At 64.8% G+C, this 56,670-nt stretch carries 52 protein-coding genes and 1 tRNA gene (2 of these 53 running past the window's edge); 27 read left to right on the top strand and 26 right to left on the bottom strand.

Annotated features, from left to right (window positions below):
- Positions 1-83 carry the 3' end of a TetR/AcrR family transcriptional regulator gene (locus G513_RS24270; RefSeq protein WP_022978561.1) on the top strand. 646 nt of this gene lie to the left of the window's left edge, so only the last 83 of its 729 coding nucleotides appear in the window; the start codon falls outside the window, past its left edge; the stop codon is at positions 81-83.
- A gap of 65 nt (positions 84-148) precedes the next feature.
- On the opposite strand, the gene G513_RS25220 is transcribed toward G513_RS24270, so the two are convergent.
- The 10 genes from G513_RS25220 to G513_RS0119535 form a co-directional block, all read right to left on the bottom strand.
- Positions 149-856 carry a M23 family metallopeptidase gene (locus tag G513_RS25220; RefSeq protein WP_022978560.1) on the bottom strand — a complete coding sequence of 236 codons (708 nt, stop codon included), beginning with the start codon at positions 854-856 and terminating at the stop codon, positions 149-151.
- A 109-nt stretch (positions 857-965) separates the two neighbouring features.
- The gene (locus G513_RS0119575; protein ID WP_022978559.1) at positions 966-2,279 is read right to left on the bottom strand and encodes a tetratricopeptide repeat protein; all 1,314 of its coding nucleotides are present in this window, start codon (positions 2,277-2,279) and stop codon (positions 966-968) included.
- On the bottom strand, positions 2,276-2,929 hold the full coding sequence (locus G513_RS0119570; protein ID WP_084711644.1) for an energy transducer TonB: 654 nt from the start codon (positions 2,927-2,929) through the stop codon (positions 2,276-2,278). Before G513_RS0119570 ends, G513_RS0119575 begins: the two co-directional genes overlap by 4 nt.
- 4 nt (positions 2,930-2,933) lie before the next feature.
- Entirely contained in the window at positions 2,934-3,341 is a 408-nt protein-coding gene (locus G513_RS0119565; RefSeq protein WP_022978557.1) for an ExbD/TolR family protein, read from the bottom strand.
- Between the two features lie 38 nt (positions 3,342-3,379).
- On the bottom strand, positions 3,380-3,817 hold the full coding sequence (locus G513_RS0119560) for an ExbD/TolR family protein (RefSeq protein WP_028475780.1): 438 nt from the start codon (positions 3,815-3,817) through the stop codon (positions 3,380-3,382).
- 11 nt (positions 3,818-3,828) lie between these two features.
- Positions 3,829-4,353 (bottom strand): MotA/TolQ/ExbB proton channel family protein, encoded by a 525-nt coding sequence (locus G513_RS24260; RefSeq protein WP_022978555.1) that lies wholly within the window; start codon positions 4,351-4,353, stop codon positions 3,829-3,831.
- Positions 4,346-5,782, bottom strand: coding sequence for a MotA/TolQ/ExbB proton channel family protein (locus tag G513_RS24255; protein WP_022978554.1), 1,437 nt, complete (start codon positions 5,780-5,782; stop codon positions 4,346-4,348). The genes G513_RS24260 and G513_RS24255 overlap by 8 nt, the downstream gene beginning before the upstream one ends.
- 11 nt (positions 5,783-5,793) lie before the next feature.
- The gene (locus G513_RS0119545) at positions 5,794-6,567 is read right to left on the bottom strand and encodes a DUF3450 domain-containing protein (RefSeq protein WP_028475779.1); all 774 of its coding nucleotides are present in this window, start codon (positions 6,565-6,567) and stop codon (positions 5,794-5,796) included.
- Positions 6,568-6,721: 154 nt separating this feature from the next.
- Positions 6,722-8,191: an OmpA family protein gene (locus G513_RS25215; protein ID WP_084711643.1), complete on the bottom strand. Its 1,470-nt coding sequence runs from the start codon at positions 8,189-8,191 to the stop codon at positions 6,722-6,724.
- 62 nt (positions 8,192-8,253) lie between these two features.
- Positions 8,254-10,788, bottom strand: coding sequence for a TonB-dependent receptor (locus G513_RS0119535; RefSeq protein ID WP_156891812.1), 2,535 nt, complete (start codon positions 10,786-10,788; stop codon positions 8,254-8,256).
- Between the two features lie 557 nt (positions 10,789-11,345).
- Here G513_RS0119535 and G513_RS0119530 point away from each other — a divergent pair.
- Positions 11,346-13,298, top strand: a complete 1,953-nt coding sequence (locus G513_RS0119530) for an AMP-binding protein (RefSeq protein WP_211219717.1) — start codon at positions 11,346-11,348, stop codon at positions 13,296-13,298.
- A gap of 142 nt (positions 13,299-13,440) precedes the next feature.
- Positions 13,441-13,516 (top strand) — tRNA-Thr (locus tag G513_RS0119525).
- 48 nt (positions 13,517-13,564) lie between these two features.
- On the opposite strand, the gene G513_RS0119520 is transcribed toward G513_RS0119525, so the two are convergent.
- Positions 13,565-14,443, bottom strand: coding sequence for a LysR family transcriptional regulator (locus tag G513_RS0119520; RefSeq protein ID WP_022978549.1), 879 nt, complete (start codon positions 14,441-14,443; stop codon positions 13,565-13,567).
- 125 nt (positions 14,444-14,568) lie between these two features.
- Between G513_RS0119520 and cysC the strand changes: the two genes are divergently transcribed.
- From cysC to G513_RS25210, 3 genes are all read left to right on the top strand, one after another.
- A complete protein-coding gene (gene cysC, locus G513_RS0119515; RefSeq protein ID WP_022978548.1) occupies positions 14,569-15,186 on the top strand; it encodes an adenylyl-sulfate kinase in 618 nt (205 codons plus the stop codon).
- Between the two features lie 23 nt (positions 15,187-15,209).
- A complete protein-coding gene (gene sat / locus G513_RS0119510; RefSeq protein ID WP_022978547.1) occupies positions 15,210-16,409 on the top strand; it encodes a sulfate adenylyltransferase in 1,200 nt (399 codons plus the stop codon).
- 136 nt (positions 16,410-16,545) lie between these two features.
- Positions 16,546-18,342, top strand: a complete 1,797-nt coding sequence (locus G513_RS25210) for a creatininase family protein (RefSeq protein WP_022978546.1) — start codon at positions 16,546-16,548, stop codon at positions 18,340-18,342.
- Between the two features lie 3 nt (positions 18,343-18,345).
- On the opposite strand, the gene G513_RS0119495 is transcribed toward G513_RS25210, so the two are convergent.
- The 9 genes from G513_RS0119495 to G513_RS0119455 are packed head-to-tail and all read right to left on the bottom strand — an operon-like array spanning position 18,346 to position 26,063.
- Positions 18,346-19,248, bottom strand: coding sequence for an AEC family transporter (locus G513_RS0119495; protein ID WP_022978545.1), 903 nt, complete (start codon positions 19,246-19,248; stop codon positions 18,346-18,348).
- Between the two features lie 7 nt (positions 19,249-19,255).
- Positions 19,256-19,789 carry a DNA-3-methyladenine glycosylase I gene (locus tag G513_RS0119490; protein WP_022978544.1) on the bottom strand — a complete coding sequence of 178 codons (534 nt, stop codon included), beginning with the start codon at positions 19,787-19,789 and terminating at the stop codon, positions 19,256-19,258.
- A 35-nt stretch (positions 19,790-19,824) separates the two neighbouring features.
- Positions 19,825-21,147 carry a dihydroorotase gene (locus G513_RS0119485; protein WP_022978543.1) on the bottom strand — a complete coding sequence of 441 codons (1,323 nt, stop codon included), beginning with the start codon at positions 21,145-21,147 and terminating at the stop codon, positions 19,825-19,827.
- 6 nt (positions 21,148-21,153) lie between these two features.
- Positions 21,154-21,417, bottom strand: coding sequence for a DUF2442 domain-containing protein (locus tag G513_RS0119480; protein WP_022978542.1), 264 nt, complete (start codon positions 21,415-21,417; stop codon positions 21,154-21,156).
- A complete protein-coding gene (locus G513_RS0119475; RefSeq protein ID WP_022978541.1) occupies positions 21,377-21,616 on the bottom strand; it encodes a DUF4160 domain-containing protein in 240 nt (79 codons plus the stop codon). Before G513_RS0119475 ends, G513_RS0119480 begins: the two co-directional genes overlap by 41 nt.
- A gap of 9 nt (positions 21,617-21,625) precedes the next feature.
- Positions 21,626-22,348, bottom strand: coding sequence for a 16S rRNA (uracil(1498)-N(3))-methyltransferase (locus G513_RS0119470; RefSeq protein WP_022978540.1), 723 nt, complete (start codon positions 22,346-22,348; stop codon positions 21,626-21,628).
- A complete protein-coding gene (locus tag G513_RS24235) occupies positions 22,345-23,388 on the bottom strand; it encodes an aminopeptidase (RefSeq protein ID WP_022978539.1) in 1,044 nt (347 codons plus the stop codon). The genes G513_RS0119470 and G513_RS24235 overlap by 4 nt, the downstream gene beginning before the upstream one ends.
- Positions 23,385-23,900, bottom strand: coding sequence for a class IV adenylate cyclase (locus G513_RS0119460; RefSeq protein ID WP_022978538.1), 516 nt, complete (start codon positions 23,898-23,900; stop codon positions 23,385-23,387). Before G513_RS0119460 ends, G513_RS24235 begins: the two co-directional genes overlap by 4 nt.
- 15 nt (positions 23,901-23,915) lie before the next feature.
- Entirely contained in the window at positions 23,916-26,063 is a 2,148-nt protein-coding gene (locus G513_RS0119455) for a molybdopterin oxidoreductase family protein (protein ID WP_022978537.1), read from the bottom strand.
- 73 nt (positions 26,064-26,136) lie between these two features.
- Between G513_RS0119455 and G513_RS24230 the strand changes: the two genes are divergently transcribed.
- Complete coding sequence (locus G513_RS24230) at positions 26,137-26,823, top strand: HAD family hydrolase (protein WP_022978536.1); 687 nt, start codon at positions 26,137-26,139, stop codon at positions 26,821-26,823.
- A gap of 4 nt (positions 26,824-26,827) precedes the next feature.
- Here G513_RS24230 and G513_RS0119445 read toward each other — a convergent pair whose 3' ends face one another.
- Positions 26,828-27,799, bottom strand: a complete 972-nt coding sequence (locus tag G513_RS0119445) for an MBL fold metallo-hydrolase (RefSeq protein WP_022978535.1) — start codon at positions 27,797-27,799, stop codon at positions 26,828-26,830.
- Between the two features lie 250 nt (positions 27,800-28,049).
- Between G513_RS0119445 and G513_RS24225 the strand changes: the two genes are divergently transcribed.
- Positions 28,050-29,612: a S41 family peptidase gene (locus G513_RS24225; RefSeq protein WP_022978534.1), complete on the top strand. Its 1,563-nt coding sequence runs from the start codon at positions 28,050-28,052 to the stop codon at positions 29,610-29,612.
- Between the two features lie 116 nt (positions 29,613-29,728).
- Here G513_RS24225 and G513_RS0119435 read toward each other — a convergent pair whose 3' ends face one another.
- Together G513_RS0119435 and G513_RS0119430 are read right to left on the bottom strand one after the other, a co-directional pair.
- Entirely contained in the window at positions 29,729-30,760 is a 1,032-nt protein-coding gene (locus G513_RS0119435; protein WP_022978533.1) for an ABC transporter permease, read from the bottom strand.
- Positions 30,761-30,770: 10 nt separating this feature from the next.
- Positions 30,771-31,658, bottom strand: coding sequence for an ABC transporter ATP-binding protein (locus G513_RS0119430; protein WP_022978532.1), 888 nt, complete (start codon positions 31,656-31,658; stop codon positions 30,771-30,773).
- A 168-nt stretch (positions 31,659-31,826) separates the two neighbouring features.
- Between G513_RS0119430 and G513_RS0119425 the strand changes: the two genes are divergently transcribed.
- Both G513_RS0119425 and G513_RS0119420 read left to right on the top strand, forming a co-directional pair.
- Entirely contained in the window at positions 31,827-32,861 is a 1,035-nt protein-coding gene (locus G513_RS0119425; RefSeq protein WP_022978531.1) for an alpha/beta hydrolase family protein, read from the top strand.
- Positions 32,759-33,427 carry a hypothetical protein gene (locus tag G513_RS0119420; protein ID WP_022978530.1) on the top strand — a complete coding sequence of 223 codons (669 nt, stop codon included), beginning with the start codon at positions 32,759-32,761 and terminating at the stop codon, positions 33,425-33,427. The genes G513_RS0119425 and G513_RS0119420 overlap by 103 nt, the downstream gene beginning before the upstream one ends.
- Positions 33,428-33,461: 34 nt before the next feature.
- Here G513_RS0119420 and G513_RS0119415 read toward each other — a convergent pair whose 3' ends face one another.
- On the bottom strand, positions 33,462-34,361 hold the full coding sequence (locus tag G513_RS0119415) for a helix-turn-helix transcriptional regulator (RefSeq protein WP_022978529.1): 900 nt from the start codon (positions 34,359-34,361) through the stop codon (positions 33,462-33,464).
- Between the two features lie 251 nt (positions 34,362-34,612).
- Between G513_RS0119415 and G513_RS24220 the strand changes: the two genes are divergently transcribed.
- Positions 34,613-35,254, top strand: coding sequence for a uracil-DNA glycosylase (locus G513_RS24220; protein WP_022978528.1), 642 nt, complete (start codon positions 34,613-34,615; stop codon positions 35,252-35,254).
- 12 nt (positions 35,255-35,266) lie between these two features.
- On the opposite strand, the gene G513_RS0119405 is transcribed toward G513_RS24220, so the two are convergent.
- Positions 35,267-35,680: an SRPBCC family protein gene (locus G513_RS0119405; protein ID WP_022978527.1), complete on the bottom strand. Its 414-nt coding sequence runs from the start codon at positions 35,678-35,680 to the stop codon at positions 35,267-35,269.
- 190 nt (positions 35,681-35,870) lie between these two features.
- Between G513_RS0119405 and G513_RS0119400 the strand changes: the two genes are divergently transcribed.
- The 11 genes from G513_RS0119400 to G513_RS0119350 all read left to right on the top strand — a co-directional run bounded on the left by G513_RS0119400 (position 35,871) and on the right by G513_RS0119350 (position 48,988).
- Entirely contained in the window at positions 35,871-36,131 is a 261-nt protein-coding gene (locus tag G513_RS0119400) for a hypothetical protein (RefSeq protein WP_022978526.1), read from the top strand.
- 106 nt (positions 36,132-36,237) lie between these two features.
- Positions 36,238-37,197 (top strand): tRNA dihydrouridine synthase, encoded by a 960-nt coding sequence (locus G513_RS0119395; RefSeq protein WP_022978525.1) that lies wholly within the window; start codon positions 36,238-36,240, stop codon positions 37,195-37,197.
- A 340-nt stretch (positions 37,198-37,537) separates the two neighbouring features.
- Positions 37,538-38,821 (top strand): polysaccharide biosynthesis/export family protein, encoded by a 1,284-nt coding sequence (locus G513_RS0119390; RefSeq protein WP_022978524.1) that lies wholly within the window; start codon positions 37,538-37,540, stop codon positions 38,819-38,821.
- Between the two features lie 76 nt (positions 38,822-38,897).
- Positions 38,898-41,189 (top strand): GNVR domain-containing protein, encoded by a 2,292-nt coding sequence (locus G513_RS0119385; protein ID WP_022978523.1) that lies wholly within the window; start codon positions 38,898-38,900, stop codon positions 41,187-41,189.
- 25 nt (positions 41,190-41,214) lie between these two features.
- Complete coding sequence (locus G513_RS0119380) at positions 41,215-42,081, top strand: sulfotransferase domain-containing protein (protein WP_022978522.1); 867 nt, start codon at positions 41,215-41,217, stop codon at positions 42,079-42,081.
- Entirely contained in the window at positions 42,078-43,046 is a 969-nt protein-coding gene (locus tag G513_RS24215) for a sulfotransferase family protein (RefSeq protein ID WP_022978521.1), read from the top strand. The genes G513_RS0119380 and G513_RS24215 overlap by 4 nt, the downstream gene beginning before the upstream one ends.
- On the top strand, positions 43,043-44,005 hold the full coding sequence (locus G513_RS25205; RefSeq protein ID WP_022978520.1) for a sulfotransferase family protein: 963 nt from the start codon (positions 43,043-43,045) through the stop codon (positions 44,003-44,005). Before G513_RS24215 ends, G513_RS25205 begins: the two co-directional genes overlap by 4 nt.
- Positions 44,002-45,297, top strand: coding sequence for a hypothetical protein (locus tag G513_RS0119365; RefSeq protein ID WP_022978519.1), 1,296 nt, complete (start codon positions 44,002-44,004; stop codon positions 45,295-45,297). Before G513_RS25205 ends, G513_RS0119365 begins: the two co-directional genes overlap by 4 nt.
- Positions 45,294-46,427, top strand: coding sequence for a glycosyltransferase (locus G513_RS25995; protein WP_022978518.1), 1,134 nt, complete (start codon positions 45,294-45,296; stop codon positions 46,425-46,427). Before G513_RS0119365 ends, G513_RS25995 begins: the two co-directional genes overlap by 4 nt.
- Positions 46,420-47,679, top strand: coding sequence for a glycosyl hydrolase family 28-related protein (locus G513_RS0119355; protein ID WP_022978517.1), 1,260 nt, complete (start codon positions 46,420-46,422; stop codon positions 47,677-47,679). Before G513_RS25995 ends, G513_RS0119355 begins: the two co-directional genes overlap by 8 nt.
- Positions 47,672-48,988, top strand: a complete 1,317-nt coding sequence (locus tag G513_RS0119350; protein ID WP_022978516.1) for a lipopolysaccharide biosynthesis protein — start codon at positions 47,672-47,674, stop codon at positions 48,986-48,988. Before G513_RS0119355 ends, G513_RS0119350 begins: the two co-directional genes overlap by 8 nt.
- Before the next feature lie 4 nt (positions 48,989-48,992).
- Here the strand turns inward: G513_RS0119350 and G513_RS0119345 are convergent, their stop codons facing one another.
- Positions 48,993-50,177, bottom strand: a complete 1,185-nt coding sequence (locus G513_RS0119345; RefSeq protein WP_033418205.1) for a glycosyltransferase family 9 protein — start codon at positions 50,175-50,177, stop codon at positions 48,993-48,995.
- 549 nt (positions 50,178-50,726) lie between these two features.
- Here G513_RS0119345 and G513_RS24205 point away from each other — a divergent pair.
- From G513_RS24205 to G513_RS0119320, 5 genes are all read left to right on the top strand, one after another.
- A complete protein-coding gene (locus G513_RS24205) occupies positions 50,727-52,358 on the top strand; it encodes a ShlB/FhaC/HecB family hemolysin secretion/activation protein (RefSeq protein ID WP_022978514.1) in 1,632 nt (543 codons plus the stop codon).
- 98 nt (positions 52,359-52,456) lie between these two features.
- A complete protein-coding gene (locus G513_RS0119335; RefSeq protein ID WP_211219716.1) occupies positions 52,457-54,277 on the top strand; it encodes a DUF2341 domain-containing protein in 1,821 nt (606 codons plus the stop codon).
- A gap of 33 nt (positions 54,278-54,310) precedes the next feature.
- Positions 54,311-54,715 (top strand): ExbD/TolR family protein, encoded by a 405-nt coding sequence (locus G513_RS0119330; RefSeq protein ID WP_022978512.1) that lies wholly within the window; start codon positions 54,311-54,313, stop codon positions 54,713-54,715.
- Between the two features lie 7 nt (positions 54,716-54,722).
- Entirely contained in the window at positions 54,723-55,412 is a 690-nt protein-coding gene (locus G513_RS24200; RefSeq protein WP_022978511.1) for an energy transducer TonB family protein, read from the top strand.
- 32 nt (positions 55,413-55,444) lie between these two features.
- Positions 55,445-56,670, top strand: the 5' portion of a protein-coding gene (locus tag G513_RS0119320; protein ID WP_022978510.1) for a putative porin. The gene runs 580 nt beyond the window's last position; the window shows 1,226 of its 1,806 coding nt (coding positions 1-1,226); the start codon lies at positions 55,445-55,447; the stop codon falls past the right edge of the window.

The raw sequence follows: 56,670 nt of genomic DNA, 5'->3' as shown, positions 1-56,670 counted from the left end.
CGCTGGTCTCCCGCCTCGAAAAAGTCGCCGAACGACTTGAGCAGAAGCCCCCGCGAGCTGGCCGCGGAAACCAGCTGCGCTAGCTACCAATCACTCGCAAATACTTTCCGACGATGGAGACGCTCCGTTCAGGAGCACTCCATTTCGTTCATTTCATCGACAACAGACGATCGGGTGCGAAAGCCATGGTCAATCGCAGCGGATCGACCTGCTTGCCATTGGCCAGCACCTCGAAATGCAGATGCGGGCCGGTTGAGCGCCCGGTCGAGCCGACGAATCCGATGATGTCGCCACGGCGCACTATCGAATCGCGCTTCAGGCCGGGCATGAATTTCAGCATGTGGCCATAAACCGTTTCGACCCCGTAGCTGTGGCTGATGCGAGCCACGAAGCCAAAGCCCTTGCGGCCCTGCATTTCCTTGATCTGGCCATCCTGTGCGGCGCGGATCGGCGTGCCCAGAGGCGAGGCGTAATCGATGCCCTGATGAAACAGCTCGCGCTTGGCCAAGGGATGCATGCGCATCCCATAGGACGAGCTGACCCGCAGCAGACCCAGCGGCGCTCTCAGGGTCGAGGCGTACTCGAGGGTGGTCATCGGCCGATCTCTGGCGACGTCCGGCACCAGCGACTGCTCCGGCTTCGGCACTGACGGCATTGCGTAATTGACGGGCGGCGCAAGCCGCACGATCGCACCGGACGCCAGAACCCTGGTGCGCGCGCCAATCACCGTTGACGATGGCAGCACTGCGCGAGCAGGCGCAGCCGCCGTCTTCGCGATCTTCCTGCTCTCGGGTTTGCGATCGGCCGCCAGACTGGCCAGCGGCGAGCACGCCAGCAGCGCAAGGCTGGCCAGCATGCCTGTGAGCGCGGTTCTAGCCGACCGGTCCAGGATTTTCTTGATGATTGCCTGCACCCGGCCGTCTCCTCAGCACAGTGGTGCAATCCAGCTTGTCTGGCGCCAATAACTATCCGGCGCGAGCTCTGAGGGCCTGATTGCGTTCGATTTCGGTGTTGATGAATTTGACCCAGTTGGCAGCGGCTTCGGTCTGGGACTCGGATCCGGAAGCTTGCGAGAACGCCTGTTTGGCTTCTGCGAGCTTGCCGCTGTTGTAGAGCACGGTGCCGAGCTGCATGTTCAGGCTGCCGGGATTCGAGACGTTGGCACCCTTGAGGGCTGCGGCATAGGCGTCGGCGGCTTTCGACCACTCGCCAGTCTGCGAGTAGGCCTGGCCCAGGAAGTTGTAGTGCTTCGACTCCCCGGTCAGCGACGACAGCTTGACCAGCACCGGGATCGAGCGCTCGGTTTCCTTGGCAATCGCCAGCGCCTGGGCGAGCAGCTGCAGGTTCTCGGCGTTGAGCGGAATGAGCTTGTCCTTCATCCGCGCAGTGATCAGGTTGACCGCCTGCTGCGGCGCTTCTTCGGCCAGGTACAGACGGGCCAGATTCAGCACGTCGCCGGCATTGGTGATGAAGCCACCCTTGTAGGCTGCATGCATGACGTTCAGCTGCTTGCGCTGATTGCCCTGCAGACCGTAGAGGCCCGAGAGCTGGATGAAGTAGGTGTCTTTCGGATAGGTGCTGGCGAGAATCTCCATCACCCGGATCGCGCTCGGGTAGTCCTTCAGTTCGAAGAAGACGGCACGCAGCAGGCCGAGCCAGTTTTCCTTCGGCTCCTGGTTGCGCGCCTTGGCCACCGTCAGCGCCTTCAGGATCGGCGCCTTGGCTTCGGCGTACTTCTGCTGCTGGTAGTAAGCCTGGGCGTAGAGGATGTAGGCATCCGGCTGCACGTCGGACACCACCGAAAACCACTTGTCGAGGATCCGGATCGCTTTCGGATAGTCCTCGAGCAGGAAGTAGGTCTGAGCCAGTGCAAACAGCGAGTTGTCACGCAGACCGTCCGGCAGGTTGGCCTGCTTGAGGACGTTGGTGTACGCCTCGATGGCTTTCTTGTTGTCTTCCGTGGTGCGGTAGATCGCCGCGTACTGCACCCACAGCGTGGCCTTTTCGTAGTCGTTGAGCTTTTCGTACTTGGCCTTGAGGACGTTGAGCGCGGCTTCCGCACCCTTGTAGTCCTTGGCTTCGAACGCTTTCTGAGCGACTTCCATCTGCTTGTAGGTGGCCTGACTCAGGGTCTGGGTGACCTTGGTCTGCGGCTTGACGCTGGCCTTCTTGTCGTCGGCCGCTTGCACCGTCATCGCACAGGCCGACAGGCCCAGCGCAATGGCCAGGGCCATCGCTCGGGTTCGCTTGGTCATCGAGAGGCTGCTGCCAGTGCTCATCGTTTCTTGTCCAGCTTGAAGGTGATGACGTGACGCACGCCGGGGACGCGAATCGGCAGGCCGTTCTCGACGCGCGGCTTGTACTTGAATTTCAGCACTGCTTTCGCCGCCGCCTGATCGAAGATGCCCTGCGGCTTCGATTCGATGATCACCGGATCGGCCGTGGCACCGGTCTCGGTCACCGTGAATTCGAGCAGTACATAGCCTTCGATGCCACGGCTCAGTGCGCTGCTCGGATAGAGCGGCGCGACCTTGACGATCGGCAGGTATTCACCGTCGGAAGCCGACAGCGCGAAGCCGGTGTTCTTGGCCACGTCCTTGTCGACCTTGATCTGGCCGATGTTGACGCCAGCCGCACTCGGGCCTTCCACGGTCATCCGCTGGGTCGGCACTTCCGGCGCCACTTCCTTCTGCGGCAGTTCCGGTGGCGGCTTGCGCTCGCGGGTCTCCACTTCGAAGCTCTTCTTCAGGCGCACGAAGTCGATGGTCGGCAGTACTTCCAGCGCACCGACCGCGACACTGCTGTGGGTGATCAGCGTGTGCAGCAGCCAGAACATGCCGACGATGACGCTCAGGCCGACACAGAGCGCCGGAATGAAGCGGATGGGGTTCTGCGTGGTGGTGCCACGCGGCATTGGAGTGCTTGCCATGTGCTTACACCTTGCCCTTGGTGCCGACCGATACGGTCAGAATGCCGCCCGCCTGTACCTGCTCCATGACTTTGCTCATGATCCCGCTCTCCGACATCTTGTCGGCCTGGATCACCACCGTGTCGTCCGGACGTTCGGCATGCATGCGCTCGACCATGGCCCGCACTTCCGGCAAGGACACTTTCTTGCGATCCATCCAGATCTCGCCATTGGCACGGACCGCAATCAGGATGTTGCCGGAGTCACGATGCTCGGCCGTCTTGGCGTCGGTCGGAACGACCTTGACGCCCGACTGCTTGACGAAGGACGTGATGATGATGAAAAAGATCAGCAGGTTGAAAACGAAGTCCAGCATCGGCGCCAAGTCGATGCCGTGGTGCTCTTCGTCGTGATCGTGTCTTTGAGGCAGCATGGCTTTCGCTCGTCCTTACTCAGTGCTACTGCACAGGGCTACTGGGTTCTGTTGGTCGTCGTCGGCGCAATCGAAACGTTGGTGATGCCACCCTGACGGACTTCATCCATGACGCCGACGACGATGCCGGTCGGTGCCTTGGTGTTCGCCACGATGATCACCGAGCCTTCCGGCTTTTCGCCCTTGAAGCGCTCGACGTTCGGGCGCACCGAGCCTTTGTCGATCAGACGCTGGTCGACCACGATGTCGCCATTGGCGCGCACCGCGATATACATCGTCGTATCGTCGTTGTCGGTCTTCTTCGCCTTGTTGTTCGGCGGCGGCGTCGACAGGGTCAGGCCGACCTCTTTGACGAAGATCGCGGTGATGATGAAAAAGATCAGCAGGTTGAGGACGAAATCCAGCATCGGCGCCAGGTCGATGCCATGGTCTTCGTCATCACCGTCGTCTACCGCGTGGTTGGACATCCGACGCATGGGGTGTCTTCCTAGAACTTGAAGCGGTCAGCCAGCAATTCGGTTTCATACCGGATCGATGCCTGAAACTTGAATACCGGGTACATGCCGGAGACGCTTACCGCGAGGCCGGTCATGGTGCAGTTCATCGCCTTCGACACGCCGGCGGCCATGGTCCGGGCGTCGGCAGAGCCTAAGATCGCCATCGAATCGAAGACCTCCAGCATGCCGATGACGGTGCCGACCAGACCCAGCAGCGGGCATAGCGGCACCAGCACCTTGACCATCGGCAGGTTGGCACTCATGCCGCTCGAGAGACGCGACACCAAGGCCTTGCGGACCTGGTGAGCGGCCCAGGAGTGGCGCTCCGATCGGGCTTCCCAGATCGCCAGCGAGTCCTTGGTGAGCTTCGGCAGCGTGACCTGAAAGAACCAGATCCGCTCGAAGATCAGCGCCCACATCACTACGCCGGCAATGAAGATCCACGCCACCAGCTGGCCACCGGCGTGCATCAAGCCGGCGACGGCTTCATACGGGGCCAGCAGGAGCTCAAGCATGGGCCGCACCCGATCCATGACCCTGGCGAGCTTCCAGCGTTTCGGCCAGAAGGCCGGTGCTCTGCTGATCGAGGATCTGCACCAGACGCTTGGAGCGCGAGGCCAGGGCCGAGTTGATGAACAGCAGCGGAATGGCGATACCGAGGCCGAGCACCGTGGCGATCATCGCCTTGCCGATACCGGCGGCCATCAGCTTCGGATCGCCGGAGCCGGATTCGGTGATCGACTGGAAGGTTTCGATCATGCCGATGACGGTACCGACCAGGCCGAGCAGCGGGCCGGCCGCGACCACCAGCTTCACGAACGGCTGGATGCGCTGGATGGCGGGCAGCTCCTTCAGCACGGCTTCGGAAATACGCAGTTCGACGACTTCGGCATCTTCGTCCTTCGGCATCGCCGAGCCCTTGAACGAGGCCAGCACGCGGCCGACCGGGTTGCCCTTGTCGAGGTTGTTGAGGTTGGTCAGCTGCTTGTTGACCTTGGCGGTGACGATCGTCAGATAGAAGAACTGGTAGATCGCCAGGCCTGCGCCGATGGCACCGACCAGCAGGATCAGATAAGCCACCCAACCACCGACGTGGATGCGCTCGATGACTTCCGGACGCTGCGAGTACAAGCCGATCAGCACGCCTCTGGACGGATCGAGAATCATCGGGTGATAGCCGGTCTCCTGGCTTTCAAACGACTTGGCCGTGCTCAGGAAGTGGCTGGGCGGCTGCTTCGGCGGCACCGAGAAGCTGTCCGAGCCGGTTTCGTAGGACAGGAACTTGCCGTCCGAAATCGCCACGAACGGGCCAACGCGCAGCACGTTCTTCTTGGTGCGCTCGCCGCTCGGCTGGGTGACGCTGGCGTCGAAGCGGGCGACCTTGCCGCCTTCGGTCATTTCCCGCTGCATCTCGAACCAGAAGCCCTGCAGATCTTCGATCGGCGGCATGGTCTTGGTCTGGGCCAGGCGATCGAGCTGGGCGATGCGCTCCGGGAACTGCACGGTCAGCATCGAATTGCGGGCCGCCGAGGCGAAGTCGCCAGCGCTCTGGCGCATCACGCCGAACAGCTCGCCGAGGTTGCCGGCCGAGGCGTCGCGTGACGCCATCAGATCGGCGATTTCCTTGTCGTTGACTTCAAACTGGCGCTGCAGCGCTGCGGATTCCGCTTCCAGTGCTTCCTTGGCACGCTTGGCTTCGCCGAGCAGGCTGGCCTGCTGGTCCCGTGAAGCGGCGAAGCGCGCTTCGCGCTCCTTGTTCAGGGCGGCATCTTTCTGATCGGCTTTCTTCACCTGCATCAGCAGGTCGTCCAGCGTCTTGGCACCGGCTGCTGCGTCCTGGGCCTGAGCCGGGATCGACGCGCAACCGAAAGCAATAAGGAACGCCGCCGAAACCTTGGAGGCGAAGGTGGTTACAGCACAGAGGTCTTTGATTCGGATGGACATGGGATGTGGTCTCAGTTGGCGGCGGCAGCAGCAGGCGCAGCAGCGGCAGCCGCGGCCTGGAGGGGCACCATCAGCAGGTCAGGCGAGGATTGCTTGCGGGCAATCTTCAAACCTTCCTTGACGCCTTCAGCGGCGCTGTTGTCGATGACCCAGCCCTTCTTGTCGCGATCCCAGTAGCCGGTCTCCTTGGTATCGGGCGTCTGGTACAGCAGGCCGACGCGGCCGATCCGCAGGAAGTCGACATCCTTACCGTCCAGATTGCCGCGATAGCCTTCGATGGTGCGGCCATAGTCGATCTCGACCTGGTAGCCCTCGAGGATGCGGCGGAATTTCTCGGAGACCGTGACGTCGGCGCGCGGCATCATGTCGTTGAGCGCCTTGACCCGCTCCTTGCGCTCGTCGATCAGGAACGGCGTATCCAGCTCCACGAACTGGCCGAACACCGCCAGCATGTCCTGCATCAGCGGCAGGATCGCGATGTTGGTGCGGGCGATCTCGCGGATCTCCACGCGTACCGAATCCTTTTCCGCTTCCTGCGAACGCAGCTGCGATTTCAGCTGCTGGATGTACAGCTTCAGGCTGTCCGCTTCGCGAAGCGAGTTGCGGTATTCATCCGCAAGCGTCAGGCGCTCTTCGGCGAGGCCATCGACTTTCTTCTGCGAGTCGACCTGTGCCACCAGCCACTGGTCACTGGTGGCCACCACGTCACCCAGCTTGGCGGCCGAGGCGGCGGTGATGAGCAATGACAGCGTGATCCCAACGAGTACTGCTGGCCGTGATGCCATGACGCCCTTCCTCCGTAATGCTGGTCGACTAATTCCGTACCCGCTGCGTCGAACGACTGGCTGACGTGGCGAGATGGACTGGACTGCGTTGTTTGTCTGGGTCACCGATCCGCGATGAATGGAGTCATCGCGGATCGGTGCTGTTGCACTTGACCTATGGGGTCGGAGCGGCCGGTGCGTCTTCCGCAGGAGCTGCTTCGACTGCTGCTTCCGGGGCCGCTTCGGCAGGTGCCGACTCCGCAGCCGCCGGTGCTGCTGCCGCTGCAGGAACTTCCCGCACGCCGGAGCCGGAGACGATCTTCAGCTCGACGCGACGGTTCAGGTCCTGGCCTTCGGTGGTGCCGTTGTCGGCGATCGGCTGCGAGGCTCCGAAGCCGGCACTGGTCATCCGATCCTTGGCGATACCCTTGTCACCGAGGTACTTGACCACCGAAGCGGCACGACGCTGCGACAAGCCTTCGTTGAGCTTCGCCGAGCCGCGGCTGTCGGTATGACCACCGACCTGCACGTGGATCGTCGGGTACTCGGTCAGCTCGCCGACCACGCCATCCAGCAGCGACTTCGCGTTGAGCGTCAGCGTCGCCTTGTTGGTGTCGAAATTGACGCCCTTCAGCACGATGTTGTCACCCGTTCCGCAGCCCGCCAGCGAGATCTTTTCGCCAGGGCCCGGGGTCTTGCACACCGGCGCCGGTGGCGGCGGCGGGCAACCCGTTTCGTCGACCACGCTGCCCGGCGGTGAATCAGGGCACTGATCCACTCCGTCAACCACACCGTCGCCGTCCGTGTCCACCGGGGCTGCGACCGGGACCACGGCTGGCTCCGGCTCGGCCACAGGCGGCGCAGGCGGCGGTGGCGGCTGAACGAAGTAGTACTTGACGGAGAACGTCAGCGATTCCGTCTTGTAGCGTCCCCGCAGATAAGTCTGCGGCTGGTCCACATAGGGATAGAAATCAGCCTTCGCCGAACGCATGTTGCGGTAGTCGATACCAAGGGTCATGCCCTTGAACACGTCGACCTGAATACCGCCACCGAACTGATAGCCGAACCGGGCATCGTCGGCTTTGCGCGATTCGGGGTTTGCACCGAGGTCGCCGTTGTTGTTGGCCAGCAACACCTGAAGCGCGTTGGTCTGTGCGTTATTCAGAATGAAACGATTGATGCCGCCACCGCCACCGATGTAAGGATGAATCCGCCACGACGGAAAGAAGTCGTACCAGAGATTGGCAAAGCCCGACACCGTCGTCAGACGCGTTCCCTTCGGGTCCGGCTGGCTGCCATCCGGGTTGGTGATCGAATTGGCGCGTTCGCGACGCAGCGACAGTTCCAACTCTGGCCGGATGCCGATCGGGAACTTGTAGCCGACCACGAACTGGCCCAGCACGTTCTTCTCGAATCCGTAGTCACCGGCAGGGCCGCTGTTCTGGATCTGCGGCAACTCCACGATGACTGGAGGCTGAGTAAGCGCAGTCCGGGTACCGGCCAGATCGAAGCTGATGTCATCAGCCTTGTTGATGCCGAACTGCAGACCTACATACGGGCCGTCATAAGCAGAAGCTGCTGCTGAAACGATCGATGTTCCGATTACCGCAACGATCTTCAAGAGACCGGTTCCTGGGCGATTCATTTTAATTCTCCCCAACTTGATTATTGGCAGTTAAGCAAACTGTTCTTGAAGTTCAGTCGTGCTTAGTTGCCGTATTCCCACGACACGGTCACGCCGTACGTACGCGGATTGGCCCAGATCACTGTGTCGCCGAAATCCTGGCGATAGGCGTTGGTGTAATACGTGTCGTCGTTCAGGTTCTTGCCGTACAAGGTCACACGAACGCGCGAGCGAGGGTCATAGACACCGAAGCGCGCATTCAGCAGGTAGTACGACGGCTGCTCGAGAGAATTGTTGGCGGTGTAGTAGAAGCCCGAGGTGTAGTACACGTCACCAGCCAGTTCAGCATCCAGCCCGAAGAAGAACGGGAAGGTGTAGTTGGCAGAGGCAGTACCGGTGAACTTCGGCGTACGGACCGTGGTCTTGCCGCTGAAGTCGATGTTGTTCTGATTCAGGTACAGGTCGTTGAAGCCCTGACCGGTGAAGTTGTTGTAGGTGCCTTTCAGATACACGCCGGTCAGGCCGAGCACCAGGGCATCGGTGACGAACCAGTTGACTTCACCTTCAGCACCGTAGACCGAGTACGAACCGGCGTTCTGCAGCTTGGTCACACCACCGCTGGTCAGCGACAGGGTCTGCAGCTGAGCGTTGCTGATGGTGGTGAGGAACGCGGCACCATTGAGCTTCAGCGAACGATCTTCCAGCAGCGACGACTTGAAGCCGAGTTCGTTGCTTGACGCCAGTTCCGGCTCGACGCGGGTCGGCGGGTTGTTGATGTTCAGGCCGTTGTAGTTACCCGACTTGAAAGCTTCCGAATACTTGTAATAGAGCAGGATGTCGTCGGTCAGCTTGTAATTCAGACCCACCGTCGGCGTGAAGCTCTGGAACGTCTTCTGCTGCGGGGCGTACTGGATCGCGTTCAGCTGCGGCGTGGTCAGGACACCACCACCCAACTGTGGAATGACCAGCTTGACGCCGACACCGGCAAACAGCAGCTTGGTGTCTTCACGGGAAGCGCGACCGCCGGCCACCACCGAGAACTTCTCGGTGATATGGAACGTCAGCTGGCCGTAGAACGACTTGGCCTTATTGGCAACACCGCCGTAGATCGGAACGTTGACCAGGATGTTCTTGTTGGTATCCGCATTGGCACTGCAATCGCCGCCGATGTTGGCGTAGATCTGGCAAAGCACTGGCGGACTGCCCAGTACCGCCGAACCGGCGATGTTCAAGCCATAGGCCAGCGGATCGATCGTTGCCGGGTAACGGCCAGTCTTCTTGGTGCTTTCATAGTAGAAACCGCCGACGTATTCCAGCCAATCCGGCGTCGCTTCCGCGCTCGACGTGAAGATCAGCTCGAACGATTCGGAGTTGGCGCGGTTCGGAACGGCGCTGATGTCGAGCACCGGTTCCGGTGCCGAGTCATAGTCGAACAGGATCGTGCTGTTTGCAGCAGTCTTGCCGTAGATCAGCTTGGCGTCGAAGTAGTCCGACATCTTGTTTTCGGCATAGGCCGAGAAGATGCGGGTACGGGCGAACACGCCGATGCTGCTGACGTTGCCGCTCTTGTTCTTTTCCGTGTTCGGCGTCAGCACTGCCTTGAACAGCGGGGCGACGGTCAACAGATTGGTGGCAACCGAATCCGGATCCTGGGACTTCAGATCGTAGAACGCGACGCCGAACTGCATGTCGTCGATCGGATCCCACTGCAGCGCGCCGCGATAGCCGCGGTTGCGATATGAGTGGTAGTCCGGCTCGTTCGGATCGAAGAAGTTCGTGGTGTAGGAATCGCGATTCTGGTACACGAACGAAGCGCTGTAGAGCAGCGACTGATCGGTGAACGGGACCGGACCGGAGACCGAAATCTTGGTCTTCGCATCGTTGTAGTTGCCGTACTGCGCCAGCACGCTGGCTGCGAAATCCTTGGTCGGTTCTTTCAGCTTGATCGTGATCGCACCGGCGATGGCGTTGCGGCCATACAAGGAACCCTGCGGGCCCTTCAGCACTTCGATCTGCTTGACGTCGCCGAGCGCCTGGGCGGCCGAGAACGTGAACGGCAGATAGAGACCGTCGATATAAGTGGCGACCGAGGAATCGACGCCAGCCTGGAAGGCGTCGCCACCGATTCCGCGAATGAAGATGATCGAGTAGCTGGCCATGGAGTCGTACTGCAGACCCGGCGTGATCAACTGAAGATCCTTGATGTCGGCAACGCCCTTGGCGTCGAGTGCCGCACCACTGAAGGCCGAGACGCTGGTCGGCACTTCCTGAAGATTCTCTTCACGCTTTTCAGCCGTGACGACGATTTCTTCGGTCAGACGATTCTTGACGGTGCGCGGGCCCGACGCTGCGGCCTCGGGAGCAGCGGCTTCGCCGGCTGCAGGCTCGGCGGCGGCGGCTTGCGGAGCCGTTGCGGCGGGAGCCGGCTCGCTGGCGGCAGGCGCTGGCGCGGCTTCGGCCGTGGCCGGTGCACTGGCAGGAGGTGTTGACTCCGTCGGCGACTCGGACGGACCGAGAATCGCATCGAGATCACTGTCGCCCTGAGCAGCGGCCTGTCCCATGAGCGCGGAATTGACCAGCACCGCCCATCCCAGACGCCGAAGCATACTTTCGTTCACTTGCACCCCCCTCCGCACTTGACTGACTTTTGTTATTGAGCGGCGCGATCTCTTCCGAGTCGCTGCCTGCGTACCGCCTGGTCTGCCTCGCCGGCTTCCGCCGGCTCCCTACAAACCACTCGGTCTGGCATGCGCTTTGGAGCGCCTTCTCAAACTCGTATGGCATCGTACTTTATTAAAATTGGCCGTGCAACAACCGAATCCGAAATTCAGCGTTTTATCGTCGTCGATCCTTTTTCAGTAAATGCCGTTCATTACTTTAACTCGACCTGTACGCTCGCCGATATCGTCTGGATTCAACGTTTGAAGCATATTTTTAAGCGCTTTCAGTAATCGGGAGCTTCGACCTGAGCCACTGAGCGCGCCCCACTACGTTGCCGTACGCCGTTCAGGATGAATCATGTTTAGTCGCGCTGTAAGATAGTAAGCAACCATAATTAATTGCTGCTTTGCACAAAAAATCCGCGTTGCCGATCGCAGTCCTTCCGGACAACTGGCAGCCTTGGAAAAACAAGGTTTTGCGCCGCGCGCGGACCAACATGAACAAGGAGAGAGAGATGACCACGCTTGAATCGACGACCGCTGCCGGTCAGCCGCTATGGATCGAAGGCTGCACGCCGAAAGCCGGCCACCTGGCCCGCGTGCATCTGCGCAGCACGGCGGATATCGCCGCCGTCGAAGCGATTGCGCCCGAGCTGCTGCTGCCGGGTGTCTCGATCTATGACTGCATTCGCGCGTCGGCCACTCGCACGCCGGACAAGGCGGCGATCATCCATCTGGCTTCGGCCGAGGCCGCCGACGCGCCTCGCGTGATCAGCTACCGCGAACTGATCGACTCGATCGAGAAGGCCGCTCGCCTGTTCCGCGCCATCTCCGGCGGCGAACGCGCCAGCGTGTCGATCATCCTGCCGATGCTTCCCGAAGCACTGATCGCAGCCTGGGGCGGCGCCACGGCCGGCATCTCCAATCCGATCAATCCTTATCTGGAGACGCGCCAGATCGCATCGATCATGAATGCGGCGAAGACCACGGTGCTGGTCACCACCACGCGCCAGTACGGCGCTGGGGCCTGGGATCGTCTCGACGAGATCAAGAGCCTGGTGCCGACGCTGAAGCGCGTGCTGATCGTCAATGGCGACGATGCCGCCGATGATTTCTCGGCCACCGTCGCCGCGCAGGAATCAGGTCTGGGCTTCACGCCGCCGAGCGATCCGCATGTCGAAGCGGTCTATCTGCCAACCGGTGGCACCACGGCGGCACCGAAACTGGTTCGCATGACGCACCGTGGTCAGTTGCTCGCCGCCTGGATCATGGGCGCGCTGGCCGATCCAAGTCCGGAAGGCGTGGTCGGCCATGCGATGCCGAACTTCCATGTCGGCGGCGGCGTGATCCTGTCGCTGCGCGCGATTCTCTACGGCCAGACGCTGCTGACCTTGACCACCGACGGCTTCCGCAGCCAGGCCGTGGTTCGCAACTTCTGGGACATCGCCCGCCGTCATCGCGTGTCCAGCCTGATCGCCACGCCGGCCACTGCGGCCGCGATCCTGGCGCTGCCGGACAGTTCTTCCGAAGGTCATTGCATCAAGAGCTTCAACGCCGGTGGCAGCACCATTCCGGTGGAACTGCTGCGCGCCTTCCACGCCCGCTTCGGCATCTGGCTGCGCGAGCTGTGGGGCATGTCGGAAATCCAGGGCGCCGTCTCCGGCCATCTCGACGATGGGACCGAACCGGTCGCCGGCTCGGTCGGCCGCTGCCTGCCCTGGCACCCGGTGATGGCGATCGAAGTCGATGCCGACAACAACCTGGTCCGCATCTGCGAACCCGGCGAACGCGGCGTGCTGGTGATCGGCGGACCGAACGTCACGCCGGGCTACGCCGACCCTAGCCTCGATGACGAGTTCTTCGTCAAGCGCATGCCCGGCACCTTGCGCTGGGCCAATACCGGCGATCTCGGCACCGTCGACGCCAACGGCTTCATCTGGCTGTTCGGCCGCGCCAAGGACGTGATCATCCGTGGCGGTCACAACATCGATCCGAAGATGATCGAGGAAGTGCTGGTCTGCCATCCAGCGGTGCAGATCGCCGCCGCTGTCGGCCGTCCCGATTCGTCCAAGGGCGAGATGCCGATCGCCTACGTGCAGTTCAAGGAAGGCCACAGCGCCTCGCGCGAAGAACTGCTGGCGCTGTGCAAGGACAAGGTGCAGGAACGCGCCGCCGTGCCGATCGACATCATCGCGCTGGCGCAGATTCCGATGACCGCAGTCGGCAAGATCAACAAGCCCGCCCTGCGGCTGCTGACCATGCGCCAGATCGCCAGCGAGGAATCGACCAAGATCATCGATGGCTGCGGTCACTGCGAAGTCAGCATCGACGAAACCGGCAAGCGTCCGGCCGTGCAGATCAAGGTCCAGGTCGCCGCCGATCGCCTGGGCGATATCGAAAGCAAGCTCAAGCACCGCTTCCGCGACTACGAGTTCCTGACCGTCATCGAGATGAGCGCTGCGGCATGAGCAGTCCGTTCATCCGGACGCCATCCCTGCCCTGCCGAGCAGCAGTGTCGGCAGCGCAGGTCAGTCCGATGAACAACGGGCATTCCGGCAGACGGCCGGAATGCCCGGCGATTGGGTTAATATCTCGCCGCTGTTTGACTTGGCCGGTGTAGCTCAGTTGGTAGAGCACTCGATTTGTAATCGAGCGGTCGCGAGTTCGAATCCCGCCGCCGGCACCAATTCAACAGATCCCGCGTTGCAAATCTCGAGCCTGGCAATCGCCGGCATCAGCGTGCTTTCAGCGCGTCCAGAAAAGCCTGCAGCGAAGGGCCCGGCGTCGCCGTGCGCAAGCGCACCTGATACAGCGGCCGCCGGATGCGCAAGGCCTTGACCGCCACCACGACCAGACGCCCGGCATTCAGCTCGGTCTGGATCGACAGCGCCGACAGGAATGCCAGGCCGCCACCGGCCGCCACCGTCTGCTTGATCGCTTCGGTGCTGTCCAGCGTCATCGCCGGGCGAATGCGGATCTTGCGGTTGGCGAGCGCGATTTCGGTGACCTCGCGAGTGCCGGAGCCGATCTCGTGCATCAGCATCGGAAAGCTTTCGAGATCGCCGACCGACAGCGGCGCCTGCAGCACGGCGGCATGTGCCGGATGGGCGATCAGCACCAGTTCGTCCTGAGCAAAGATCGCGTAATCGAGCTGTGCATCGTTGACCACGCCTTCGGTGAAGCCGAGATCGATTTCACCGCCCACCAGACGCCGCTCGATGGTGTTGGTGTTGTCCACCTGCAACTCCAGTTCGACACCCGGATGCTGCCGGCGAAACGCTGCCAGTCGCTCGGGCAGCAGGTAGCTGCCGATGGTGCGGCTGGCGCCGATGATGATCCGGCCACGCACCAATTGGCGCAGATCGACCAGCGCCCGCTCGGCCTCTGCCTCGATCGCGAACAGGCGGTTGGCGTAGCCGAGCAGCAGGCGCCCGGGTTCGGTCAGACGCACGCCGCGCGGCAGGCGATCGAACAGCTTCAGGCCCAGCGCCTGCTCGAAGTCGGCCAGTTGCTTGGAGACGGCCGACTGGCTGATGTGCAGCTGTTCGGCACCACGGCTGATGCTGTCGGCCACGGCCACCGCTTGAAAGATCGACAGGTGATTCAGATTCATCCGGCTCCCGGTGCGCGGCGCGCGCTGACATGAACGATAGAGATCGATCACATGCGTATTTTCCATTATCTATATGTGGACGTCATCCCTACACTCGCGTTTCCCCATCCCTCAGTGATCCGAGCATGACCGAGCAGAAAGCAACCAACGTGACCTGGCATGAAGGCGAGGTGACGCGTGCCGAACGCGGCCAGCTGCTCGGCCAGAAAGGCGCCACGATCTGGTTCACCGGCCTGTCCGGCTCGGGCAAGAGCACGATCGCTGTCGCGCTCGAGAAGGTGCTGCACGAACGCGGTCATCTGGCTTATCGCCTTGATGGCGACAACATCCGCCTCGGCATCAACAAGAACCTCGGCTTCACTGCCGAAGATCGCGCCGAGAACATCCGCCGCATCGGCGAGATCGCCAAGCTGTACGTCGATACCGGCGTGATCGTGCTGTCGAGCTTCGTCTCGCCGTACTGCGCCGATCGCGACGTGGTGCGTGCGCTGCACGCTGAAGCCGGCATGGACTTCATCGAGGTCTATGTCGAAGTGCCTCTCGAAGAAGCCGAGAAGCGCGATCCCAAGGGCCTGTACAAAAAGGCCCGCGCGGGCCTGATCAAGAACTTCACCGGCATCAGCGATCCCTACGAAGCGCCGGAAGCCCCCGAGCTGGTGCTGCACACCGCCGAGATGAGCCTGCAGCAGGAAGTGGAAGCCGTCCTCGCTCTGCTCGCCGCGCGCGGCATCATCAAATCCTGAATTTCTTTTCGAGACTGAATCCCATGATCAAGCCACACGGTTCCACCGAACTGAACCCGCTGTATGTCGCTGACGATGCCAAGCGCGCCGCGCTCGCCAAGGAAGCCGAAACCCTGCCTTCGCTGCTGCTGAACTCGGCTGCCGCCGCCAACGCGGTGATGATGGGCGCCGGCTACTTCAACCCGCTGAGCGGCTACATGAATCTGGCCGATGCCCTCAGCGTCGCCAAGGACATGAAGACCACCGCCGGTCTGTTCTGGCCGGTGCCGATCGTCAACCTGACCAGCGACACCTCGATCAAGGCCGGCAGCCGCATCGCGCTGCGCGATCCGAATGTCGACGGTCATCCGGTGCTGGCGGTGATGGATGTCGCCGCCGTCGAAACGGTGACGGCCGAGCAGATCACGCTGATGGCCGAGAAGATCTTCGGCACGCTCGATCCCAAGCATCCAGGTGTCGGCACCTTCACGACGCTGGGCAACACGCTGCTGTCCGGCAACATCCAGGTGCTGAACTACAGCTACTTCCCGGCCGAGTTCCCGGACACCTTCCGCACCGCCGTCGAGATCCGCGCCGAGATCACCAAGCGTGGCTGGAAGAAGGTCGTCGCGTTCCAGACCCGCAACCCGATGCACCGCGCGCACGAAGAACTGTGCCGCATGGCCAAGGATCGCCTGAACGCCGACGGCATCGTCATTCACATGCTGCTCGGCAAGCTGAAGGCTGGCGACATTCCGGCCGATGTCCGTGACGCGGCGATCCGCAAGATGGTCGAGCTGTACTTCGAGCCGAACACGGTGATGGTCTGCGGCTACGGCTTCGACATGCTCTACGCCGGCCCGCGCGAAGCCGTGCTGCACGCGATCTTCCGCCAGAACATGGGCACCAACTACCTGATCGTCGGCCGCGACCACGCCGGCGTCGGCAGCTACTACGGCCCGTTCGATGCGCAGACGATCTTCGAAAGCGTGCCCAAGGGCGCACTGGAAATCGAGATCTTCGGCGCCGACAACACCGCCTGGAGCAAGAAGCTCAACCAGGTGGTGATGATGCGCGAAGCGCCGGAACACACGCCGGACGATTTCATCAACCTGTCCGGCACCAAGGTCCGCGAAATGCTCGGCAAGGGCATTGCGCCGCCGCCGGAGTTCTCGCGTCCGGAAGTGGCGAAGATCCTGTCCGACTACTACCAGGACCTCGATCGGGCTGCGGCCAAGGGCTGAACCCGGACAGCCGGAGGGTGCGCACGCACCCTCCGGCATCCTGATCGGCAGCGCGCTGCCGCCGCCAATCGGCGCGCGGCACCGCGTTGTCATCGCGGCGTTGATAATCGAGCCTGGTCTTCCACCAGCGCGCCCGATGTCCGCCAGCGAACTGCAACCCCAACTCGTCGAATGGCTGGAGATGCTCGGCAAGCCTTTGCTGCGCGCCGGGCTGTTCATGTTCGATCAGCAGTCGCCGCTGTATCTGCCGTATCTGGTCACCAGCCTGCTGTTCGGCTGGCTCGGCTGGCGCTACTTCGAGCGTGCGGCACCGGGCGCGATCCAGGATTTCTTCGCCAAACACTTCAGCCGCGCCCAGTGGTGGCATGACTCGGCCCGCGCGGATTACCGCTACTACTTCGTCAATGCCGTGGTCTTCACGGTCCTGATCGGGCCGCTACTGCTGTCAGCCGCGTGGTGCGCGGATCGGGCCCGCGATCTGTTCCAGTTCGGTCTCGGTACCGGCCCGGCCTGGACGGCAGGTCTCGGCTCGCGCATTGCCTACACGGTGCTGTTCTTCATCGCCTACGACCTCGGCCGCTGGATCGCCCACAGCCTGCTGCACGAATCGAAGCTGCTCTGGGAATTCCACAAGGTGCATCACTCGGCCGAAGTGTTGACACCAGTGACGGCGTTCCGCGTCCATCCGGTCGATCTGCTGGTGACCTTGTCGGTGCCGGCGCTGACGACCGCACCGATCACCGGCCTGTTCCTGTATCTGTACGCCGACGCAGTCACCGCGTTCAGCTTCCTGGGTCTCAATTTCGTCATCGGCCTGTCCGGCCTGATCGCCAATCTGAAGCACTGGCAGGTCTGGTTCCGCTACGGACCGCTCGACGGCTGGTGGATCAGCCCGGCCCATCACCAGATCCACCACTCAGCCGACCCGCGCCACTGGGGCAAGAATCGCGGCTTCGAACTCGGCTGCTGGGATCGCTGGTATGGCTCGCTGCATATCCCGGCCAAGCACAATGAAGTGACAGCGATGGGCTTCGGCGACGGCACAGAGCCGCAATGGCATTCGGTGCGGCAGATGATGTTGCAGCCCTTCGTTGCTGCCTGGAAGCTGCTGAGCAGGCCGGCCCGCGCGGCAACGGCTGCACTGCTGGTCACCAGCCTGCTGATGCTGGCGATCCCGCGCGCGAATGCTGCCGAGCCTGCCGGCGTTCGCATCGAAGACATGACTTGGCCGGAGCTGGCCGCGCGGATCAAGGCCGGGGCGACGACGGTGCTGCTGCCGATCGGCGGCATCGAGCAGAACGGTCCGGCGATGGCGTTCGCCAAGCACAACCGCATTGTCGTTGCGGCGGCCGATGCGATCGCCATCGAAGCCGGCAACACCCTGGTCGCGCCGCTGGTGCCGTTCTCGCCAGCCGGCGGGATCGCGCCGCGCAGTGCCCACATGCAATGGCCGGGGACGATCAGCCTGCGCGAATCGACTCTGAACGCGCTCCTCGAAGATGAGGTGAGCAGCCTCGCCGTCGCCGGCTTCACCCGCATCGCGCTGTTTGGCGATCACGGTGGCAGCCAGCCGGTGCAGGACGCGCTGGTCAAGCGACTGAACGCGACACTCGCCTCGCGCGGCGTGAAGCTGATCAGCCTGAACCGCTATTACGAACCTGCGCCGCTCGCCGACCGTCTGAAGGCGCTCGGTGCCGATCCTGCCGATGCCGGCGATCACGCCGGGCTGGTCGATACCTCGGAGCTGCTGTCGGTGGCGCCGGACCTGATCCGCAGCAAGCTGCTGTCGCCTGAAAGCTGGGCGCCTTACCAGACCCCGCCAGGACCAGGCTCATCCGGCCGGCCGGACAAGGCGAGTGCCGAGCTGGGGCGCGGCTTGCTCAAGCAGCGGATCGATGCAGCTGTCCAGCAACTGCAGGCCACGACGAAGTAAACGCTACAGCAGCATCGACGCCAGCGGCAGCGTGATCAGCGACAGCACCGTGCCGATGCCGATCACCAGATTCGCCAGGCTCGGATTGAGCTTGTACTGCTCGGCAAGGATGCCGGCGGTGACCATCGGCGGCATCGCGCACTGCAGGATGCCGGCAACTGCATTCGGTGCATTGATGTCGAGGCCGAGCAGCAGCGCCGCCCCGAAGACGAACAGCGGCGCGAACAGCATTTTCCAACCCAGGCCGCCGAGCAGGGTCAGACGCTGCTCGCCGATGCCGCGGAACTTCAGCTGCAGACCGACCGAGAACAGCGCCAGCGGCGTCAGGGTCTGACCGATACGGGTCAGCACTGTCTGCAGGATATCCGGCAGCCCCCCGAGCGGCCACAGCACCAGCGCCACCACCAGTGCCAGGAACGGCGTGAAGCCGAACACACGGCGGACGATCTGTGCCGCCGTCGGCTGAGCGCCGGAAAAATACGCGGCGACGATCACGCCGCCGATCGACAGCATCGTGAACGAGCCGAACTGATCGGCGATCACCGCCGCACCGACCAGCTCCGGCCCGCGCAGCGCCTCGATCATCGCCAGACCCATGTAGGCGGTATTGCCGAGGCCGCAGGTCAGGATCATCGCGCCGGTGGTGCCACGGCTCCAGTTGCGGCGGCGGCCGGTATAGCTGAACAACGCGATCGCGCCGAAGAACACGAACCAGGGGGCTATCGCCGGGAACAGCAGCTCGCGGCTGAAATGCAGCTTGGGAATCTCGACCAGGATCAGCGCCGGCAGCGCGACATTGACGATCCAGAAATTCAGCGCCTGAGGCGCACCCGGCGGCAGGCGCTGATCGCGCGCCATGGCGAGACCAATGCCCAGACAAAGGGCCAACAGCAGGATTGCGCTCATCAGCAGCTCAGTTTGATTTCGACGGGCAGCCGATCAGGTGATCGTCGACCACGCCCACCGCTTGCAGATAGGCGTAGATGATCGTCGTGCCGACAAACTTGAAGCCGCGCTTGAGCAGCGCCTTGCTGATCGTGTCGCTCAGCTCGGTACGCGCCGGCACCTGCTTCATGTCGGTCCAGCGATTGACGATGGGCTTGCCATCGACATGCTTCCACAGCCAGGCATCGAGGCTGCCGTGTTCCTCGCAGAGCTCGAGATAAGCCTGGGCGTTGCCGATGGTGGCGTTGATCTTGAGCTTGTTGCGGACGATGCCGGCATCGGCCATCAAGCGCTCGCGATCGGCATCGGTGTAGGCGGCAATCTTCTTCGCATCGAAGCCATCGAAGGCACGGCGATAACTGTCGCGCTTGGCGAGGATCGTCGACCAGCTCAAGCCGGCCTGTGCGCCTTCGAGGATCAGGAACTCGAACAGCACACGATCATCGTGGACCGGCTTGCCCCATTCGCTATCGTGATAGGCGCGTTCGCCCGCGGTCTTCATCGCCCACGCGCAAGGCGTGGGCGGCAACGCTGCACTCACGCGAACTGCAGCCGTTGACCGAAGGCCTGCGGACGCAGCACACCATCGCGGTAGACCAGCTTGCCGTTGACCCAGGTCGCGTCGATGCGCGCCTTGAAGCGATGGCCGTCGAACGGCGACCAGCCGCACTTGTAGCGCAGGCTTTCCGGGGTCACCTCGGTAACGCCGTTCGGATCGACGACCACCAGATCGGCATAACCGCCTTCGCGCAGATAGCCGCGATCGACGACGCCGAAGCGCTCGGCCGGCGTGTGGCAGGCGCGCTGCACGACTGTCTCCAGCGGCAGTTCGCCGCGCTCGACCAGTTCCATCAGCGCCAGCAGCGAGTGCTGCACCAGCGGCAGGCCGCTCGGCGCCTTGAAGTAGCTGTTGGCCTTCTCGGCAGCGGTGTGCGGCGCATGGTCGGTGGCGATGATGTCGATGACGCCATCGCGCACGGCGGCGATCAAGGCTTCGCGATCGGACGCCGATTTCACCGCCGGATTGCACTTCAGCTTCGAACCCAAGGTCGCGTACCAGGACTCGTCGAAATACAGGTGATGCACGCAGGCCTCGACGCTGATCCGCTTGGTCCGCGCATCACCCTTGGCAAAGAAATGCAGCTCGCTCGCCGACGTCATGTGCAGCACATGCAGCCGGGTACCGTGCTTGTCCGACAGGCCGACAGCCAGCTCGGTGGACTTGTAGCAGGCGGCGGCCGAACGGATGTACGGATGTTCGGAGAACGGCACGTCCTCGCCGTACTTCTCGCGCGCCGCGTCCTCGGCGATCTTGATCATCGGCGTGTCTTCGCAATGGGTGACGATCATCACCGGCGCGCGCTGGAAGATCTTGTCGAGCGTGTCCGGGTTGTCGACCAGCATGTTGCCGGTGGACGCACCCATGAAGATCTTGATCGCGCAGGCCTCGCCTTTCTGCAGCGCTTCCAGCTCGCTGAGATTGTCGTTGGTGGTGCCCATGTAGAACGCGTGATTCGCGAACGTGCGGCCGGCGGCGATGCGGTACTTGTCGGCCAGCGCCGCACGCGTGATCGTCTGCGGATTGACGTTCGGCATGTCCATGAAGCTGGTCACGCCACCGGCGACGGCAGCCGCTGATTCGCTCGCCAGATCGCCCTTGGCGGTCAGGCCCGGCTCGCGGAAATGGACCTGATCGTCGATCAGGCCCGGCAGCAGCAGGCGACCTTTGGCATCGAACACTTCGACGCCGGCCGGGGCCGTGATCTTCGGCGCGATCTTCTCGATGCGCTCGCCGCGAATCAGCAGATCCGCCTCGAAGCGGCGGCCTTCGTTGATGAGGGTGGCGTTGGTGATCAGCATGGCGGTTCAGATTCGGGACTTGAGCGGGAAGCGCTCGGGATGGCGGATCGACGCGACGGAAAGGTCGACGTCCAGTACCGGCCAGTAAAGGTGTTCGGGCGACGGCCACTCCACCTCGGTAATCGCGGCGACGCTCGCAGCCTTGAACCACGGAAATTCATCGAACGGCAGGAACAGTTCCTCATCGCCGAGCAGCATCCAGAAGCCGTGGCGCGAGATGTTGGTGACTTCAGCCGCCGAAGTGCTGATGCCAAGCATTGCTGATTTCATCGCTGCGCTCCTCGATCATGCGCTGCACTTCGCGCAAAGCCTGCGCCGACAAGCCGTGGTTCTGGGCCAGCTCGATGCGCGGCTGCAACCAGAATTTCGCTTCGCCCTCATCAGCCTGCACATGGACATGCAGGCGCGATTCCTCACGGGAGAAGAAGTAGAAACGGAAGCCTTTCTGCCTGAACAGCGTTGGACTCATGCAATCAGTTTATCCGAGGTCTCCCCATAGCAGCTGCAAGGCCGCAAGCGCCGCAACACCCGCCGTCTCGGTCCGCAACACCCGCGGCCCGAGACCGATGCCGACGCAGCCGGCTCGGCGTGCGGCGGCGATCTCGTTGTCCGATAGCCCACCTTCAGGGCCGATCAGCAGCGCGATGTTCGAAGCTGCGGCCAAGCTGCGCAGCGATACCGATTCGGTCGGCGCCAGCACCAGGCGCAGTGCTCGATCGCTGCTCGCCAGCCAGCCATCGAGCTTCTGCACCGGCAGCACTGCCGGCAGCGAGGTGCGGCCGCTCTGCTCGCAGGCCGAAACGGCGATGCCGCGCCAGTGCTCCAGCTTCTTGTCCCAGCGCTCGGCATCGAGCTTGACCACGCTGCGCTCGGACAGCAGCGGCAGGATGCGAGTCACGCCCAGCTCGACCGCCTTCTGCACCGTGTAGTCCATGCGCTCGCCTTTCGACACGCACTGCGCCAGGGTGATGTCGAGCCGCGATTCGCGATCGACCGGATCGAAGCTCTCGACATTGACCGAGACATCGCGCCGGCCGGTCGCCGTGATCGTTGCCGCGTACTCGCCGCCATTGCCGTTGAACAGGGTCAGCGGCTCGCCGATCTTCATGCGCAGCACCTGGGCGACGTGGCGCGCGGCCTCATCGGGCAGATCGAGGCTGGCGCCGACGGTCAGCGGCACGGGAATGTGGATGCGGGTCATGGCGTTGCGGAGATTTCAGGAACTTCGAGTGTGGCGGCTCGCTGCGCCGGCTCGCCATCGGCCAGTTTTTTCGCCGCCGCGTAGAAGCGTGGCCAGTCGCCACCCGCTTCGTCGAACAGCTTCGCGAAGCCCGGCAGCCACTGATGATAGAGCCCGAACGGCAACAGCTTGGCGTTGTTCAATTCACCGTCGATCCAGCCGTCGTAACCGGCATAGCCCTGCCAGGGACCATCGCGCAGCTGGCGGTAGTCAGCGCGCAGCCGCTCGAACTCGGCCTGCTTCGCGCTGCGCATCTCGGCTTCGGCGATACCGCTGGCATAGAGCTTCTGAAGGCGCTCGCGAGTCACGAGGATCAGGGCTGCGAACTGGTCGGCCCGCTCGCTGCGAATGCTGCTTTCAGCGGCTTGATGACGCGCCGCACGCCATTGCTTGAGCCCTTGCTGCTCGACGAAGCTGGCGAAGGATTCGTTGAAGCGGGTATCACCCTGCAGATACAGCTTCTGGTGCGCCAGCTCGTGAAAGACAGTGCCGGCGAGATCGTCGTCGTCCCAGCGCAGCATGGTGTTGAGCACCGGATCGTCGAACCAGCCAAGCGTGGAGTACGCCGGCACCTGGCCGATGTAGACCTCGTTGCCCTGCGCCTTCAGCCGCTCGGCTTCGGCTTTGAGACGAACCTCGTCGTAATAGCCGCGATAGGCGACGCAGCCGGCAATCGGGAAGCAGTGCTCGACGGCGTCCAGCGAAAACTCCGGCGTCGCGAACAGGTTCTGCAGCACCCAGGGACGGCCGAGATCGGCGTAGCTCGTGTAGCTGCCGTTGCGCGGCAGGCCGAGCGTGTCGGAGGCAAAGGCGCGTGCTTCCAGCGCCAGCTTGAGCTTGGCCTTGAGCTTGTCGTCGGTCGCCGGATCGGCGATCAGCTTGGCGATCGGCTGCCGGCTGCACAGCAGCTCGAACTGGCCTTTGGCCATGTGGGCGTAGTAGTCCAGCGTCGAGCAGCCGGACAGCAGCACGGTGGCGATCAGCAGCAGGCAATGCCTCATGCGCGCGCCAGCTCGAAATAGGAACCCTCGATCAGCTCGGCGCGTGAAACGCCCAGCGCCGCCAGCGTGGCGTCGACGAACGCGCGCTCGGCTTCCGGATCAGCGCCTTCCGGCACCACGGCTTCGATCTCGCCATAAGTGCCGAGACCGTCGACCTCATCGAGATGCAGGCGCACGTTGCGGCATAGCAACAGCGTGCGCCGCTTGGCGACAGTGGCCAGCACGCCAAGCGTGCCGGCGAGCAGGCTGCGCATCGCTTCCGGATCAGGCGCCGGCACCATCTGGTATTCGCTGAGCTGCAGGCCCTCGCGCTCGACCCGGCCGTAGCCGATCAAGTAGGCATGTTGGAAGCCATCCCGCGCTTCCTCGCGCAGCTTGAGCTTGCCGCTGGCGACGACGAAAAAGGTATCGCGCTGCGTGAGCACGGCTTCCGGCTGGTAGCCGATCGCGATCGCTGCAGCTTGCGCGGCGGCGTGATCAGGCAGCCGGAATTTCGCTTCGAGATTGAACATGCAGGCTTCAAGGTTTCAGGCGGCGATCACCGTCACCGGCACGCCATTGAGGGCAGCGTTGCCGCAGACCGTATCGAGCCGCAGCTCATCGGTCAGATCGTTCGGGCTGACGCCGGCATGGGCTTCGGCGATGCCGATGCGCGTGCCGCTGCGATCATGGCCCCAGCCATGCGGCAGGCTGACGACACCGGGCAGCATCGTGTCGCTGGCTTCGACAATGACGTCGACGGCACCGACTCTCGACGCCACGCGCACCATCGCGCCATCGGCAAGGCCATGGGCGGCGAGATCGTCCGGGTGCATCAGCAGGTGGTTGCGCACCGGGCCCTTCACCAGCCGCTGCGAGTTGTGCATCCACGAGTTATTGCTGCGCACGTGGCGACGGCCGATCAGCGACAACGCGGCGGGCTGGGCATCGTCCAGCTCGGAGGCGAACACCGCGAGTGCCGCGATCATTTCCGGCGGCGCGCACAAGATGAACTTGCCTGGATTGGCCAGCCGCTCCGGCAGGCAAGGTTCCAGCGCGCCGAGATCGACGCCGTGCGGCGCGGCTTTCAATGCCGCCAGCGACAGGTTCAGCGGATGCTTCTTCATACCGCCGTATGGGCCGATGCGCAGGCCCATGTCGATGACCTGATCGGGCCGCGGATGTGGCGCTCGCTTGGTTCCCAGCCGCTGGGCGATGCGATCACCCAGCGCTTCGAAGATCTCCCAATCGTGCCGCGCATCGGCCGGCCGCTCGAACAACGCTTCGCTATAGCGCGCGGTGTTGCGCACGGCGAACGTATGGAAGATCAGGTCGTAGTGATCGTGCTCCAGGGTGCAGGTCGGCGGCAGGATCACGTCGGCGTGACGCGTGGTTTCGTTCAGATAGAAATCGACGGCGACCATGAACGCCAGCGAGTCCAGCGCGCGATCCAGCTGGGTGCCGTTCGGCGTCGACAGCACCGGGTTGCCGGCCACCGTGATCAGGGCGCGGACTTGTCCCTCACCTTCCGTGAGGATTTCTTCCGCCAGCGCCGCGACCGGCAACTCGCCACCGAACTCCGGCAGGCCGCGCACGCGACTTTTCCAGCGGCCGAAGCTGCCGGGCCGCGAGGTCGGGTTGTCGACCAGATCGACCGCCGGACGCGTGAACATCGCCCCGCCCTCGCGGTCGAGATTGCCGGTGACAATGTTCAGCAACTGGATCAGCCATTGGCACAGGGTGCCGTGCTGCTGCGTCGACACGCCCATGCGGCCATAGGCAGCCGCGCGGGGTGCGGTGGCGAATTCACGGGCGATGCGCTGGATGGTTTCGGTGCTGATCCCGCAGTGGGCAGCAAGCTTGTCGAGATCGAGCGCGCCGATATCGGCCAGCGCCACTTCCAGCCCATCTTCCATCGCCGCCAGCTTGCCGGGATGGCCGAGGTTGTCGTTGTCGATGACTTTCAGAAGGCCGGCGAGGAACGCGGCATCGGTACCCGGGCGAATGAACAGATGCTCGTCGGCGACCTCGGCGGTTTCCGAGCGGCGTGGATCGAGCACCACCATGCGGCCGCCGCGCGCCTGCAGCGCTTTCAGGCGTTTCGGGAATGCCGGCACCGTCATCAGGCTGCCGTTGGACGCCATCGGATTGGCGCCAAGCACCAGCAGATAGTCGGTGCGATCGATGTCGGCGATCGGTACCAGCAGCTGATGGCCGTACATCCAGTAGGCGAGCAGCTGATGCGGCAGTTGATCGACTGAAGTCGCGGAGAAGCGGTTCCTGGTCTTGATCGTGCCGAGGAAGCGCGGGCCGTGAGTCAGGCCGCCGTAGTTGTGCACGGTCGGGTTGCCGAGATAGTTGGCGACCGCATCGCCACCATGCTGCTCGACGATGCTGCACAGGCGGTCGGCAACCAGATCGAAAGCCTCGTCCCAGGTCATTTCCTGCCAGCCGGATTCGGTACGGCGGAGTGGCTTGCGCAGACGATCACCGTCCTCGTACAGGTCTTTCAGCGCCACCGCTTTCGGGCAGATGTGGCCCAGCGACAGCGGATCGGCATCGTCGGGGCGGATCGACAGGATCTCGCCGCCGGCAACCCGGATCTCCAGGCCGCAGATCGCTTCGCAGAGATTGCAGGCGCGGTGGTGAACGCGGACGTCGTTGGCTGCATCGGCTGGCATCTTGGCTGTGCTCATAGCGTTTGGCTGGGACTAACTTAGCGCAATCCGCTCGATATACTTCGGCCCCGATTTCAACGGCTGAATCCCGATGTCGTTCAAGGCCCTGACGCTCGATCTCGACGACACGCTATGGCCGATCGCGCCGACCATCCAGGCCGCCGAAGCAGCCGCCAATGCCTGGTTCGCCGAGCACGCGCCGGTGGTGCTCGAAGCCTGGAACGAAGGCGGCCGGCTGCTGCTGCGCAACCGCGTTGTCGCCGCGTTTCCGAATCAGCGTCACGACCTCGGTTTCCTGCGTCGCGAGATGTTCCGGCAGATGCTCGCCGACTGCGGCCTCGACGACCGCCGCGCGGCCGAGGTCTACGAGGTGTTCATCGCCGAACGCCAGCGCGTGACGCTGTATCCAGGCGCCCTCGCCGCGCTGGAAAAGCTGGCCGCGCGCTATCCGCTGGCTGCGGTTTCCAATGGCAATGCCGATCTGGCCCGGATCGGCCTGGACCAGCATTTCCGCTTCTCGCTGTCGGCCGGCGAGCACGGCGCCGCCAAGCCGGATCCGGGCATCTATCTCGCCGCCTGCAAGCGCCTGGGCATCGATGCCGGCGAGGTATTGCATGTCGGGGACGATCCGCACACCGATGTGCTCGGTGCCCGCCGTGCCGGGCTGCGCGCCGCCTGGATCAATGCTGAGGGCACGCCTTGGGAGCATGACGAGCACGCACCCGAGATCGAAGCGGCATCGTTTGCCGAGTTGGTCGAGCGCCTGCTGCTGCGTTGACGACTCAGGCCGCCGGCTTGGGCTTCTGCTTGTCGAGCCAGACTTCCAGGCCCTGGGTGTTCAGCTCGATGTCGAAGGCCAGCCATTCGCGGGCCACGTCGTCGGTCACTGGCGAGGCGTTCGCCGCCAGTTCTTCGAGCGAATAGAGCATCAGCGCTTCGTAGATGCGCGCATGACGATCCGGCGCATCGGCCAGATGCAGGGCGATGCTCTGATACATGGCGATACCGCCGCCGAGGTCTGCCGCCAATTGCGCGACGTTGTCGACGCGCCCATAGTGCGTCAGGAACATGTACGCCGGATCGGCCGCGAGATAGCGGCTGATGGTCTTCAGCCAGGCCTCCGGCTCGAACTGCACCGGCGTCGTCGTCGGCATCAGATACGGGCCGTTCGGGCCATCGAACAGGCGATACGACAGGCCGAAGGTATCGCCGGTGAACCAGCCCCGGCTCTGGGCATCCCAGATCGAGAAGTGGTGGCGGGCATGACCAGGCGAATCGATGAAGGTCAGCTTGCGGCCGTTGAAATCGAGCACGTAGTTGTCGTCGGCAACAATCACGCGCTCCTCCGCCACCGGCAGGATTTCGCCATACATCGCCGCCATGTTCTCGGGACCGTAGACCGCCGTCGCCCCGGCGATCAGCGCCGACGGATCGATCAGATGCCGGGCACCGCGCGGATGCACCACCAGCTTCGCGTTCGGGCAGTCCTTCATCAACAGGCCGACGCCACCGGCGTGATCGAGATGGACATGGGTCGGGATCACATAGGCGATTTGATCAAGCCCGATGCCACGCTCGGCAAGCACCGCCTTCAAACCGGGCACCGACAGCGAAGTGCCACATTCGATGAATGCGTACTGGTTGCCTGCCTGCACCAAGTAGCAGCAAGCAAGACCGGTGCGCTGCTGCTCGGTGTCGATGCAGCTGATGCTGTCGGGGTAATCGATGACAGCCGGAAGCTTGGCGGGGAACATGGCGGTCCGGAGAGTGGGACGAATATCGGAATTATAGGGATGCCATGCGAACAGCAACTCGGTGCTGCGAGATTTCCAGACGACAACCGCGACGGAATCCACGGAGGAGCAAGAAGCTGGTGCGGCTTGATCCGGCGGCGACTATGACCGGATTCACACCAAGTTTCGATTTAGACATTTTTTAGACAGTTTCTTGCTTTTCGATGCCCATAGAATCGACCGATCCTCGTCAATGAAGCCAGCAATCTCCATGCGCCACAAAACAGCGGCAACGGCCGCAACGCTGCTCTTGCTCGCTGCCTGCGGTGGTGGCGGTAGTACTGGCGGTGGCGACGATGGCGGTGGTCTTGGCCCGGACGCCTCGCTGTGGCAGCAGCGCACCGCTGCCTCGGACCGCTACACAGGGTTCTGCGCGGCACCGCGCAGTGGCAACGATCCCTATAACGACAACCTGCCCTATCCCGATCGCCAAGGCTCGATCGACGACGAGAAGCTCTGGCTCAGGACCTACATGCACGAGGTCTACCTGTGGAACGACGAGATCCCGGACGCCAGAGCCTCGCGTTACACAGCTGCCGCCTACGGCAGCGTGCCGGCCGCGCTCGATGCCTACCTGTATGCCCTGACGACTCCCAAGGTCACGGCCTCCGGCAAATTCAAGGACGCCTACAGCTTCACCTACCCCACCGACCAGTGGAACGCGTTGTCGCAGTTGGGCGTGGGAATCGGCTACGGCATGGAAGTGGCACTGCTGGCGAGCACCCCACCGCGCAGCGCCATCGTGGTCTACACCGACGTCGGCACGCCGGCTTTCTCTCAGGGGATCGCGCGCGGTGCCGAAGTGCTGGCGGTCGACGGCGTCGACTGGGTCAACGACAACACCCGCGCTGGCGTCGACACCCTCTACGCCGGCCTGTTTCCAGCCACGGCGGGTGAAGTCCACAGGTTTACCCTGCGCGACCGCAACGGCGGGATCCGCGATGTCTTCCTGCAGTCCTTGGCGCTGAACAGTGTGCCGGTGGAGCGGGTTCAGACCTTTGACACGCCGGCAGGACGCGTCGGCTACCTGGTCTTCAAGGAGCATTACGCCACCGCCGAGGGCGAGCTGGCGGCCGCGCTCACGCGGTTTCGCGACGCCGGCATCACCGACCTGGTGCTGGACATGCGCTACAACGGCGGCGGCTACCTCGACATCGCCAGCGAACTCGCCTTCATGGTCGCCGGCCAGACGCGCAGCAATGGTCGCGTCTTCGAGCAGCTGCGCTTCAACACCACCAACCCGCTGGCCAGATCACCCGATTCCACCGTCGCCTTCCATGCCACCTCGCAGGGTTTCGACCCAAGCCTGGATTCGGGCAAGGCCCTGCCGGAACTGAGCCTCTCACGCGTCTTCGTGCTTGCGGGGCGCGGCACCTGCTCGGCCAGCGAAGCGCTGATCAACGGCCTGCGCGGCATCGGCGTACAGGCAGTGCTGATCGGCGGCACCACCTGCGGCAAACCTTATGGCTTCTACGCGCAGGAAAACTGCGGACTGTCGTACTTCGCCATCGAGTTCTCCGGCGCCAACGACCAAGGCTTCAGCGACTTCGCCGATGGTTTCGCGCCGGACTGCAGAGTGAGCGATGACTACGGGCACGAACTCGGCGATCCCAACGAGGCCCTGCTTGCCACCGCACTGAACTGGCAGCAGACCGGTACTTGCGGGACGAGCAGCGCGACGAGGGCCGCGGCGGTGCAGCGTCCCGCATCCGAGGTCTCGCAACTGCTGCGCAGTCCGCTGCACGAGAACGCCTGGAGACGCTCGCCGCGTTGAGGCCGGCGACTTGGAGTCCGAAACTTCTCCGGAATCCTGAGGGGGCCGGATTGAATACCTTTATTTGGCCATCCATGGCCGGGCATTGACGTCCAGCGAGCAATGTTCGCTGGACGTCAATCCTGCCGCCACTTGAACAGCACGGCGCCCAAGCCGAGAAACACCGCACTCATCAGCGCCATCATCCCGAGCGGATAGCCGAGTTGCGCCAGCCCGGTGCCATCGAGCATGATCGACCGCGCGGCGTTGAGCAGATGGGTCAGCGGGAAGAAATCGGCGGCGATCTGCAGCGCGCGTGGGGCGCCGTCCATCGAGAAGAACACGCCGCAGACGACCATCATCGGCGTCGAGATCACGTTGAGGATGCCGCCGGCCAGTTCCTCGCTGGCGAGCCTTGCCGAAACCACCAGGCCCATCGCGATCATCGAGAAGGCGCCGAGGGTGACGACCACCAGCAGGTCCAGATACGAGCCTTCCATGCGCAGGCCGAGCAGCAGGCGGCAGGCGCCGAAGACCAGTATGTTGACGATCAGGATCAGCGCCAGACGCGACAGCAGCTGTGCCAGCAGGAACTCGAAGGCGCGCAGCGGCGTGGCGTTGAGCCGCTTCAGATAGCCGTTCTTGCGATAGCGGACGATCACATAGCCGATGCCGAACAGGCAGGCGAACATCATGTTCATGCCGAGCACGCCCGGCGCCACCCAGTCGACATAGCGGATCGACTTGCCGGTGGTCACTTCACGTTGCAATGCCGCGCCGCCGCTGCCGGCGATCAGGCGTTCCAGCAGGGCGCCTTTCGGTGACTGCTCGTTGACCCAGTAGGCCGGTGGCGTGGCGGTGAAATCGATCAGCAGATCGATGCGATGTCGCTGCACCTTCGGCAGTGCCAAGTCACGGCTGTCCTCGCGATAGAACTGCACCTGCGGCGTGTCGAGGAAGGGATGCAGGCTGGCATCGAGCTTGGCCTCGGCAGGAGCAATCACCGCGACCTTGAACAGCGGCTGGCCGGGTCCGGAGAACACGAAGGCCAGGCCGATCACCATCAGGATCGGGAACACCAGGTTCCAGCCGAGCGAGGAACGATCGCGGACGAATTCGAGGCTGCGCGCCCAGGCGGCGGCGGCGATACGGCGCAGAGAGTCTTTCATTATCGGGCCTTCATTCCCGCAGCCCCCGGCCAGTGAGTTCGATGAACAGGTCTTCCAGGGTTCGCGGCCGGATACGCAGTTGCGCCAGCGATACGCCAGCGGCAAGCAACGTGGCGACAGCAGCGTTGACGTCCGGCGTCTGGATTTCCAGGGTGTCGCCTTTCGGCGTGCCGGCCAGCGTGCTGCCAGCCAGTTTCGAGGCTTCGGCGGCCGGGACTTCGAGGACTGAATCGTTGAAGTGTTCGGCGAGCAGCTGGCTCGGCACGCCGCGGGCGATGATCTGGCCGGCGTCGACGATGACGATCTCGTCGCAGAGCAGATAGGCCTCTTCCATGTAGTGGGTGGTCAGCACGATGGTGCGGCCGGCGGCCTTGATGTCGCGGACCAGATCCCAGAAATTGCGCCGTGCCTGCGGATCGAGGCCGGTGGTCGGTTCGTCGAGAAACAGCAGCTCCGGATCGTTGACCAGGGCGATTGCCAGTAACAATCGTTGCCGCTGGCCGCCGCTGAGCTTGCGGCTGTCGCGATCAAGGAAATCCTCGAGCCGGCACAACGCGATCAGCTCATCGAGCGAGCGGCGTACCGGATACAGCGCGCTGAAGAAGCGCAGGTTCTCGATCACCGTCAGGTGGTCCTGCAGCGCGGTCGACTGGAACTGGATGCCGACCCGCTCGCGATAACGCGGCCCGAGCGGCTCGCCGCGGTAGCGGATGCTGCCGGAAGTCGGCGTCAGCAGGCCTTCGCACATCTCGATCGTCGTGCTCTTGCCGGCCCCGTTCGGGCCGAGCAGACCGAAGCAGGTGCCGGTCTTGACGTCGAAGCTCAGGCCGTTGACCGCCTTCACCTGTTTGAAGTGCTTGACCAGTTCGCGCACTTCGAGCGCTGTTTCGTATTCCATCCTGACGAGTCTGCCGCAAGGTGATGACACTTGCAGCCTCCGGCTAGCGATGCGGCCGGAAAGCCCGGAAACCTCGATTGTCTGGCCTGTATTCCCTATCGGCCCGGCCGGTGAACTGCGCGCAGACTCCGGACACAACAACACCTATAAATCATCGAGGAGACCACCATGCTGACCGTCATCCGCAGCGCAGCCGTTGCGCTTGTCACGCTGTTGCCAACCTTGGCCAGCGCAGTACCCGAAGGTCCGACCTATCCCTCACCCGCCTGGGCAGCGCGTGAAACGGCGAACTACGCGAAGGTGCTCGAAGCACCGACCGAACAGGCCTTCAACCCGGCCTTCCTGCGCCGGCTGAGCACCCAGAGTTTGCTCAACACCACCGATCTGCTGCTGCGCAATACGCTCGATCCGAGCTGGGTGCTGGCCTACACGCCAACGCTCGCGGCGGCGATCCAGGCGCTGGGCGATGGCACGCCGGTGCAGCGGACACTCGACAACGTCTACGCCCTGCTGCGCAACGATCCCTCGGCCTCGCTGCGCCTGCCGCTGAATGTGCCGATAGCGCTGCCGGTGTGCGCCAGCTATGCCCTGCAATGCGCCGGCGACCCCTACCGCTGGCCGTCGGCCGATCCGTTCTACACGCTGGAAGCGAACGTCGAGCCGGTGGTGTTCTACGACTCTGGTTGTGCGCGCTTGTCCGGCCGGGTCTGGAAGCCGCGCGGCGTGCTGCCGGGGCGCCGGCTGCCGGGCATCGTGATCCAGAACGGCTCGGTGCAGGCGCCGGAAACCGCGTACTGGTGGATGGCCCAGGCGCTGGTCCGCGCCGGCTACACGGTGCTGAGCTTCGATCCACGCGGCCAGGGCCGCTCGGACTTCGCCACACCCGATCTGCAGCAGGGCACCAACATCAACCCGAGCGTGTTCTGGACCGGCCTCGTCGATGCGATCGATTTCATGCGCTCGCGGCCGGGCAAGCCGTATCCGAACGCCGCGCGCTGCGGCCGTAGTTATCCGACCCGCACTGCCAGCATCAATCCATTCCATGCCGTGCTCGATCTCGATCGCCTCGGCATCGTCGGCCATTCGCTGGCGCGGTCGGCGTGTCGATCGTTCAAGGCTATGGCGCGGCCGGTGCCGATCCCTGGCCGGGCAAGCTCGATAACCGCAACCCGGTCGACGTCGCAGTCGCCTGGGATGGCCTGATCTCGCCGGCCGACGGCACGCCGGGCGGCGCCGGTGGCGCGCTGTTCGATCGCCTGCCCGAACTGCTGACGCGCAGCGTCATCGACCGGCTGATCACGCGCGACGAACCGCGCTGGCAGCCGCGAGTGCCGACGATGGGCCAGTCCTCCGAGTATGGTCTGGCGCCGCTGCCGTTCACCGCGCCGCCGGAACCGGAATCGCACAAGGTCGGCTTCAAGGCCTGGCAGCTGGCCGGCGTGCCGAGCTACGAGCTGAGCATCCGCGGCAGCACGCACTACGAGTGGTCGCAGATCCCGACCTTCCCGACTACCTCGTGGTGTCCGTCAACCGCCGGGGGCCGCTGCAACGGTGGCTTCGGCCGGCCGATGGCCGAGCACTACACGCTGGCCTGGCTCGATCGCTGGCTGAAACGCAGTGGCGAAACCGGCTACGCGACGGCCGATGCGCGGCTGCTCGACGACAGCAGCTGGCGTGATCGCAGCAGCTTCTACTACCGCTCGGCGCGCAGCTTCAGTACCCGCGGCGGCGTTGCGAAGGTCTGCGAGGACATCCGCGCAGGCTGCTGAAAACCGGGGCCAGCGGTTGACCGCTGGCCCTGCTTCAGGGCTTGCTTGCCTTCAGCCGGATCAGATCGATCAGATCCTCACGGCGATAGATCGCCAGCTTCCGGTAGATGCGGGTCGTGTGATTGGCGACCGTCGACACAGCGATGCCGTACTGGCGGGCAATCGATTTCAAGGTCTTGCCGTTGCCAAGCGCACGGGCGATTTCCTGCTCGCGCGGGGACAGCATGTCCAGCGGCAGCGGCTTGCGGGCGTAGATGAGATACAGCTGGCCGGAACGGCGCACCCGAATGTGCAGCGGCGCGTGGATGAAATCGCCGCCTTCGTCGCCGAGGGTCGATTCCGGCAGTTCGAACGGCAGCTTCAGGATCGGCGCCGCCTGGTCTTCGCCGAGCATTTCGCGGAAGCGTTCGCTGGCCGCGAAGACGCTGCCCTCGGCATCGACCATCGCCGCCGAACCGCGATTGGCGCGGCCCATCGCCTGCAGCCAGTCATCGCGGCGAATGAACTGGCGCAGCGCCAGCGCACCGGCTTCGACCATGTGCGCGAGCACCCGACGGAACGTCTCGGCCGCCGGCAGCTTGCGATCCGCCGTGAACTGCATCAGCACGGTGCTGATCACGCCGGAATCGCGGTGCCGATACTGAATGGCCAGGCCGACCTGACCGCGCATCGGCACTTCGATCGACGCCTCGCTCTGATCACTGGTGAACGGCAGCGCGGCCATCAGCTGCGGCGTGAACTGCGTCTGGCTCTGGCCCGGCGGATGCTGGGTCAACTCGCCGCCGCTGGTACCGACGCCGCGCGACCACCAGGCGGCGCGGCTGGCACCCAGGCGTTCGCAGAGCCTGGCTAGCGCCTTGCCGCGATAGTCCTGACATTCTTCCTCGATGGCCGAGCGGTACAGCGTGTTGATCAGTTCGTCAGTCGGTTCCATCGCAGCTGTCATCTCCTGGGCCGCACGGTGTCCTGCAGCATCGCGGCCGCAGCAATAGTTTGATTACACGTGATTCTTTCCCGAAGCATCGGCGGTAATGGGGCACTCGCGCAACTGTACAGTGGGACCCTCTAGTCAGCGAACGCTACCGGCCATCGGAATCGACGCTGCGGCCCTACAATTCGCGGCCCCTCCGGCTTCCCAATTCTGCGCTTCGGCCCGCTCGCTGGCCGCCCCGCCCACCGGCTTCGATGACCCTGCTCTGTGACGCACTGCTCGCTGCACTCGATCAACTTCCGGCAATGGCAGGCACCCACCATCCCTGGGCGGCAGCCAATGCCGACGATTCCGCCGACAACGGCCCGGCGCGGCGCATCGCCCATCTGCGCGCGCATGCAGCCAGGCCGGGCCTGCGGCTGGTGCTGATCGGCGAAGCGGCGGGCTATCAGGGCTGCCGGATTTCGGGCATTCCGTTCACCTCCGAAGCGCTGCTGATCGATGGCAGCATTCCCGGCATCGCGCCCTGCCCGCGCCTGTCGACTCGCGTCAAACCCTGGAGCGAGCCCTCGGCTCGGGTGGTCTGGCGCACGCTCTACGAGCAGCACCTGGCCGACAGCACCTTCCTGTGGAATGCCTTTCCGCTGCATCCGCATGCGCCGGGCGTTCCGCATTCGAACCGCACGCCGACGCGCGCCGAGCTGAGCGCTGGCGAAGGCGTGCTGCGGGCGCTGCGCCAGGCACTGCCGGATGCCGTGCTGGCGGCGGTCGGCAACAAGTCATCGGAAGCGCTGACCCGACTCGGCTATGCCCATGAAGCGCTGCGTCATCCGGCCTATGGCGGCGTGCCGGAGTTCGTTGCCGGCGTCGCCCAGCTGGCCAGGAAACTGCGCTAGGGCCTGTTCGCGCTAAGCGATCTTCTTCAGGCCGCGCGAGATCGCCAGGTTCAGGATCTGCTTGACCAGGAATGCCGAACCCGGCAGCGCGCCGTTGAACTCGATACGCCAAGTCAACTGCGAACGGCCACCGGTCAAGGGCTTGAACACCAGCCGGCCATGATGGTTCTTCAGCGGCCAGCCGCCGCGAGTGATCTTGTAATCGATCGACTTGCCGGCCACGGCGCCGACCACGGTTTCCTCGATCGCCAGTGGTGCCACGCCGATCCGGCGCACCGAGCCCACCCCGTTGACCGAGCTGTTGCCGTCGCGCACCCGCACCACCGGCACGCCGAACACCTTGCCGAGACGGTTGTGATCGGCCAGTTCTTCATAAACCTCGGCGACGGGGCGGGAGAATTCCTGAACGATTTCGATGGTCTGCATGGTGGGTCTCGCGATAGAGGGAACTCGAGGAAGATAACTTGCGGCAGCGCAACAATGCCGATTTCCAGAAACGGTGGCCGTTGCAGGCGAAATTGAGGGGGTCCTATAGGCAGTCTTGACTGGAGGTCGGTGTACAAGCGTTCAGATAACGTTTCGCCACCGTCAATAATTCTTCCGCCAGAAAAACGACATGCGCAAACTCTATTCAGGCTTCTCCACTCGCGATGCCAGCGTGCAGGTGCAGGTCTGGCTGGAACCGGAAGCGGATGACCGGGGCAGCGGTCGCGTGATCAGCCTGGCGGCGTTCCGCGCCGAAGCCGAGATCGCCAGCCAGCGCCACGTGCTGCCACGCAGCGAAACCCGCGGCCTGTCGGAACTGGTGCCGTCACTGCTGGCCCAGCTGGACAGCCATCTCGTCGAGCGTCTTGGCATCGGCCAGCGCGTTCACTGATTCCTCCGTTACACCGGGTCGGCTGGCGCAAGGCCGCCGATCCTGATCGCAAGCCCGCTTCGCCTATCATCCGCGCGCCGCTACAGGCCGCCGTACGGTTTTCCTCATGCAACTCGCCCTCGCGCCGATGGAAGGGCTCGTCGACGACGGGCTGCGCGCGCTGCTGACCGGCATCGGCGGCATCGACTGGTGCGTCTCGGAATTCATCCGCATCAATGACCGCCTGCTGCCGGCGTCGGCCTTCCTGCGGCTGGCACCGGAACTGGCGCAGGGCTCGGTGACGCCGAGCGGCACGCCGATGCGCGTGCAGCTGCTCGGCTCCGATCCGCATTGCGTGGCCGACAACGCCGCGTTCGCGGCAACGCTCGGTGCGCCGGTGATCGATCTGAACTTCGGCTGCCCGGCGAAGACCGTCAACAAATCGAAGGGCGGCGCCGTGCTGCTCAAGGAGCCGGAGCTGCTGAATGCCATCGTCAGTGCCGTACGCCGCGCGCTGCCGGTACACATCCCGGTCACCGCCAAGATGCGCCTGGGTTTCGATCACGCAGACGATGCCGAAACCTGTGCCCAGGCACTCGCCGACGGCGGCGCCGCGTCGATCGTCGTCCACGCCCGCACCAAGGCCGATGGCTACAAGCCGCCGGCGTACTGGGAGCGGATCGGCAGCATCCGCGACGCGGTCAAGGTGCCGATCTACGCCAACGGCGAGATCTGGACCGTCGACGACTGGCGCCGCTGCCGCGCCTTGAGCGGCGTCGATGACGTGATGCTCGGCCGCGGCCTGATCGCCCGGCCCGATCTGGCCCGGCAGATCGCCGCCGTGCGCGATGGCAGATCCATCGAACCGATGCGCTGGCTCGAACTGCTGCCGCTGGTCGAGGGCTACTGGCAGCGCGTGCGGACCAAGGTATCGCATCCGAAGTACGCGCCAGGCGTGCTCAAGCAATGGCTGGTCTGGCTGGCCCGCAGCTATCCGGAAGCCGAACGCCTGTTCCTCGACATCCGCAGCCTCAGCGATGCCGATGAGGTCGAGCGGCGTCTTGCCGCTTCGGCAAGCGTTCTGTGAAAAGCCCTTAAATCAGGGGCTTTCGGCGACTCGGAAAGCTCCGAGAAGCGCCGCGTTGCAGCGATTCAACGAACTGCAACATTTCGTCAATATTCTGTCGCCCGGGCTGGACAAAACACCGGAATGAAGGCCTCGCGGCCATCCAGGCGCCTTTCGCGTCAGATCGGTCAACAGGGCTTCGTGGCATGCCTGCTGGCGCCGGGACACCAACAACATTCGGGCATTTTCGGGCGTTTTCAGGGGCGGGGTGCGCGGTGCCTGACGGGATGACCCGTGCAGCGCCGGGTACCGCTTCGCATCGCTGCAGTGCCGAAGCGGGAATCTATCAAGAGCGTTCAACATGCGAAGCGTCAGGTTTTCGGGGCTCATCTTCATCGTCGGCGGCAGCTTGCTCGGCGGCTGCACGCAACTGGTTCCAGGTTTGAACGTCCGCAAGGTGGAAGTCGGCGAGCACTCCTTGAGCGCTCCGGTCACGGTCAAGAGCGATCCGGACGAGAAATCCGAATGGCCGCCGTACGGCCCGACCCGCGTTCCGCCGCTGCCCGGTGCCGTAGCTGCGAAACCGGACCCGAATACCGGCGCCGATACCGAAGTGCTGCAGAAGTACCGCGTGGTCAAGGTCACGCCGGATGTGGTCTCGAAGCTGCTCGACGACAGCGGTGATGTCGACGCCCGCGAAACCGCGCAACTGCCGACGGTGACGCCGTCCGACGTGCCGCCGGAATACGTGATCGGTGCCGGCGACGTGCTGTTCATGACCATCTGGGAACACCGCGAGCTGACCGATTCGGTCGCTGGCGTCTCCCGCGATCCGACCGACGAAGGCCGCATCGTCGCCGCCGACGGCACTACCTATTTCCCGTACATCGGCAGCTTCAAGGTGGCCGGCATGACCGTCGCCGAAGTGCGCACGTTCATGGCCGGCAAACTCGGCAGCCTGATCGTCAATCCTAAGATCGACGTTCGCGTCATCGGCTATCGCGCCCATCGCATCCAGGTGACCGGCGAGATCAAGAAGCCGGGCACCTTGACCCTCGACGACACGCCGAAGGGCGTGCTCCAGGCGCTCGACGCCAGTGGCGGCCTCACCGATCTGGCCAGCACCCGTCGCGCGGTGCTGGTGCGCGGCGGCACGCCGTATCGCATCGATCTCGCGGCGCTGCTGTCCGGCGAAGGGCCGGCCCGCAATCCGCGGCTGGAAGCCGGCGATGAACTGCATTTCCCGAGCCGGGATGGCGACCGCGTCTACGTGCTCGGCGAAGTCGCCCGCCAGCGGCCGATCGAGATCAATCGCGATCGTCTGCCGCTGATCGCCGCACTGACCGAAGCCGGTGGCCTCGACAAGCTCAGCGCCGACGATTCCGGCGTGCTGGTGTTCCGCCTCAACGAGCCGGGCGCGGCCATCGCGGCGTCGATCTTCGTGCTCGACATGTCGTCGCCGGAAGGCCTGCTGATGGCCAGCCAATTCCCGCTGCGCGTGCGTGACGTGGTCTATGTCCAGGCCACCGGTCTGTCGCAATACAACAACGTGGTGCAGCAGATCCTGCCGACCGTGCAGACGCTGTTCAACGCTGCGCGGGTGGGCGAAATCGCCTCCGGCCGCCGCGTCATCCGCGAACGCTGATCGGCTCCGCATTCCGCTTCGAATCCCGTTCTTTTCGTGACGCCGCTTCCGGCGTGACGCACACCAGGCAGCTCCAGTGACCCACGATAACGCCAGCGCCCTCCATCAGCCGCGTCGACCGCTGCCGGGCGACGAAGACATCCGTCCCCGCGACATCTACGAACTGCTGGTCGCCGGCCGCTGGACCCTGCTTGGCGTCACCGCCACAGTGTTTCTGCTGGCCCTCGCCTACTGCCTGCTGGTGCCGCCGACCTATCGGGCCAGCGCCCTGATCCAGGTCGTCGAGCCGACCAAGTCCGGCGGCCCGGTCGACAACCGCTTCGGCCGCCTCGGCGCGTTGCTCAGCGGCACGCCATCGCAGGCCTCCGCCGAAATCAGCCTGATGCAGAGCCGTCGGGTGATCGATCCGGTGATCGCCCAGCTGCATCTGGATATCGCCACCGGCCCACGTCATTTCCCGATCATCGGCAGCGGCATCGCCCGCAACATCAACGGCAACGGCGAAGCAGCCAAGCCGGTGGAGGCCTGGTTCGGTTTCCGCCGCTGGGCCTGGGGCGGCGATCGTGTCAGCGTCGAAAAGCTCGAAGTGCCGGCCGAAGACAACGACAACACCTTGATCCTGGTCGCGCTCGAAGGCGGCGCCTATCGCCTGCAGAGCTTCTGGTTCGGCCGCGAACTGCTCACCGGCAAGGTCGGCAGCGAAGCCGCCAGCCGCGATGGCCGCTACAAGATGCTGGTGAAGTCGCTGCAGGCGCTGCCGGGCACCGAGTTCTCGGTGACCAAGCTGACGCCGGACGTCGCGGTCGCCAATCTGATCGAAGGCCTGACGGTGGAAGAAACCGCGGTGTCCTCCGGCGTCATCGAAGTCGCCTACAAGGGCAGCGGCCGGGCCATGGTCGCGCGCATCGTCGATGCGCTGGTCGAATCCCATCACGCTGAACACAGCGCCGCGCTGCGCGAAGACAGCGAGCGGTCGCTGGAATTTCTCAACAAGCAGCTGCCGACCATCGCCGCGCAGCTGCAGGAAGCGCAAGCGGCGCTGTCCAAGTACCAGCAGATCAACGGCGGCCTGTCGGTGGATTTCGACGGCCAGCTGCTGCTCCGCAACGGCGTCGATCTCGAATCGAAGCGGCTGGAACTGCTGACCCAGATCGACAAGGAAAAGACCCGCTACACCGCCGAGCATCCCGTGGTGCAGGCGCTGGCCGCGCAGCTGACGACCGTCGAGCGCGAGCAGCGCAACCTCAAGGGTCGGGTCGATCTGCTGCCGCAGACCAAGCAGGACGTGCTGACCCTGACCCGTGATGTCGAAGCACGCGAGAACCTCTACAAGTCGATCGTCTCGTCGATCCAGAGCTATCAGCTGGCCATGGTCGGCTCGGTCGGCAATGTCCGCACCATCGACAACGCCAGCCTGCCGTACGTGCCGGCAGCGCCGAAAACCCTGCTGATCCTGGTCATCTCCCTGGCGCTCGGTCTGCTGTTCGGCGTCGTCGCGGTGTTCCTGCGCCGCTCGCTGACCCGAGGCCTCGAAAGCCCGGCGGAACTGGCGACCGTGGGCCTGACGACACTGGCGCTGGTGCCGCTGTCGAAAGCCCAGCGGCGGCCGTCGCATGGCTTGCTGGCGCGGCTCAAGAAAGCCAAGCCTGCTTCGAAGCGCACTGCCGAAGTCGCCGATCTGCTGGCCGATCGCCTGCCGGAAGACGCCGCGGTTGAAGCGCTGCGCGCACTGCGCACTTCGCTGCTGAACCGCGCTGCCGGGAAGAGCGGCGTCGTGGTGCTGGTCAGCGGCCCGGTCGCCGGCAGCGGTGCGAGCTTCGTCGCTGCCAATCTGGCGCTGCTGCTCGCGCAGGCCGGACGCAAGGTGGTCGCCGTCGACGCCGATCTGCGCGGCCAGGCCTTGAGCCGCAGCCTCGGCGGCCAGGCCAACGGCAGCCTTGCCGGCGCCGGCATCGTCGAATACGTGCAGAGCGCCATGGCGCCGGAAGCGCTGCTGCGTAGCCGTCCGTCAATGGCCGGCACCGTCGGCAGCCTCGACTGGATCTCCGGCGGCGGCCCGTCCCGCGTGCCGGCGGACACGCTGCTGCAGCCGCGCTTCACCGATCTGATCCGCCTGCTGGCGAACAACTACGACTTCATCGTGCTCGACGCCGCACCGGTGCTGGCGGCAGCCGATGCCGCGATCCTCGGTCGTCTCGCGACGATGACGCTGCTGGTTCTGAAATCAGGCGAACACCGGGCCGATGAGCTGGAAGTGGCGCTCGCCCGCTTCGCCGATGCCGGCGTCACCGTGCAGGGTGCGGTGCTGAATCAGGTCGGCGTACGCGCCGGCGCCTACGGTCAGACCCTGAAAGCCGCCTACGCCTGAACCGCGTAGATCGGCCCCGCCTCCCATGCGCACGCTGCCCAATTTTCTCTACATCGGCACTGGCCGGGCCGGCTCGACCTGGCTGTTCGAAGCGCTGCGCCAGCATCCGGAGGTGTTCGTCACGCCGGTCAAGGAAACCAGTTACTTCGATCTCAACCTGGCGCGCGGGCTCGACTGGTACGGCGATTTCTTCGCCGATGCCGATGGTCATCGCGCGGTCGGCGAGATTGCCCACCGTTACTGGCGGCGGCCGGAACTCGCGGCGCAGATTCGCGCCGCGCTGGGCCCGGTGAAGCTGCTGGTCTGCTTCCGGCGTCCGGAAGACTTCGTGCTCTCGGCCTATCAGTTCGCGCGGCGCAATGGCCGCTTCGAGGGCTCGCCGGCGGACTGGATGAGCAGCCGCTTCGAACCACAGTCGCTGGCCTATCACGGGCTGCTCAAGCCCTGGGTCGACGCCTTCGGCCGTGACGCGATCTTCATCGGCTGCTTCGACGATCTGAAGGCTGATCCTGAAGCCTTCTTCGCCAGCGTCTGCCGCTTTCTCGGCGTTACCGAATGCCGACTGCCGGTGCTGCTGCACGACAAGGTCAACGCCGCTGCCCGGCCGCGCTCGGCCGGTCTGGCGCTGACCGTCAACAAGCTCTCGAAGCGGTTCAAGCGCCATGGCGGCCAGCGGCTGATCGCCTGGGTCAAGCGTCAGTCGCTGGTGCAGCGTCTGCTGTACAGCCCGCTCGAAGCCGGCGCGCGGCCGGTGCTGTCGAACGAAGCACGCAACACGATTCGCGCGATTGCCGAAACCGAACTGCAGCGGCTCGATGCCGAATTCGGCACGCGCTTCGGGCAACGCTGGTATGGCGCTGCCGACCGCGTTCCCACGGCAGCCGCCGCATGAACCGCATGCCAAACACGTTCCTGATCGGCGCGCCGAAAAGCGGCACCACGGCGCTGGCCAGCTGGCTGGCGGCGCATCCGCAGGTCTGCTTCAGCAGCCGCAAGGAACCTGGCTATTTCGCGCGGGACTTCCCGCCGCACGCCGACATCCAGGCGCATTTCGATCCCGATCGTTATCGGGCGCTGTTCACACCTGAGCCGCAGCATCGGGTGATCGCCGAAGGTTCGACCAACTACCTGCTGTCCGCCGACGCGGTGCCGGCGATCCTCGCCCTCAATCCGAACGCGCGTTTCATCGTCAGCCTGCGCAATCCGCTGGAACTGGCGCCGGCGCTGCACATGCAGCAGTGCTACATGCTCAACGAGGATCAGGCCGATTTCGCCGATGCCTGGCGGCTGCAGGTACCGCGCGCACGCGGCGAGCAGATACCGGCCGGCTGCCGGCAGCCGCGCTTCCTGCAGTACGCGGCGTTCGCGCGCACCGGCGAGCAGATCGAACGTCTGCTGCGTTTGGTGCCGCGCAGCTCGGTGCACATCATCCGCTTCGATGCGCTGCGCGCCGATCCCGGCGCGGTGTATCGCCAGACCTTGGCCTTCCTCGGTCTGGACGACGACGGCCGCAACGATTTTCCGGTGGTCAACGGCGCCCATCGCCGCCGCTATCCGGACCTCGCGCGGCTGCTGCTGAATCCGCCCGCACTGCTGCGCGCACCGCTATGGCGGCTGCGCAAGACCTTGCGCAGCGCGCGCCTGCCGCTGGTGGAAGCGCTGCGCGAACGGCAGCGCCAGGACATGGTTCGCGAGCCGTTGTCACCAGCTCTGCGTGCCGAACTGGCCCGCCATTTCGCTGACGACATCCGCTTGCTGGAACGTCTGCTCGGCTGGGATCTGAGCGACTGGCTGCAAGCCGAACCGACTCGCCCATCGACATCGCCGCGACTCATCGACCAGAGGATCGGCGCATGACCCCGATCAACAAACCCACCCCCAATACCTTCATCCTCGGCGCGCCGAAAAGCGGCACCACGGCGATGGCGCAGTACCTGCGCGATCGTCCCGATGTGTTCTTCAGCGATCCGAAAGAACCGGCCTACTTCGCCAGCGATTACCCGGTGCTGGCGCGCCACCATTCGCTGCATACGCTCGACGATTACCTGGCGCTGTTCGCCGGTGCCGACGAGCGTCACCCGATCGTCGCCGAAGGTTCGACCACCTACCTGCATTCGCGCTGCGCGGTCGCCAACATCCTCGCCTTCAACCCGCAGGCGCGTTTCATCGTGATGCTGCGCAACCCGGTGGAGTTCGCGCAGGCCTATCACATGGAACAGTCCTATGTAATGAACGAGGACGAGCCGGACTTCGCGACTGCCTGGCGCGCGCAAGCCGCACGGGCCCGCGGCCAACAACTGCCGCGCCGCTGCCGCGATCCGAACAAGCTGCAGTACGGAATGATCGGCCGCTACGGCGAGCAGGTGCAGCGACTGCTGGCGACGGTGCCGCGCGAGTCCGTGCTGTTCATCCGCTACGAAGATTTCCGCGCCGACGCCGGTGCCTGCTATCGCCGGCTGCTGGCCTTCCTCGATCTGCCGGACGATGGCCGCAGCGAATTCCCGGTGGTCAACAGTTCGCATCGCCAGCGCTCGCAGACCGTCGCCAAGCTGGTGCTGACGCCGCCGAAAGCGATCGAGCCGATCGTGCTCAAGCTGCGCGCCTTCCTGCGCCGCAACCGCTTTCCGATGATCGAAGCGCTGAAGGCGCAATTCCGCACCGGGCATCGGCGCCAGACACTGGCGCCCGAGCTGCGTCAGGAAATGGTTGCCTGGTTCGCGGATGACATCCGGCTGCTGGAATCGCTGCTCGGCTGGGACTTGAGCGACTGGCTCGATGAGGCTCCGGTCAGCCCCAGGCAAGCGGTCGCAGCATGAGCGCAATCGAATTGGACTGTGCCCTGCCTCGCCACGTGCGCGGCCTGCCGCGCTTCGACAGCTGGTCGGCCACCAGCATCGTCTGCTTCTGCCTGGCGCTGATTCCGGTCATCGCCATTCCGGTGCCCGGCAGTTCCTCGGCATTCGCAGCCGGTGCCGACCACATCAGCTTCGTCGACCTGTTCGGCCTGCCACTGCTGTTGCTGCTGCTCTACCGCGCCCGACTGCCGGATTCGATGACGCTGTTGTTCGCGGCCAGCTTTCTGGGTTGCGCGTGGATCTCGATGGTCAATGTCGGCGACCTCGGCCGTGAAACGCTGCGCGTGCTGCGCCTGTGCTTCATCTACGCGCCGTTCCTGCTGGCGCTGAGTCTGCACTGGACGATCGAGAGTGCAGAGCGCGCGCTGCGGGTGTTCTGGTGGGGCGGACTGTTCGGCATCGTCATCGGCTTCTTCATCTACTGGTTCGTCGGCGCGGTGCGCGAACAGCAACAGGCGCTGTTTCTGAAGAACGGCCTCGGCTACGTGTTCCGCGCCGGTGGCCAGCTCGGCAACTCCGGCGGCTTTTCGCACCTGATCACCTCCTGGGCGATGACCGCGCTGGCGCTGTACTGGATCGCGCTGCGCCGCCTGAACGCGGTGCAGATCGCAGTGACCCTGGCGGTGCTGGTCTACGGCATCGTCATCACCGCGTCGCGCAATTCACTGCTGCAGGTCGGCCTGGTGCTGATGTTCACCACCCTGTTCGTGGCCCGCAGCCATCAGCGCAGCGCCGGCCGGGTGATGGTGACCCTGGGTCTGGTCGTCGCGGTGGTGGTGGCGCTGTTGCCGCTGATTGCGCTGATCACCGATTCCGCCGTGCTGAGTGCGACGATGTCGCGCTTCGGCCTTGGCGAGGACGATCGCTCGATCGCCCATTCGGTCCGCTACCAGAACTGGGCCGGGCTGCTCGACCAGCTGGGCTGGAACGCGCTCGGCATCGGCTACAAGCAGACCATGGAGCTGACTGGCCTTCCGGTCGACAACTCCTATCTGCGCATCTTCCTCGAGCTGGGCGTTGCCGGCATCACCTTCTTCCTGCTGTTCTGGGCCTCGATCCAGCTGCGTCTGCTCGGCAGCCGTTCGCCGGATGTCATGGTCCGCCGCTACAAGGCCGCCGCTGCCGGCCTGGTGATGGGCGAGCTGGGCCGCATGTGTTTTTCCGACACCTTCACGATGTACCTGAGCACGCCGAGCGTGATGGTGATCATGGCGATCGCGCTGCGCCTGCGCTCCAGCGACGCCAGCGCGTGAGCTCTGTCGAAGCCCAGCCGCGCGTACTGCTGATCACCGGACGCGCCGACATCGGCGGCGGCCCCGAGCATGTGCTGCAACTGGTCGAGGGTCTCGCCGGGCGTTGCCAGGTGTTCGTCGCCTGCCCGCAGGAAGCGCCGTACTGGGATCGCTACACGGCGCAGGTCGGCAGCGAACGGATGCTGGCGATCCCGCGGCGACGCTTGAGCCTCGGCGCGCTGTGGGCGCTGCGGCGCTTCGTCGGCAGGCAGCACATCGAACTGATCCATTCGCACGGCAGCGCCGCCAGTGCCTATTCGCGGCCGGTCGGCGCGCTGAGCGGCGTACCGATCGTCCATACCCATCACGGCCTGTTCTTCGTGTCCCGGCCCGGCGGCCTGAAGCGGCGCCTGCGTCTGCTGATCGAACAGCTGCTGGAACGGGTCACAAGCTTGAGCATCTTCGTCTCCGACGGCGATCAGGCATTGGCCCGCAGCGCCGGTTTCGGTTTCGGTGCCAGCCGGATGATCCGCAACGGCGTCGCCGTGTCCGGCGAGATCGTCGCGAAGGATCGCGATGGCGCGCCACTCAAGATCGTCACCGTCAACAACTACAGCGAAGCCAAGAATCCGGACCTGCTGCTGGCGATCATCGCCGAGCTGGCGACGCGTGATGAAGCCGCTGCCGAGGTTCATGTCTATGGCGACGGCGACGGCCGTGCAGCCTTCGCAAGCGCGCTACGCGCGGCCGGCCACGATCGTTTCGTCCACGTGCACGGCGCCGTGCCGGGACTGCGTGAACAGCTGCCGGCGCACGACATCTTCCTGTCCTGCTCGCGCTGGGAAGGCCTGCCGTATGCGGTGCTCGAAGCGATGGCGGCCAGCCTGCCGACAGTGCTGAGCCGGGTGCCCGGCCACGACGAAATTCTGGCTCACGGCCTAGACGACTGCGGCTACGCGCTCGGCGACGCTGCCGAAGCTGTCGACCGGCTGCTGGCGTTCCGGACAGCGGCTTCAAGGCAGTCGGCCGGTGCGCGTGCGCAGGCCATGGTGCGCCAGCATTTCGGTGCCGACGAAATGCTCGACCGCACCTGGGCGGCTTACTGCGACGTTCTGGAACATCCCATCGCCGAGTGGCAACCCAATGTCTGATCACGCGCTCTGGGATCGCCGCCAGTTCCTGTTCGCCGCCGGAATGGCCGCGCCGGCGCTGGCGCGCGCCGCCGGCAAGCGCGACCGTGCCGAGGCCGAAGAGCCAGTCGACGAAGGCGACGCTGATGGCAGCGACGACAGCGTCGAAACCAGTAATGCGCTGCCGCAGAAATCGGTCCGCGGCTATGGCCTGTCGCTCGACGATTTCGATGCCGATCCGACTGGAGTCAAGGATTCCACCCGCGCGCTGCAGACCGCCGTCGATCGCGCGGCCGGTGGCTGCCTACTGATTCCGCGTGGCCGCTACCGGATCAGCCGGCCGATCGCCATCGAGAAATCCGGCCTGGCGATCATCGGCGAAAGCCTGCGCAGTGAATCGCTGCTCGGCAGCGTGCTGTTCAAGAGCGACGACTTCAAGGGCGATGCACTGCTGCACGCGATACGCGATGACAAGGTCCGCGTCCACGGCCTGTCGATTTCCGGCATCACCGTCGATGGCCGCCGCCAGCCCGGCTCCGGCTTCAGGTTCGTCAACGTCGGCAATGTCACGCTCGAAAGTGTCGTGGTCAGCGGCTGCAGCGATTGGGGTGTCGAGATCGACGGCGGCTTTCTGTGCTCGCTGCGCGGCGTGATCGCGATCGGCAACGGCAGCTTCGACAAGGGCAAGGCCAGCGGCGGCGGTGTGCTGCTGGCCGCCAACAGCCGCGCCTGCGCCGATGCAAGAATCATCGACAGCTGCTTCAACAAGAACCTCGGCGCCCAGCTGCGCCTGGCCGGCCGGGTCGATGGCACGTCGACCGGTCCGCGCGATCGCCGCCGGGTCGCCGGGCTGACCGTGCTCGGCTGCCAGTTCGAGCGGCCGGCGCATGACGATCTGCGGGTGCCCGTGGTTGCGGTCGATGCTGCCGAGCGCTGCAGCTTCATCAGCTGCAATTTCGTCCAGCCGCGCGGCATGAACCCGCCCTGCCTCGGCCTCGGTGGTGCCGGCGGCTGGCTCAGCGATGTCTCGTTCATCGCCTGCTACTTCCAGTACAACGGCAAGCAGGGCGCGGCGATTCGCGCTGAAGCGGGCACGCGCAACATCTCGTTCATCGATGCTCGCCACGGCGGCCGTGGTCGGCTGTTCGACTTCGCGGCGACGCTCGATCCCGGCAGCATCTTCTTCAATCGCCCGCCGGATCTCGCACGCGGCAGCGGCCGTGCAGCGCTGAGCTTTCCGCTGATGGCGCCCGCCGTCGCTGCCGGTGGCTGAAGCCACCAGCAAGGCCCAACGGCAACTCGACCGCGCGCTCGGCCATGCGGGCCTGGCCAGGGTCGGCAGCGTCATCGCGGTGGCCGGCGCCCATGTGCTTGCGGTGCGGACGCTCGGGCCTGCGGTCTACGGCGATTTCGTGTTCGCCGAATCGCTGGTCTTCGCGCTGAACCTGCTGGCGATCTTCGGCAGCCACATCTCGGTGTTCGCGATCGGCAGCCGCGAACGGCCGGCCACCGTCAGCACGATGCTGAGCGCTGCCGCGAGCCTGATCGGCGGCTGGCTGCTGCTCGAACTGCTGGTAATGGCACTCGCCCAGCAGCTGTTTCCACACAGCCGCTACGCCGATCCGGCCTGGCTATGGCTGATCACGGCGGCGATCGCCGGCATGAGCCTGTATCGGGTGATCGCCGAGCTGATCCGCATCGAGGTCGGCGTGGCGCTGGCCAATTACTTCAGCGGCCGCGGCAATGGCTTCGTCGCCAGCCTCTGGCTGCTGCCGCTGCTGGTGCTGGCGCTATTGCTGGGCCTGAAGCTCGATGCGCGCGACCTGCTCGCCGGCTTCGCGATCGCGCAATGGCTGGGCGTGCTCATCGGCCTCGTCTTCCTGCTGCCGGCCTTGCGCCAGCGAACACCGGCGACCGCGCTGCGTCACAAGGACGTGATCGCCGAGATGCTGCGCCGTGGCCGCAGCATCACCGTCACCCAGATCGCGCAGCTGACTGTGGTCAGCATCGATGTCTGGCTGCTCGCGGCACTGGCACCGGCTTACACGCTCGGCATCTACGGCCTGGCCAAGCGCTTCGCGACCTGGCTGATCGTGCCGGTCGGCCTGGTCGGCCAGTCGGCGTTGAAACATGCCGTGGCCGAGTTCCGCGAGGCAGGGCGGATCAGCGCCGAACTGGAAGCCGCGTTCCGGCGCGCGGTGCGGCGCTCCTGGTGGCTGGTGGCCGCGCTGGTGGCGATTGCGGCGGTGCTACCGGCGTCATGGCTGACGGCAATTGCCGGTCCGACGGCAGCACTGGCGCGGCCGTTCTTCGTCGCGCTCGGACTGGGCCAGCTGCTGCGGCTGGCATTCGGCAACGGCGGCATGATCCTCAGCGCCGCCGGCCTTGAAACCGAGAACCTGCGCGCCTATCTCGTCGGCAATGTCGCCGCACTGGTGGCGGCCCTGGCGATCATTCCGATTGCCGGTGCCTGGGGTGCGGTGGCGGCTTATTCCGCCGGTACCGTGATTGCCGCCGTACTGGTGTCGCGAGCCTGCCAGCGGCGGATGGATTTCCGCTGCGACCTGCTCGGTAAGCGCTAGGCAATCAGCCCTGCCGCTCCCAACGCAGCATCCGGCTGGCCACTCGCTCGGCAGGCTTCGCGTGAGGCTGATCGAGCAGCTTCACGACCGCCGCATAGACCCGGCCAACGCCGATGCGCTGCATGCAATCCGGCGGCTGCGAAGGATGCTCGAAGCCGAGGTTCAGGTAGCCGCAGTCGGTGCCGATCGCATCGATGCTCAGCACCTGTGGGCCGACGCCGCCCCAGCGCAGCGAGGAGCTGGGGCCATGCAGGCCGATCACCGGCACGCCGACCGCGGCGGCCAGATGCAGCACGGCGGTATCGACGCTGACCACGATGGCGGCGCGCTTCAGCAGCGACACCGTCTGCGGCAGCGCGCAGACACCGGCGCGATTGTCGACCGGCACGCCGGCCACGCGGATCGCGGCGGCCAGCTCGGTCGTGTCTTCGACATCGGCATCGCCACCGGTCAGCACGATGCCGTAGCCCAGGGCGTGAACTCGCTGCGCCAGCGCCACCCAGCGGATCGCCGGCCACTGCTTCAGCTCGGCCTTGTAGCCGCCCGGCCAGGCGTGGAACACGGCATAGGGCTGCGGTGCCACCAGCGCCGACACCACTTCATCGAACACCACGGCCGGAGCATGGCCGGATGGCACTGCAAGCGGCTTCAGCAGCGCGCCGTAGTTGGCCAGCTGATGGCAGTCGTAGCGCAACGGCACCACGTGGTCGTAGACGTAGTGACGATGCTGGCCCGGGGTCTTGAAGCCGACCGTCGCCGCGCTGCGCGACAGGCCGGCGAGCAGGGCGTTGATACGCGGCCAGGGGCCAATGTCGATCAGCCAGTCGAGCGGCTGGCTGCGCAGCGTCGCCACCGCTTTCCAGGGACGCAGGATGCGCAGCGGAATGTGCTCGTCGATCGCCGGAATCATGTCGGCGACCGAGGCATTGGAAGCCGTCGTGAAGATCAGGATGCGCGCTTCGGGATGCGCCGCGCGCAGGTCGCGGATCATGCCGCTGGCGATCACCGTGTCGCCGATCGCACCCGTCGCGAGGATGCCGATCAACGGCCGGCGCGGGTCGCGGATCACGGCCCGCTGGCGTCCGAAGCGCCGACCCAGGGCCAGCAGCACGCCGAGCAGCACGACCACGGGAATACCGATGTAACGGTCAAGCAGTTTCAGCCGCCGTCTGCCGCGCTCTTGTTTCATGTCCGCCCGAAGTTCCCGCCCACGTTCCCTTGACTGCAGCCGAAATGGCCGCTGCACCGCGCCGGCACCTTGTCGGTGTCTCGAGCGCGTCATCCCCGTGTTGCAAGCTCTGTGAGCCGCGGAAGTCCGGCATCGACGCCGGCTACCGTGCTGGCTGCAGGCCGGCATCCATCAGTAATTCGTGAAAATTACCAGGCCGATGTGACGCGGCCATTGCGAATAGAAGACTGTCCGGCCACGGCGAGACCTCGACACGCGTGGACGTGCCATGCACGCCGACTTCACGAATCTGCAACGTTGGTCGTTGACACTTGCCGCTCGGAAACCGTGGCCGTACCCGAGTGCCGGATGAGCGCCTTGCGGCGCCCGGATCAAGTCGGGACGGCTGCTCGAGCAATCGCCCCGGTGATTGCAGATGCGGGAGTCAAGACAGCCATCGGCTTCCCATCAAGGTTTCCCGTTGCTCGTTCCGTTTTCGCGCGCTGGCACTTCCGTTGCCGGCTTTCGTTTGTCAGGGGATTTCGTTCGTTGAACCTGAGGCTCGTCAGATTGCTGGGTTCAGCGACGCTGAGCGCGTGGGCGCTGCTGCCCTCGGCGGCCGGTGCACAGGACGCTGCGCCGCCGGCGGCTCCCGTGGCGCCGAAGCCGACCACCCCGCCCGCTGCGCCAGTCACGGCACCGCCGGCACTGGACATCTGGGAGTTCGCGGTCGACGGCAACAGCGTGTTGAGCGATGTCGAGATCATCAAGACCTTGGAGCCGTTTCTCGGTCTTGATCGCACGCCGGACGATGTCGACCATGCCCGCGAGGCGCTGGAACGCCATTACCGCGATCGCGGCTACAAGACCGTGTCGGTGGCGATTCCCAAGCAGACCGTGCGCGATGGCGTGATCGTGCTGGAAGTCACCGAAAGCCGAGTCGGCAGGCTCAATGTCGTCGGCTCGGAATACCACTCGCTGGATCAGATCAAGGCCGAAGCGCCGGCGCTGGCCGAAGGCACGGTGCCGGATTTCAACAAGGTCAGCAGCGATATCGCAGCGCTCAATCAGCAGGCCGATCGCCGGGTCACGCCGTCGCTGAAGGCCGGCGCCACGCCGAACACCGTCGATGTCGATCTGGTCGTCGATGACGATCTGCCGCTGCACGGTTCGCTGGAACTGAACAACCGCCGCAGCCAGGACACCAGCAATCTGCGCGCGGTCGCCAGCCTGTCCTACGACAACCTGTTCCAGCGCGGCCATTCGCTCAGCGCATCGGTACAGACCGCGCCGGAGAATACCGACGACGCCAAGGTTTTCTTCGGCTCGTATCTGGCGCGCTTCGGAGCCAGCCCGTTCAACCTGCTGGTCAACGGCCTGATCTCGGATTCCAACATCGCCACGGTTGGCGGCATCAACGTGCTCGGCCGCGGCCAGACGCTGGGCGTGCGCGGCATCTGGACCTTGCCGGGGACCGAGGAGCTTTATCAGTCGCTGTCGGTCGGCGTCGACTACAAGCACTTCAAGAACACCACGGTGCTCGGCGGCGGCGAGATTCCGACGCCGATCACCTACTACCCGCTGACCGCGGCGTACAGCTCGATCCTGCGTCAGAACGAATACATCGCCCAGCTCGATCTGAGCTTGAGCTTCAACTCCGGTCAGCTCGGCAGCCGCAGCGACGAGTTCGATCTCAACCGCTTCGGCGCCCGCGGCCAGCAGTTCTGGCTGCGTGGCAGCTTCGCCCAGACCTTCGGCCTGCCGGCGTCGCTGCAGGGCTACATCAAGCTCGGCGGCCAGCTGACCGACCAGCCGCTGATCTCCAACGAGCAGTTCTCCGCAGGCGGTGCCGACACCGTGCGCGGCTATCTCGAAGCCTCGGCACTCGGCGATTACGGCATCAGCAGCACGATGGAACTGCGCAGCCCGCCGTTGGCCGACTACCTCGACATCGGCGACAGCTTCCGGCCGGTCGAAACCCTGCGCGCCTATGCCTTCGCCGATAGCGCCGTGCTGCGCGTGCGCCAGCCGATCGCCGATACGCCGTCCGATCTGCGCCTGGCCAGCTTCGGCTTCGGCTTCGATTTCAGGCTGCTCGGCCACCTGAGCGGCAGCGTCGACTGGGCCAATCCGATCAACAGCATCGCCACCACGCGCGCCGGCAACAGCCGCGTGCTGTTCCGCGTGCTCGGCTCGTTCTGATGCCTGCCCTCAACCCTCTTTCTGCTTTCAGTCAGCGTCCATCCGGAAAACCCATGAGCCTGCCGTCGATCCTCCGCACTGCTTCCCCCATGAAAACCATGGCTGCGCTCCTGTGCCTGCTGATGCCGCTCAGCGCGTCCGCCTGGTGGAACAAGGAATGGTCGTTCCGCAAGCCGATCACTGCCGATGCGGCAGCGGCCGGCGTCACCGGCGACGTCGGCGATACCGTGGTGCTGGTGCGCCTGCACGAAGGCGTCATGAAGTTCGGCGATGCCAACGCCGATGGCGGCGATCTGCGCTTCATCGCCGAGGACGATGCAACACCGCTGAAGTTCCACGTCGAGAAGTTCGACCCGGTGTTCAACATGGCCTTCGTCTGGGTCCATCTGCCAGCGGTGAAGGCCGGCGCGCCGGTGAAGTTCTGGCTCTATTACGGCAACGCCAAGGCAGCCAAGGAAGGCGATGCCAGCCTCAGCTATGACGACAGCCAGGCACTGGTCTGGCATTTCTCGTCGGCCGAAGGCCAGGCCGGGCAGCCACCGCTCGACGCCAGCCGTTCGCGCAACAACGCCCTGAATGCCGCGGCGACCGATGACAGCGGCCTGATCGGCGGCTCGGCGAAGTTCGACGGCGCGCAGGCGATCGGCGCAGCACCGTCGACAACACTCAACATCGCGGCCGGCGCGCCGCTGACGGTGTCGGCCTGGATCAATCCGGAAACGGCCGACCAGACCGCCGTGCTGTTCGCCCAGCGTGACGGCGGCAATGCGCTGGTCGTCGGCCTCGATCGCGGCGCGCCGTATGTCGAGATCAGCGACGCCGCCGGCAGCCGCCGCTCGGCACCGGCCGCCGCGATCGCCGCTGCGAGCTGGCATCACCTGGCCGTGGTGTTCGGCGGCAATGGTTCGACCGATGGCGCGGCCCAAGGAAACCTCTTCGTCGATGGTCAATCCGTCGCGACCGTCACCGGCCCGCTGCCGGCCTTGACCACCACGATCAGCCTTGGTGCCGATGCTGCTGCCGGCGGTGGCGCCATCAGTGCCGGCTTCACCGGCGAGATCGACGAACTGCAGATTGCCCACAGCGCGCGCAGCCCCGGCTGGCTGACGCTGGCGGCGAACAACCAGGGCGTCGAAGACAAGCTGCTGCAGTTCGGTGCCGACGAAGGCCTGTCCGGTTTCTCGACCGGCTACGTCGGCATCATCATGCAGTCGGTGACCATCGATGCCTGGGTGATCATCGGCATCCTGGCGCTCATCGCGCTGGCCTCGTACGCGGTGATGTACACCAAGGGTGGCTACTGCGGCCGCACCAACCGCGCCAACGATCTGTTCACCCGCCAGTTCCAGACGCTGCGCAGCGATCTCACCGATCTGGAAAGCGTGCAGAAGCTGAACGAGGACGAGCGCGACCAGCTCGAGGATTCCTCGCTGTACCGGATGTACAAGTCCGGCATTCGCGAAATCCTGCATCGCTTCGAGATCGCGGGCCGCCCCGGCGCGCTGTCGGCGGAATCGATCGAATCGATCCGCGCTTCGGTCGACGCTACCTCGGTGCGCGAGAACCAGCGCTTATCCAAGGGCATGGTGGTACTGACCATTGCCATTTCCGGCGGCCCCTTCATCGGCCTGCTCGGCACCGTGGTCGGCGTGATGATCACCTTCGCCTCGATCGCCGCCGCCGGCGAAGTCAATGTCAACGCCATTGCGCCCGGCATTTCGGCGGCGCTGCTGGCCACCGTCGCCGGCATGGCGGTCGCGATTCCGGCGCTGTTTGCCTACAACTTCCTGCTCGGCCGGATCAAGGACATCCAGGCCAACATGGCCGTGTTCGTCGATGAATTCGTCACCCGCATGGCCGAGATGTATCCGGCCGGCAACGATGGTCACAACATCCGCGCGGCCGTCGGCCACCGCTGATCCGCCCTTCAGAAAAAACGGCGGAGACCAGCCATGCAAGCCTCAAGCGAAGACAAGCCGTACGACGAAATCAACATCACGCCGATGCTCGATCTCGCCTATGTGCTGCTGGTGATCTTCATCATCATGACCACGGCCGCCGTGCAGGGCATCAAGGTCAACCTGCCGCAGGCGTCCAGCCAGCCGTCGCTGGCGAAGTCGAAAACCGTGGCGATCACCATCACCAACGACGGCAAGATCTTCATGGACGCGGTGCCGGTAACCCTGGCCGAGCTGGAAGACAAGCTGCGCCAGAAGAAGGCGCAGATTCCCGATCTGCCGGTGATCGTCCGCGGCGATGGCGAAACCCAATACAAGAACGTCATCGACGTGCTGGCGCTGCTCGGCCAGCTCGACATCACCCAGCTGGGTCTCGTGACCCAGCGGCTGGTGCAGTGATTCGAACATGGCCTTGAGTTCGCGCCAGCAGGCCCAGCGCAAGCGCAAGCAGCGGCTCTATGTCGCCGCCGCGCTGGCCGCTGCCGTGCTGCTCTACGGCCTGGTGACGATGCTCGGCAGTGATGGCGGCAAGGCGCGCAAGCCGGTCAACGAAGTGGTGCAGCTGAAGCTGATCAAGCCGCCACCGCCACCACCACCGCCTCCCCCGCCGCCGAAACCGAAGATCGAGCCGCCGAAGCAGAAAGTGCCGGAATTCAAGCCGGCCACGCCGACACCCGAGCCACCCAAGGAAGCACCACCACCCGGCCCGCCGGCGCTCGACGCCAAGGGCACCGGCGCCGGCGACGCCTTCGGCTTGCAGGGCAAGGAAGGCGGCGCCGATTACCGAGTCGGCGGCGATGGTAGCGGTGGCACCGGCACCGGCAACCGCCTCGGTTGGTACACGACGCTGCTGCAGCAACGCGCCCAGGGCGCCGTGCAGCGCCAGCGCCGGCTGCTGGAAGCGCGCTTCGCGATCACCGTGCAGATCTGGCTGGCGCCGGATGGCAGCACCGAAAGAGTCGAACTGCTGCGCTCCACCGGCCGCCCCGAGCTCGACCGTCTCCTCAAGGACACCTTGAAGAACATGCCGAAGCTCAGCGAGCCGCCGCCGAAAGACTTGCCGCAGCCGGCCGTGATCCGGGTGACGACCACATGAACTCGCAGCACCTCCAACCTGTAGCCCCCGCCATGAAGCCGATCCGGCCCCTGCTGCATTCCCGTCCGCCCGTTCCACGGCCGGTCGCCGTCGCGATGAAGACCGCGATCGCGGCCCTGTTCGTGGCCGGTGCCGGCTTTGCCAGCGCTGCCGACGAAGCGCCTGCCGCTGAGAAGCCGGCAGCCACGGAGACGGTCACCGAAGAACTGATCCGCCTGCTGTCCGATCGCAACGCGCTGAGCAAGACCGACGCCGAGCGACTGATCCGCCGATTGCAGACAGAGAAGCCAGCCCAGCCGACGGTCGAGACCGCGGCACCGGCAAGCCCTGCGACACCGCCCGGCGCAGCAGCGCCTGCGACAGCGACAGCCGCTGGTGACGCGAAGCCGGCCGATCCCAAGGACCCGAAGAACCGCGTCCGCGTGATCTATCTGCCGGACTCGGAAAAGCAGCGCATCCGCGAAGAGCTGAAGGACGAAGTGCTGGCCACCGCCCGCGCCGAGAACTGGGCGCAGCCCTCGGCGCTGCCGGAGTGGATCAAGAACATCAAGCTCGACGGCGATCTGCGCCTGCGCGAAGACGTGATCTTTCTCGATCAGGCCAACGACCCGTTCCAGATCAACTACCAGGCGATCAACAGCGGCAATCCGTTCAACGTCAGTTCGAGCGCGGTCAACCAGCCGCTGCCGCCGCTGCTGAACACCACCGAAGACCGCCAGGCGACGCGCTTCCGCCTGCGCCTCGGGCTGCTGGCCAATGTCTCCGACGACCTGTCGGCGACCGTGCGCCTGACCACGGGCAATACCGTCAACCCGCTGTCGCCGAACCAGACCGTCGGCAATGCCAACAACAAGTTCCAGCTGCTGATCGATCGGGCCTTCCTGAACTACCACCCGCTGGCCGGCCTGAACCTCTACGGCGGGCGCATTCCCAATCCCTGGTTCGGCACCAACCTGGTCTGGGATGAAAACCTCGGCTTCGATGGCCTGGCGACCCGCTACAGCCACGGCGTCGGCGACAGCGTGACCGCCTACGGCACCTTCGGCGCCTTCGTCATCGAGAACACCGCCTTCGATTTCCCATCGACCAGCGCCCTCAAGGCCGGCAGCCGCGATGCCTCGCTGTTCGGCTTCCAGACCGGTGTCGACTGGAAGGTCGACGACGGCCTGACTGCCAAGGGCGCGGTGGCGTTCTACGACTACGAGAATCTCGACGGCGAACTGTCGTCGCCTTGCGTGGCGCCGACCAACGCCTTCTC

The sequence above is a fragment of the Nevskia ramosa DSM 11499 genome, from assembly GCF_000420645.1.
Classification (GTDB): domain Bacteria; phylum Pseudomonadota; class Gammaproteobacteria; order Nevskiales; family Nevskiaceae; genus Nevskia; species Nevskia ramosa.
Note: the sequence above shows the minus strand (reverse complement) of the source record. Positions and strands in the feature narration are given on the sequence as shown.

What these genes read in the sequence shown, in the direction of transcription:
- G513_RS25220 (WP_022978560.1), bottom strand. Translation starts at nt 856, where the DNA reads ATGCTGGCCAGCCTTGCGCTGCTGGCGTGCTCGCCGCTGGCCAGTCTG.
- G513_RS0119575 (WP_022978559.1), bottom strand. Translation starts at nt 2,279, where the DNA reads ATGAGCACTGGCAGCAGCCTCTCGATGACCAAGCGAACCCGAGCGATG.
- G513_RS0119570 (WP_084711644.1), bottom strand. Translation starts at nt 2,929, where the DNA reads ATGGCAAGCACTCCAATGCCGCGTGGCACCACCACGCAGAACCCCATC.
- G513_RS0119565 (WP_022978557.1), bottom strand. Translation starts at nt 3,341, where the DNA reads ATGCTGCCTCAAAGACACGATCACGACGAAGAGCACCACGGCATCGAC.
- G513_RS0119560 (WP_028475780.1), bottom strand. Translation starts at nt 3,817, where the DNA reads ATGCGTCGGATGTCCAACCACGCGGTAGACGACGGTGATGACGAAGAC.
- G513_RS24260 (WP_022978555.1), bottom strand. Translation starts at nt 4,353, where the DNA reads ATGCTTGAGCTCCTGCTGGCCCCGTATGAAGCCGTCGCCGGCTTGATG.
- G513_RS24255 (WP_022978554.1), bottom strand. Translation starts at nt 5,782, where the DNA reads ATGTCCATCCGAATCAAAGACCTCTGTGCTGTAACCACCTTCGCCTCC.
- G513_RS0119545 (WP_028475779.1), bottom strand. Translation starts at nt 6,567, where the DNA reads ATGGCATCACGGCCAGCAGTACTCGTTGGGATCACGCTGTCATTGCTC.
- G513_RS25215 (WP_084711643.1), bottom strand. Translation starts at nt 8,191, where the DNA reads ATGAATCGCCCAGGAACCGGTCTCTTGAAGATCGTTGCGGTAATCGGA.
- G513_RS0119530 (WP_211219717.1), top strand. Translation starts at nt 11,346, where the DNA reads ATGACCACGCTTGAATCGACGACCGCTGCCGGTCAGCCGCTATGGATC.
- G513_RS0119520 (WP_022978549.1), bottom strand. Translation starts at nt 14,443, where the DNA reads ATGAATCTGAATCACCTGTCGATCTTTCAAGCGGTGGCCGTGGCCGAC.
- cysC (WP_022978548.1), top strand. Translation starts at nt 14,569, where the DNA reads ATGACCGAGCAGAAAGCAACCAACGTGACCTGGCATGAAGGCGAGGTG.
- sat (WP_022978547.1), top strand. Translation starts at nt 15,210, where the DNA reads ATGATCAAGCCACACGGTTCCACCGAACTGAACCCGCTGTATGTCGCT.
- G513_RS25210 (WP_022978546.1), top strand. Translation starts at nt 16,546, where the DNA reads ATGTCCGCCAGCGAACTGCAACCCCAACTCGTCGAATGGCTGGAGATG.
- G513_RS0119495 (WP_022978545.1), bottom strand. Translation starts at nt 19,248, where the DNA reads ATGAGCGCAATCCTGCTGTTGGCCCTTTGTCTGGGCATTGGTCTCGCC.
- G513_RS0119490 (WP_022978544.1), bottom strand. Translation starts at nt 19,789, where the DNA reads ATGAAGACCGCGGGCGAACGCGCCTATCACGATAGCGAATGGGGCAAG.
- G513_RS0119485 (WP_022978543.1), bottom strand. Translation starts at nt 21,147, where the DNA reads ATGCTGATCACCAACGCCACCCTCATCAACGAAGGCCGCCGCTTCGAG.
- G513_RS0119480 (WP_022978542.1), bottom strand. Translation starts at nt 21,417, where the DNA reads ATGAAATCAGCAATGCTTGGCATCAGCACTTCGGCGGCTGAAGTCACC.
- G513_RS0119475 (WP_022978541.1), bottom strand. Translation starts at nt 21,616, where the DNA reads ATGAGTCCAACGCTGTTCAGGCAGAAAGGCTTCCGTTTCTACTTCTTC.
- G513_RS0119470 (WP_022978540.1), bottom strand. Translation starts at nt 22,348, where the DNA reads ATGACCCGCATCCACATTCCCGTGCCGCTGACCGTCGGCGCCAGCCTC.
- G513_RS24235 (WP_022978539.1), bottom strand. Translation starts at nt 23,388, where the DNA reads ATGAGGCATTGCCTGCTGCTGATCGCCACCGTGCTGCTGTCCGGCTGC.
- G513_RS0119460 (WP_022978538.1), bottom strand. Translation starts at nt 23,900, where the DNA reads ATGTTCAATCTCGAAGCGAAATTCCGGCTGCCTGATCACGCCGCCGCG.
- G513_RS0119455 (WP_022978537.1), bottom strand. Translation starts at nt 26,063, where the DNA reads ATGAGCACAGCCAAGATGCCAGCCGATGCAGCCAACGACGTCCGCGTT.
- G513_RS24230 (WP_022978536.1), top strand. Translation starts at nt 26,137, where the DNA reads ATGTCGTTCAAGGCCCTGACGCTCGATCTCGACGACACGCTATGGCCG.
- G513_RS0119445 (WP_022978535.1), bottom strand. Translation starts at nt 27,799, where the DNA reads ATGTTCCCCGCCAAGCTTCCGGCTGTCATCGATTACCCCGACAGCATC.
- G513_RS24225 (WP_022978534.1), top strand. Translation starts at nt 28,050, where the DNA reads ATGCGCCACAAAACAGCGGCAACGGCCGCAACGCTGCTCTTGCTCGCT.
- G513_RS0119435 (WP_022978533.1), bottom strand. Translation starts at nt 30,760, where the DNA reads ATGAAAGACTCTCTGCGCCGTATCGCCGCCGCCGCCTGGGCGCGCAGC.
- G513_RS0119430 (WP_022978532.1), bottom strand. Translation starts at nt 31,658, where the DNA reads ATGGAATACGAAACAGCGCTCGAAGTGCGCGAACTGGTCAAGCACTTC.
- G513_RS0119425 (WP_022978531.1), top strand. Translation starts at nt 31,827, where the DNA reads ATGCTGACCGTCATCCGCAGCGCAGCCGTTGCGCTTGTCACGCTGTTG.
- G513_RS0119415 (WP_022978529.1), bottom strand. Translation starts at nt 34,361, where the DNA reads ATGGAACCGACTGACGAACTGATCAACACGCTGTACCGCTCGGCCATC.
- G513_RS24220 (WP_022978528.1), top strand. Translation starts at nt 34,613, where the DNA reads ATGACCCTGCTCTGTGACGCACTGCTCGCTGCACTCGATCAACTTCCG.
- G513_RS0119405 (WP_022978527.1), bottom strand. Translation starts at nt 35,680, where the DNA reads ATGCAGACCATCGAAATCGTTCAGGAATTCTCCCGCCCCGTCGCCGAG.
- G513_RS0119400 (WP_022978526.1), top strand. Translation starts at nt 35,871, where the DNA reads ATGCGCAAACTCTATTCAGGCTTCTCCACTCGCGATGCCAGCGTGCAG.
- G513_RS0119395 (WP_022978525.1), top strand. Translation starts at nt 36,238, where the DNA reads ATGCAACTCGCCCTCGCGCCGATGGAAGGGCTCGTCGACGACGGGCTG.
- G513_RS0119390 (WP_022978524.1), top strand. Translation starts at nt 37,538, where the DNA reads ATGCGAAGCGTCAGGTTTTCGGGGCTCATCTTCATCGTCGGCGGCAGC.
- G513_RS0119380 (WP_022978522.1), top strand. Translation starts at nt 41,215, where the DNA reads ATGCGCACGCTGCCCAATTTTCTCTACATCGGCACTGGCCGGGCCGGC.
- G513_RS24215 (WP_022978521.1), top strand. Translation starts at nt 42,078, where the DNA reads ATGAACCGCATGCCAAACACGTTCCTGATCGGCGCGCCGAAAAGCGGC.
- G513_RS25205 (WP_022978520.1), top strand. Translation starts at nt 43,043, where the DNA reads ATGACCCCGATCAACAAACCCACCCCCAATACCTTCATCCTCGGCGCG.
- G513_RS0119365 (WP_022978519.1), top strand. Translation starts at nt 44,002, where the DNA reads ATGAGCGCAATCGAATTGGACTGTGCCCTGCCTCGCCACGTGCGCGGC.
- G513_RS0119355 (WP_022978517.1), top strand. Translation starts at nt 46,420, where the DNA reads ATGTCTGATCACGCGCTCTGGGATCGCCGCCAGTTCCTGTTCGCCGCC.
- G513_RS0119345 (WP_033418205.1), bottom strand. Translation starts at nt 50,177, where the DNA reads ATGAAACAAGAGCGCGGCAGACGGCGGCTGAAACTGCTTGACCGTTAC.
- G513_RS0119335 (WP_211219716.1), top strand. Translation starts at nt 52,457, where the DNA reads ATGGCTGCGCTCCTGTGCCTGCTGATGCCGCTCAGCGCGTCCGCCTGG.
- G513_RS0119330 (WP_022978512.1), top strand. Translation starts at nt 54,311, where the DNA reads ATGCAAGCCTCAAGCGAAGACAAGCCGTACGACGAAATCAACATCACG.
- G513_RS24200 (WP_022978511.1), top strand. Translation starts at nt 54,723, where the DNA reads ATGGCCTTGAGTTCGCGCCAGCAGGCCCAGCGCAAGCGCAAGCAGCGG.